The organism is Allokutzneria sp. NRRL B-24872 (genome assembly GCF_002155965.1).
GTDB lineage: Bacteria > Actinomycetota > Actinomycetes > Mycobacteriales > Pseudonocardiaceae > Allokutzneria.
Window position 1 is genome coordinate 1 of sequence record NZ_MUMH01000001.1, and the last position, 57,028, is coordinate 57,028.

Sequence of the window (57,028 nt, forward strand, 5' to 3'; positions counted from 1 at the left end):
GGGTCCTGGGTCAAGCCGAGGGCTGAGGTGATCGGCATCGTCAGGTACACCTTCGTCTGACCCTGCGGGGTGGGAGTGTCGTTGCCCAACAACAGGTCCCGGGCGACGTCGGAGCGCTTCTGGTCCATCGTCCGGTCGTCCTTGGGCAATGACCTGGCGATGCGGTCGATGTGGTCATAGGCGAGCGCCATATCGTGAGCGGACATCAACAGGCGGAGCAGGGCCATGCCGTCGTCCAGGTTGATCTTCTCCACCATCCGCGCCTTGCGCTTCTCCTTGAACCGGCGTTCGGCGGCGGTGGGGTCGAGGCGGTGGATGAACCGGACCGCGTACTGGCGGGTGGTCGAGTACGGGTTCTTCTCCGCGTGCGCCAGCAACGCCTCCTCCGCCACCGCCGCGTGCACCACCGAGAGAACCCGGAGCAGATCGACGATCATGAGCGCTTTGCCCTCGTCAACTCGGCCTTCGGCCAACGCCCGCAACACTCCCGGGCGAGAGGTCAAGTCCGTCGCCCGGTCAATCAACCGGGCTGCCTTCACTCGCGACACCCGCAGTTCACGCATCAGGATCTCTTCAGAGAATTCCCGGTCACGCGGATCAAGATCGGAAATATAGTCGAGCAGGGTCACGGAAAAGTCAGCTACGGCCTTGCCTATGTCCGTGAACGCTGTTTTGAGAACAACATCAGGGTCCATGCTTCTATTCTACGCCGATAAAATAGACGATCATGGCTCTAAGAGGTGAATTCCCAGGCGCCCGCAACGCCAAAAACGCAACCCCCGACTAACGAAACGCGCGGCTGGAATGGTCGGCTTTACCTGGGGTGCGCGTGCCATACGCTCGTCCGCGTGGGCCGGGATTCATCCCGTGCCCGCCCGGCCAATGACGGCACGCGCAAGGGGCCCCAGGTCAAGCCGACCCCACGCTGGAACCAGCGTGAGCTGGAAGCCCAGCCGTCCCCGCGCCCACATCCCAGCCGTCCCCACGCTGGAAGCCCAACCCAAGCCCGACCCGAACGCACGTTGACGCACCCCAACCATGTCTGCAACTCTTGCCCCGCAACCCGCAAAAACTCGACAACTTCCTGGCAATTTCTAGCAGTCCTTCGCCGCCACCTGTGACCGAACCAGAGTGGGAAGGAACGCGACATGCGTGCGTTACCCCTGCTGGCAGCACTGCTCGCCACGATCGCGGCAGTGCCCCCGCCAGCTCATGCGGCAAGCCAGACCGTCCAACGCGACCTCGGCCGGACGATCTCCATCGGCAAGCTCGTCCTCAAGCTGCCCAACGCCAGACCGACGAGCACGCTCTCCGTCGAGACCAGTCAGGACGGCACGGGCTTCGCCGTCGCGGCGAGGGAAACCGTTCATCCCGTCAAAGACGGCACCGTCACGATCGACCTGCCCGCGACACCCGCGCGCTTCGTGCGCGTGAACGCGAAGGACGCCAAGCTCGGCGACCTCGAAGTGCAGGAAGCTCAGACGAAGGCCCTGACAGCGACCTTCACCGCGAGCAGCACCACGCAGACCTACGCGGCGGGCAACGTCGGCGACGGGGATGCGGCGACGTACTGGGAGAGCGCCAACAACGCCTTCCCGCAATGGGTTCAGGCCGATCTCGGCGCTTCGGTGGCAGTGAACCGGCTGGCGCTGAAACTCCCCTCCGGGTGGGAGCAGCGAACGCAGACCCTGCGCGTTCGCGGCAGCGCCAACGGCACGGACTTCACCGATCTCATGGCCTCGAAGGACTACGTCTTCGGAGAAGCAGCCGTCGAGATCGGCTTCAACGCGGCGACGGTCCGCTACGTGCGGTTGGAGTTCACCGCGAACTCCGACTGGCCCGCCGCGCAGCTGAGCGAGTTCGAGCTGCACGGCCCCGCGACCGGTGACACACAGGCTCCGACGGCGCCGGGCAACCTGACGCACAGTCAGCCAGCACCGGGCCAGATTCGCTTGTCCTGGAACGCTTCCACGGACAACGTCGGCGTGACCGGATACGACGTGTACGCCAACAACACACTGCGCACGAGCGTCACCGCGCTGAGCTACACCGACACGCAGCCCGACAGCGCGACGGTCTCCTACTTCGTCCGCGCGCGTGACGCCGCCGGGAACCAGTCGCCGAACAGCAACACGGTGCAGCGCAACGGAAGTGGCAGCGCGAACCTCGCGCTGGGCAAGCCGATCACCGCCTCATCGGTGATCCACACGTTCGTCGCGACCAATGCCAACGACGACGACATCGCGACTTATTGGGAGGGCAACGCCAACAGTTACCCCACCACGCTGACGACCGCGCTCGGCGCGAACGCGGACCTGTCCTCGGTGGTGCTCAGACTCAACCCGAACTCCGCGTGGTCCCGCCGCACTCAGACCCTCCAGGTACTCGGCCGGGAACAATCTGGGACCGCGTTCACCAGTCTCTCCCCCGCGACCACGCACACCTTCGACCCGGCAACCGGCAACACCGTAACGATCCCGGTCACCGGCCGAGCCGCGGACGTGCAACTGCGCATCACCGCGAACTCCGGCTCAACCGGCGGCCAGGTCGCCGAGTTCCAGGTGTTCGGAACGCCCGCGCCCAACCCGGACCTGACCATCTCGGGTCTGTCGTGGACGCCGAACTCCCCCGTGGAGACCGACGCGGTGAAGCTGACCGCGACCGTGCGCAACACCGGCACAGCCGCGTCCGGCGCGAGCAGCGTGAACTTCTACCTCGGTGACACCAAGGCCGGGACTGCGTCCCTCAACGGACTCGATGCCGGGGCGAGTGCCACGGTGACCGCCGACATCGGCCAGCGCGACGCGGCGGAGTACCAGCTCAGCGCGAAGGTCGACGAGGACAACAAGGTCATCGAGCAGAACGAGGCGAACAACGGCTTCGTCAACCCCGCCAAGCTCGTGGTGACGCCGGTGGCCAGCTCCGACCTGGCCGGCTCGCTGAGCTGGACGCCGAACAACCCGGCGGCGGGCAACCAGGTCACCTTCTCCACGGTGATCCGCAACCAGGGCACGGTGGCCTCGGCGGCGGGCGCGCACGGTGTCACGCTGACGATCTCCGATGCGAGCACCGGCGCCGTGGTGCGCACGCTCACCGGTTCGCACACGGGCGCGATCGCGGCGGGCGCGAGCACTCCGCCGGTGAACCTCGGCACGTGGACGGCGGGCAACGGCAAGTACACGGTGAAGACCGTTGTCGCCGACGACGCGAACGAGCTGCCGGTCAAGCGCGGCAACAACACCAGCTCACAACCGTTCTTCGTCGGCCGCGGTGCGAACATGCCCTACGACATGTACGAGGCCGAGGACGGCGTGGTCGGCGGAGGTGCCGCGGTCGTCGGTCCCAACAGGACGATCGGCGATGTCGCCGGTGAGGCGTCGGGGCGCAGGGCGGTGACGCTGAAGTCCACGGGCAGCTACGTCGAGTGGACCACCAAGGCCAGCACCAACACGCTGGTGACCCGCTTCTCCATCCCGGACGCGGCGGGCGGTGGTGGGATCGACTCCACCCTCAACCTCTACGTGAACGGCGTCTTCCACAAGGCGATCACCCTGACGTCGAAGTACGCGTGGCTCTACGGCGCGGAGGCCAGTCCGGGCAACTCCCCCGGCGCTGGCGGGCCGAGGCACATCTACGACGAGGCGAACGTGATGCTCAACGGCACCGTCGCCGCGGGCAGCAAGATCCGCCTGCAGAAGGACGTCGCGAACACCACGGACTACGCGATCGACTTCGTCAACACCGAACAGGTCAGCCCGGTCGCCAACCCCGACCCCGCAAGGTACGTGGTACCAACTGGTTTCGGGCACCAGGACGTGCAGAACGCGCTCGACAAGTTCCGCATGGACACCACCGGGAACCTCGTCGGCGTGTACCTGCCCGCCGGTGACTACCAGACGGCGAGCAAGTTCCAGGTCTACGGCAAGCCCGTCAAGGTGATCGGCGCCGGTCCCTGGTTCACCCGGTTCCACGCACCGTCCACGCAGGACAACACCGATGTCGGTTTCCACGTGAGCGCGGCGGGGTCCTCGTTCGCGAACTTCGCCTACTTCGGCAACTACACCTCGCGGATCGACGGGCCCGGCAAGGTCTTCGACCTGGCCAACGTCAGCGACGTGGTGATCGACAACATCTGGAACGAGCACATGGTGTGCCTGTACTGGGGCGCCAACACCGATCGCGTCACCATCAAGAACTCCCGTATCCGCAACATGTTCGCCGACGGGGTGAACATGACCAACGGCAGCACGGACAACCTCGTCAGCAACAACGACGCGCGGGCGACCGGTGACGACAGCTTCGCGCTGTTCTCCGCGATCGACGCGGGCGGCTCGGACATGAAGAACAACGTGTACGAGAACCTGTCCTCGACGCTGACCTGGCGCGCCGCCAGCATCGCGGTCTACGGCGGCTACGACAACACCTTCCGCAACATCTACGTCGCGGACACGTTGGTGTACTCCGGGATCACGATCAGTTCGCTGGACTTCGGCTACCCGATGAACGGCTTCGGCCCCGGTCCGACGAAGTTCGAGAACATCTCACTGGTGCGCACCGGGGGGCACTTCTGGGGCGCGCAGACCTTCCCGGCGATCTGGGTGTTCTCGGCGTCGAAGGCCTTCCGCAACATCAGGGTCAGCGATGTGGACATCGTCGACCCGACCTACAGCGGGATCATGTTCCAGACCAAGTACACCGGTTCGCAGCCGGAGAACCCGGTGACGGACACGGTGTTCACCAACGTCTCCATCACGGGGGCGCGCAAGAGCGGTGACGCCTTCGACGCCAAGTCCGGTTTCGGCATCTGGGTCAACGAGATGCCCGAGCCCGGCCAGGGTCCCGCGGTGGGCTCGGCGAGCTTCACCAACCTCCGGATGAGCGGCAACCACCAGGACATCAAGAACACGACGTCGACGTTCACCCTCGACGTCCGCTGAACCAGGTGGAACCCCGTTCCGTTTGGAACGGGGTTCCCCTTTGTCCACCCCGCGAAGGTCAGAGGTCCAGGCGGGGGTGGTTCACAGTGGCGCGAACGCCCGCCGGAGGTGCTCGACGAACGCGCGCGCCGCCGGAGCGGTCGGCCCGTTCGCACGCCAGGCGAACTCCAGGGTGCTGCGCAGCTCCGGCTCGATCGGGATCGCGCGCAACCCGGGCCCGGCCGCGCCCGGCAGGATCGCCACGCCCATCCCGCGCACCGCCAGCTTCTCCAGCATCATCGGTCCGCTGGCCTCGAAGGCGATGCGCGGGACGAGGCCCGCCGCCGCGCACGCTTGGTCGAGGCAGGCGCGCACGCCCGTTCCTCGTGGCAGGCAGATCAGAGCGCGGTCGCGGAGTTCGCCCAGGGTGATCTCCGCGTGCTCCGCGAGCGGGTCTTCCGGCCCGACCGCGGCGACAAGGCGCTCGTCAACCACGACGTGCGTGTTGATGCCTTCCGGCGGCGCACCGGCGAGACCGACCAGCGCCAGGTCGAGCTCACCCGCGCGGACCGCGTCGAGCAGGTCCGCCGAGTTGCCCTCGGTGAGCGTGACCTCGACGCCGGGGTGCGCTTCGTGGAAGTCCGCCATCGCTGACGGCAGGTCCACCGCGCCGCAGGCCGTCACCACGCCGACGTCCACCCTGCCGCGCAGCAGACCTGCCAGTTCCGCCACCGCGAGCTTCGCCCCTGCCACGGCGGCGAGCGCTGCCCTGGCGTGGGGCAGCACCGCCTTTCCAACCTCGGTCAGCCGAACCGTTCGCCCCGACCGGTCCAGCAGCTGCTCACCCAGCTCCCGTTCCAGCCGCCGGATCTGCGCGCTCACCCCGGGCTGGGCGACGTGCTCCCTCGCGGCCGCTTTGGTGAAGTTCGCTTCCTCAGCGACCGCGACGAAGTACTCCAGCTGGCGCAGCTCCATCGCCGCAGGCTAGCGACCAGGGCGGACAATCATGGTTCAGCCGGAGGCAGGGGTACAGCCGGTACCGACGACCACGGCCTGCATGACTTCGTAGACGCCGTCGATCAACGGCAACTGCGTCGCTTGGTGCGGCTGGTGCGGTGGTGCGCAGGCCCTGCCGAACTTCAGGGCGTTGCGGATCTCCAAGATGACGTTCTTACCGTCGGTCGAACAGTTCTTGTAGTACGCGTTCGGGCCCCAGCCCTTGGATTCCGCGACGTAGGACCGCGTGAACCCGCACTCGAGGTTCTCCTTCGGCTGCAACAGCTCCCCGGACGCGGCACCGGCCTGGCCGGGCAGGAAAAAAGCGGCGGAAGCAGCCAAGGCCGCGACTGCGGCGGACATGGCGGTGATCCGTACCGACATCGTTTGCATCTCCCCAGTTGAAGCGATGTGACGCCAACGACAGTGACCCGAAAGCGAAGGAAATCGCAACTCAAGAAATCACGGAAGATGATTCACGATCGCAACGATCTCGGCAGGCAGGAGCATCCAGAGCCCTACTGCACGAGAGGCACATCAAATATCTCTTTCAGTCCTTATTGAAACGTGGAGACAATTCTTCGTCGCGGGTCAGCCGACCCCGCCGCACTGGCCGACGACCTCGACCCACATGACCTCGTAGACGTCGTTGATCATCGGCAGCAGCGATGCCTGGTCCGCCTGGTGCGCAGGGGCGCAGAAGTTGCCCTCGGCTCCGAGGTTGCCGTGCGTCAGCAGGAGGACGGGCTTGCCGTCGCCCGAGCAGTGCTTGTAATGGGGGTAAGGCCCCCAACCCTTGGATTCCGCGACGTAGGACCGCGTGAACCCGCACTCGAGGTTCTCCTTCGGCTGCAACTGCCCCCCGGACGCGGCACCGGCCTGGCCGGGCAGGGCGAGGGCGGAGGCAGCGGCGAGGGCCGCGACCGCGGCGGACATGGCGGTAATCCGTACCGACATCGTTTGCATCTCCCCAGTTGAAGCGATGTGACGCCAACGACAGTGGATGGATCGGGGAGTCGATCGCAACTCAACGGAAACTCAAGAAATCCCGAAAGGGTTTCCACGAACGTGCCGATCACGCAGGTGCGACCAGGCGAGACGCCGTTACACCTGATGCGTATCGAATATCTCATTCAGGCCTGCGTGAAACGTCGAGACAGCACTTCGCCGCGGCCACCTCGGAGGAGCTCACCCCTCGGCGACCGCGGCGAAGTGCCCAGTCGAAAGCTTTATCGCAGGAGGCTCATCGACCGGAAGCTGGAAGGCCTCACGAAGCGGGAGAGCACCCGAAACTGACAACCGAGGCGTGCATGGGCTCGTAGAAGCCACCGATCAGCGGCAGCTGCGATGCCTCGTGGGCCTGATGCGCCCGGGAGCAGAAGTAACCGTCCTTGATGGTGTTGTGCAGCTTCAAGTAGACGGAGTTGCCGTCGTGCGAGCAGTGCTTGTAGTGGGCAGCATTGGGCCAGCCCCTGTCCCTCGCGGTGTAGGACGGGGTGAACCCGCAGTCGAGGTTCTGGCGCATCTGGCCAACCTCTCCGGTCGCGGCAACGGCCTGACCAGGCAGGATGAGGGCAGCGGAGGCGGCAAGGGCACCAGCGGCGGCCAGAACGGCACTCAGACGTAACGACATCGTTTGCATCTCCTTGGAAGAAACAATGTGACGCCAATGACACTGGACTGGTCAGAGTCCTGACCGCAACTCAAAACTAAATCAAGAAAACGCGAGTTATTTTTCGGATTCAATGAGATCCTGCAGGCAGGGACCCCCGAAGCAGCATTGCCCTCGCGCCTCCCCCCATGCCTCATTCAAGCCTGCTTGAAACACGAAGACATCACTCACCCCTTATCCGCATTCTGCGCGGATGCGACTGATCTCGTGGGCGCCCGGCTCGACACCACCTCGGGTCGATGAGGCAAATGGACTCAGCGCACATTGCGGAAACAACGTGATCCTGCCGGGCACCGGCGATGATTCCGGTCGCCACCTCTGATCCACTGAAAGGCAAAAACAATGGTCAAGCACTCCGCCGCGATGCGATTACTCCCGGCCGCCCTGGCATGCGCGCTCCTCGGTGTCACACCGAGCGCCAACGCCGCAGCCACCGCTTACGTCGACTGTCCTGGCGATGTCTACGCCTGCCTCTACGACGGCCCCAACGGCACGGGTGCCAGGCTCGACATCAGGACGTGCGGGCAGCGCGTGGAACTGCGTCGCGACTGGTGGGACAAGATCGAATCCGCCCGGATCGTTCACGCTTCGAACGTCACGCTCTGGTCCTACTACCCCAACGGTGCCGGAGGAAGCGAACTGGTGCTTCGAGGCACTCGCGGAACGGATGTCAACGCGTACGCCGGGAACATGGCGGACATCATCGACTGCCGATAACCACCATTTCCCGGAATCGGCCGGGCACTCTCTCTAATGCCACGAAAGGCAACACACATGCTCAAGCTCTCCGCACGTTCCGCCGGACTGCGGCTGCTCCCGGCCGCTGTCGCGTGCGCGATCCTCGGTCTCGCGCCGAGCGCTGGCGCCGAAGGCTCTTACGAGTGCTCCGGCAGTGCTGTCGCCTGCCTTTACGAGGGAGCCGACGGTACCGGCGCCAGGCATGAGATCACCAGGTGCGACCAGTACGCGGACCTGCCGCGGGAGTGGTGGGACCGGGTCGACTCCGCCCGTGTCACCACTGCCGGGAGGATCATCCTCTTTTCCTACTACGCCAGCGGCGGGAAGGAAGTGGTGCTCGAGGCCGGACGCGGCCAGTACGTGAACGCGCTCGCCGCGAACAAGGCCGACAGCTTCCAGTGCCACTCCTGATAACCAACGCTTCTCACTGCCAGACCAACTAGATCTTGGACTTCTGGTCGTGCGGCTCGCAGGCTGGGTGCATGGAGATCACCCCGGACCACCCCGCCTACGACGCCGAGCGCGCGGGCTTCCAGACCGCCTTCGAGCACCGGCCCGCCGTGATCATCGCCGCGACCAGCGCGGAGGACGTGCGCGCGGCGGTGGAGCTGGCCGCCGAACGCCACTTGACGGTTGCCGTCAAGGCCACCGGACATGGGCGGGAAGGCAGCGCGGAGGGCCACCTGCTGATCTCCACGAGCCGGATGACCGGAGTGCGGGTCGACGCGGAACGGCGTACCGCACGGGTCGAAGCGGGCGCGCAGTGGCGGCACGTGATCGAGGCGGCGGCGCCGCACGGGCTGGCCCCGCTGAGCGGCAGCGCACCCGAGGTCGGCGTGGTCGGTTACACGCTCGGTGGCGGACTTGGTTTGCTGGCAAGGGAATTCGGCTTCGCGGCGGACCACGTGCGAACCGTGGACGTGGCAACGCCGGATGCGCGGCTGGTGCGGGTCACCGCTGACAGCGACCCGGACCTGTTCTGGGCGTTGCGCGGCGGGCGGGACGGATTCGGCGTGGTGACTGCCATTGAGGTCGACCTGGTGCCGGTGAGCACGATCTACGGCGGCGGGCTGTACTTCGACCTCGAACGCGTGCCGGACGCAGTGAACGGTTACCTCGCTTGGACGGCAACGGTTCCGGAGCGGCTGACGTCCTCGGTGGGCGTGTACTTCGCGCCGGACCTGCCGATGTTCCCGGAGCCGTTGCGCGGGCGCTCCATCGCGCACGTCCGGATCGCCTGCACCGGCGAGGACGGCGACGAGTTGGTGGCGCCGCTACGGGCACTCGGACCCCGCGTGATCGACAAGCTCGGTGAGATGCCGTTCGCGGACGCGGGGTCGATCTACGACGACCCGACCCACCCGCACAGCTACCTCGGCGACAACGCGCTGCTCACGGAGCTGACCGAGCACGCGCTGCGCGACGTGCTGGCGCTGGCCGATCAGTACATTGTGGACATTCGCCACCTCGGCGGGGCGCTCTCCCGCGAGCCGGAGGTGCCGAACGCGGTCGGGCACCGGGCTGCGCAGTACGTCCTGCGGGTGATCTCGCCGTTCGACGGCGGCGATCCCACGAGTGTCCACACAGGACAACGGAAGGTGCTCGACGCCGTGAACGAATGGACGATCGGTCGCTCGTTGAACTTCGTGTACGGCAGCACCGACGCCGAAGCGGGCTCGTTCGAGCCGGGCGACCTGCTCCGCCTGCGCGAGCTCCGCAATCGGGTTGCGTGATCGACAGCCCTCGGGGAGCCTGCGGGCATGGCGACGTTCGACGAGCTGGTGGCGGAGGGCGACGCGGTCCCGCTCGACGGCTGGGACTTCTCCTGGTTCGAGGGCAGGGCGACCGAGGAGCGGCCGTCCTGGGGCTACGCCAAGCTGATCGGCCAACGATCATCCACTGTGGACTCGATGCTGGACGTGCAGACCGGCGGCGGCGAGGTGCTGGCGAGCATTCCACGCGCCCCTGCCGCGCTGGCGGCGACCGAGTCGTGGCCGCCGAACCTCGCCGTCGCCCGCCGCAACCTGGAACCCTTGGGCGGCAAGGTCTTCGAAGCTCCGGATGAGGGGCCGCTGCCGTTCCCCGACGCCTCGTTCGAGCTGGTCGTGAGCAGGCTGCCCACGGTCACGATCTGGCCGGAGATCGCCCGCGTGCTGCGCCCCGGCGGCAGCTACCTCTCGCAGCAGGTCGGCGCGGGCACGAACCGCGAGCTGACCGACTTCATGATGGGGCCGCAGCCGGTCAGCCAGCTCAGGAGCACCGACCGGGCCAGGGCGGAGGCCGAGGCGGCCGGGCTCGTGGTGACCGACCTGCGGCACGAATCGCTGCGCGTGGAGTTCTTCGACGTCGGCGCGGTGGTGCACTTCCTGCGCAAGGTGCTCTGGACGGTTCCCGGGTTCACCGTCGAGGGCTACCGCGACCGGCTCTCGGCGATGCACGAGCACATCGCCGAGCACGGCTCGTTCCTGGCCCACTCGCAGCGATTCCTGATCGAGGCCCGCCGCGAGGCTTGACCTCAACCTGAGTTGAGTTCCTACCGTCGCCCTCGACCGAGGAGGACGACATGACAGCAGTTCTGGTGACCGGCGCGACGGGGACGGTGGGACGCCACCTCGTCCGCCAGCTCATCGACGCCGGGCACGAGGTCCGCGCGCTGACGAGGAACCCGGCCAACGCCACCGCGGCCCTGCCGCCGGAGGCGAAGGTGTTCACGGGCGATCTCGCCGCCCCGGCGGGCTTGGCAGAAGCACTGGACGGTGTGACCGCGGTGCACCTGACTCCCTTCGAGGGCAACGCCTCGGAGCTAGTGGACGCCATCGTCCGCGCTGGCGCACGACGGGTCACGGTGATGTGGGCGGGCTTCTCCGGTGCCATGGAGGAGGCAGTGCGCTCCAGCGGCATGGACTGGACCTTCATCCAACCGATGGAGTTCATGTCGAACATGGCGGAGTGGGCCGAATCCGTGCGCCTGGAAGGCGTCGCACGCGAGGTCTACCCGCAGGTGCGCAACGCTTCCGTGCACCCGGCGGACATCGCGGCCGTCACCGCGCGGGCGCTGACCGAGGACGGCCACGCGGGCAAGGCGTACGACCTGACCGGGCCAGAAGCGCTGACCGTGCCGGAGAAGGTGGCCGTGCTCAGCGCCGCGCTCGGCAAGCAGATCCGCTTCGTCGAGCTGCCCGAGGCCGAAGCCCGGGATCGCATGCGCGCCAAGGGGGTCGCGGAGGAGGACATCGACTTCGTGCTCGGCTGGCACGCCAACCCACCGAAGGAGGCCTACACCGTCACCCCGGTCATCGAGGAGGTCACCGGCCGACCGGCGCGCACGTTCGCGCAGTGGGCGGCGGAGAACGCCGACGCCTTCAGGTGATGCGCAGCTCCGACACGTAGCGGTGGCCCTGCGCGTCCCGCGCCCACGCGTGCTCGGGCCCCGGCAGCGCCTCGGTGATCGTCACCGCGGTGCCGTGGTCCGAGCACGCCCGCAGCGCCGTGCACAGGACGGCGGTGAAGATCGGGCTGGTGAAGTCCACGTACAGCGGCTTGGCGTCGGCGGCGAGCGTGACGAAGACCCGCTCCGGCAGCCCCAGTTCGGCCCGCCACCGCCGCGCGGCGAAGTACCGCCCCTTCGGACCGACGACCTCGGCGAGGCCGCACTCCGCGATCGTGGTGTGCCAGGCCGCGCGACGCGTCACCACGCGGCCCACGGTGGCGCGCGGCGTGTGCGAACCGCTGGCGGCCGGGGACACGGGCGCATTGAGTACCGCCAGGTACTCGCCCGCGTTCAGCTCGTCAAGGCTCGCGGCGCACAGGTGCACGCCGATCCCGTCGCGGCGACCGGCCGCCTCGAAAGCGGGCTCCAGTTCCTCCAGGAACGCGGTACCGAAGACGAGGGTGCTGTCCTCGGACGCGAGCACCCGGCCCGGGCCCCGCTGGAACTGGACGGCGTACCTGACGGCACCGAGTTCCGTTTTCGCGCAGTAGCGCTGCCAGTACTTCGCGGCCAACTCGGCGTCCCTGCGGAAGGCGCGGTTGCGCGGGCCGTCCGCGCCGGAGTCGACGAGGTTGCCGAGCGCGCGGTCGAGCATCGCGTCATCGCCACCGACCGCCTCGCGGAACCCGGGGTCCACCGCGACCTGGTGCACCGCCACCGACGAGGTCAGCGCGGCCTCCTCGTACGCGGCGTCGGCCAGCTCCTCGCTGACCTGCCCCGCGAGGTGGCCGTCGACCACTAACGCCTGCTCAGGGCTGGCGAAGGCGTGGAGCCCGTCGACCGGGAACGCCGCGGTCAGCAGTGACGCGGTCAGATCAGCGCGGGGCTCGACGGCGGTCATTCGGCCAGTAGATCCACACGGGCAACCGCTGTCCACCGTTTCGACGCTCGCCGAAACAGTCCTTCGATGCTCCACAATGGACGGTTTCACCGACCGCCCCTCACCTCGCCCTTCCCGCGGCGACGCGGCGCATCGGGTCGGGCAGGGTGGCGACCAGCTCGACCGAGCCGGAGGAGGCCGCGACGGGCCTGTTCGCCACCGGCTCGCACGCGGCCACCAGGGACATGCCCAGCGCGGTCGCGGTGTGCCGGACCTTGCGGCCGGCGCGCGCAGTCATGATCAGTCCGGCGTTGCGCAACGCGGTCGCGTGCTCGGAGGCTGAGGACAGGCTGACGCCCGCGTACTGGGCCAGCTCCGTGGTGCCGCGCGGCTGCACCGAGGCGCGCAGCACCTCCGCGCGGCTGGCGCCGAGCACCACCGACAGCACGTCCTGGCTGGTCTTGCTGGAGCGCACGGGCGCGGGCGCGGCCGGGTAGACCACGGTCGGCACGTCACCGGGAGCGGCGGGCAGCACCACGGGGTGGGTCATCAGCAGCGACGGCGCGAACCTCAGCCCGCCCTCGACGGTGAGCAGCCGCTCGACCGGCGAGTCCACCTCCAGGATCTGGTCGCGGTGGCGCACCGTGCCGGGCAGCGTGGAGAGCACCTCGGCGAGCCCCATCCGCAGCAGCACGTGCCCGCGCTGCGCGAGGTCGGACTGCACCGCGGACTCGATCTCCCGCCAGCGGGCGTCGACCAGCGTGCGGTAGGCGGCGTTGAGCGCGGCGAGCAGCGCGGCCCTGGCGCGCGGACAGCCGGCGGCCAGCTCGCGCACCCACGGCGCGGCGGGCTCACCGGCGAACACCGCGAGCAGGTCGGCTCGAATCCTGGACGGCGGGCAGGACCCGATCTCCGCGAGCGCGGCACTGATGTCCTGGCGCGCGGACAGCAGGAAGCCGGGAACTTCACCGCGCGCCGTGAAAAGGTCGAAAAGGGGCATGGCTACAGCGGGCAAACTCCACTCGTAGAGCGCCTTGTCAGAATTCCTGGCAATTCTACGAAGACGGTGAAGAGCGCCAATAACCTCGACCATGGGCAGCGGGCCAGCGGAAAAGCTGACCGACTGCAGCGTCCGCGCGCTCAGTCGAAGTCGAAGCATCAGGTCCACCTCAAGCTAGAAGAATGGTCGGCAACGGTAGTGAACCAGGGCGACATACATAACAAATACAATGAAAACAATGGTAATGTGAATGATTTTTCAGGCAGGCGGGGGCGCGTTTCCCGGTAAGCGCTTTCCCAAACCACGTAGCCCGTTGTGGCCGAAGCATCACCCGTTCGCCGCAACGGGTGGTGACGCCAGGTTTGGATGATCGCGGCCTCGGTCACCCCTCGGAACACGACAGAACCTCAAGGAGGACCAAGCGTGATTACTCTCGGAGTCATCCTCTTATTGGTCGGCTTCCTGGCCAGCATCCCGATCCTGTGGCAGATCGGGATCGCGCTGCTGGTCGTCGGCCTGGTGCTGGCGGTGCTCGGCGGGGCCGGGCGGCGCGTGGGCGGCCGGGCGCACTGGTTCTGACTCAGGGAAACGACCGACTGTCGGGGGCGCGTGGCACCATCCGCTGAATGGACGGGCTGCGCGAACTCACTCCCCTGGTCCTCGGGGCGCTCGTGCGCCGCTACGGGCACTTCGACCTGGCCGAGGACGCGGTACAGGAGGCGTTGCTCGCCGCGGCCACGCAGTGGCCCGGTGAGGGCGTCCCGGACAACCCCCGGGGTTGGCTGATCACGGTGGCCTCGCGGCGCCTGACCGACCTGCTGCGGCAGGAAGAGGCGCGCAGGCGACGCGAGGCCACCGTGGCCGCGCTCGAAGAACCCCTCGTGCCGGACGAGGTCCCGGACGAGGACGACACCCTGGAACTGCTGGCGCTGTGCTGCCACCCGTCGCTGACGGAGACCTCGCAGGTGGCGCTGACGCTGCGCGCCGTCGGCGGGCTGAGCACGGCGGAGATCGCGCACGCGTTCCTGGTTCCGGAAACCACGATGGCGCAACGGATCAGCCGCGCCAAGCAGCGGGTGCGGGGCGCGGCGTTCACGGCGCCGGAGGACATCGGGCCGGTGCTCGGCGTGCTCTACCTGATCTTCACCGAAGGGCACACCGCCTCCAGCGGCGACCGGGTCAGCCGCGCCGATCTCACCTCGGAGGCGATCCGACTGACCCGCGCGCTGCACGGCCGACTGCCGGAGGACGGCGAGGTGACCGGCCTGCTGGCGCTGATGCTGCTCGCCGAGGCGCGGCGGGTTGCGCGCACGCGCGTCGACGGCGCGCTGGTCCCACTGGCCGAGCAGAACCGCTTGCTGTGGGACCGCTCGCTCATCGCCGAGGGCACCGCGCTCATCACACAATCCTTGCAGGACAACGTGATCGGGCCGTACCAGGTACAGGCCGCGATCGCCGCCGTGCACGCGGAGGCCCCCGGCACCGAGGACACCGACTGGCCGCAGATCGCCGTGCTCTACGGGCTGTTGGCCGATCTCACGGACAACCCGATGATCACCCTCAACCGCGCGGTGGCCGTCGCGATGGTCGACGGAGCGCGAGCCGGGCTGGAGCTGCTGGCCCCGTTGGACGAGGACCCGAGGATCGCGCGGCACCACCGGCTCAGCGCGGTGCGCGGGCACCTGCTGGAGCAGGCGGGCGAGCACGAGGCCGCGCTCGCCCGCTACCGCAGGGCCGCAGAACTCACCGAGAGCGAGCCGGAACGCCGCTACCTCGACGAGCAGGTCGCTCGGCTCACTGGAGAACCGACAGCACGTTCCCGGCCGGATCGGTGAACCACGCGATCAGCGGGCCGTCGCCGCCGCGCACGATGCCCTTCTCGTCCATCGGAGCGCCCTCGTAGCGCAGGAAGCTCACGCCGCGCGCGGTCAGCTCGTCCACCGCCGCGTCGATGTCGGAGACCGGGAAGTTCAGCACCGTGAACTCGGCGGGCACGTGCTTGTCCTTGGGGTAGACCAGGACGCGGGCGCCGTCGACGTGCAGCAGGAGCATGCCGTTCTCCTCGCCGACCTTCAGGCCGAGCACCTCGGAGTAGAACGCCTTCGCGGCCGGGATGTCGTCCACCGAGAAGCCGCTGAACGGGGCGGCGCTGTGCAGGGCGCGCGGCTGCTTGAGGCCGCGGTGGATCAGGTACTCCTCGCCCATCTCGATGATCTGGACGTAGTTGCCGTCCGGGTCGATCAGCGTGCCGAACAGCCCGGGGCCGCGATCTTCCAAGCGCGCCAACCACTCCACGCCCAGCTCGTCGAGGTGGGCGGCGACCCCGCGCGCGTCCTCCACGTGGAAGTTGAGGACCACGCGACCCGGCTCGGCGGTCCCGGCCGCGACGTCGTCCCTGCCGTCGATGAGCAGCGAGACGCCGCCGTAGTCGATGAAGCCGTCGTCGCGGGGCTCGCAGCGAAACGCCGCGCGGTACCAGTCGCGCAGGCGCTTCGGGTCGGCACTGCCGAGCAGGATGCTGCCGAGAGCGGTCATGACGTCCTCCTTGGGTCGGTTCACCCGGGACGTCGAAGCCACCTCGACCCGCTCGACATGCCCATCACGTGACCTGGGTCACAGGATTCCCTCGAAGAGGAGGTCGAGCATCCGCGCCGCGTCTGCCGCCCCCGTCGTCTCGTTCACCCAGGCCACGGCCGTCGCGAGGCGAATCAGCTCGGTGGCGGTGAGGTCCGCGCGCGCTTTGCCCAGCCCCTGAGCTCGCGCGAGGAGTTCGGCGGCGGCGCGCTCGACGGCGTGACAGCGGGTGCCGAGCGGGCCCTCGCCGTGCTCAGCGGCCCGCATGAAGCTCGCGGCCAAGCCCCGGTTGCGCGTGATGTGCTCGACGAGCGCGTCGACCCACCGCCTGAGGAAGTCCTCCGGCTCGGCGCGCGGCAGGTCGGCGGCCAGCTCCGCCAAGCCGTCGAGGCTCTGCCCCACGACCTCGGCCAGCAGCGCCTCCTTGTTCGGGAAGTGCCGCCAGAGCGTGCCCGGCCCGACCCCGGCCCGCCGCGCCACGTCGTTCATCGCCGCCGCGTCGGCCCCGACCTCGTCGAACAGCTCGCGCGCCGCCTCGACCAGGCGTGCCCGGTTGCGGCGCGCGTCAGTGCGTCCGGTCACGTGCCCCCTTCCCCTCTTGCGCAAAACGGAGTCCCGCTCCGTATTATCCGGAGTACCACTCCGATTCTACGAGGGAGCCCGCCATGAGCACCATTCCGTCCCCGATCGGCACTCTCGGCCTGTGGGTGCCCGGCATCGACCTGCGCCCACCCGCCGAGTCCGCCGCGCTCGCCGCCGAGATCGAATCGCTCGGTTACGGCGCGCTGTGGCTGAGCGAAGGGCTCGTCCGCGACCCGTTCCTGGAGGCCGCGACCCTGCTCAACGCCACCAGCACGCTCGTGGTCGGCACCGGCATCGCGGTGATCTGGGGCCGCCACCCCCGCTCGGTCCGCGCCCAGACCCGCGCGCTCACCGACGCGCACCCGAACCGGTTCGTGCTCGGGCTGGGCACCTCGCACCGGCTCGTGGTCGAGGACGTGCTCGGCCTGCGCTACGAACGCCCGCTCGCCGAGATGCGCTCACACCTCGACCGGCTCGACGAACCCGATCCGCTCATCGACCTCATCGGACTGGAGCACTCGTCGGCGACCGCGCCGCGCGTGCTGGCGGCGTTGGGCCCCAAGGCGATCGCGCTCGCCCGCGACCGCTCCGACGGCGCCTTCTCCTACCTCGTCACACCCGAGCACACCGCCGAGGCGCGCGCGATCCTCGGCCCCGACAGCACGCTCATCGTCGAGCAGGCCGTGGTCGCCGGCGTCGCCGAGGACGAGGCGCGCTCCAGGGCTCGCGGGCACATCGCGTCCTACCTCGCCGCCAAGCCCTACCGCGAGAGCTGGCAGCGACTCGGCTTCACCGACGCCGACTTCGCCGACGGCGGCAGCGACCGCCTGGTCGACGCGCTCGTGGCACTGGGCGACTCCGCGATCACCGAGCGCGTGGCCGCGCACCTCGCCGCGGGCGCGGACCACGTGTGCCTGCAAGCCCTGCCCGCCGGGCTCACCACCGCACCCGTCGACCAGTGGCGCCACCTCGCCGGGCTCCTCCTGCCCGCCCGGGTGTGACCGCCTTCGACCAGCGGGGTTCGGTCAGCCCCGTTCGATGAGGTGGCCGACGACGTCCGGGCCGGGGTGCGGGGACCCGGAACCGTCGCGGCGCGGGTCCGGCTCGGGCAGGTCGACCGCCGAACCGTTCTCCGACGCCGCGGCCGGTCGCGGACCGACCCACGCCAGGAACAACGCCTTCTCCCCCTTGAGGAAGCGGTGCGAACGGACCCCGCCCGTCGCCCGCCCCTTCGCCGGGTACTCGGCGAAGGGCGTCACCTTCACGCTCTGCCCGGTGGCCGTGACCACCATCGGCTCACCGTGCTCGTCGTCGGTGGTGCTCACCGCGCCGAAGAACACCACGTGCGCGTCCTCGGCCAGGTTGATCCCGGCCATGCCACCGCCCTTGACACCCTGCGGGCGGACCAGCGACGCCGAGTACCGCAACAGCGAGGAGTCCGAGGACACGAAGGTCAACGTCTCCTCCCCGTCGACCAGCCAGCTCGCGCCGACCACCTCGTCGCCGTCCTTCAACGCGATGATCTCGAACTCGTCCGAGCGCACGGGCCACTCCGGCGCGCACACCTTCACCACGCCCTGCCGCGTGCCGACCGCCAGACCCGGTGAGCCCTCGCTGCGCTCGCCGAGCGGGGCGATCCCGATGACCTTCTCGCCCTTCTCCAACGGCACCAGTTCCCGCGAGGCCATGCCGCCGCTGAGCGAGACCGTGCCGACCTGCTCCGGCAGCACCGGCAACGGCAGCACCTCGATCTTGTAGGCCCGGCCCCGGTTGGTCACCAGCAGCACCTGCCCGCGCGCCGTGGTGTGCACGACCGAGGACACCGCGTCGTGCTTCACCCGGCCCTTGCGCCTGCGCGCCTCCGACGCTTCCTCGGACTCCGCCGCCGTCCTGGCCACCAGACCGGTCGCGGACAGGATCACCTGGCACGGGTCGTCGGCCACCTCCAGCGGCCCGGACTCCCGCGAGGCCGCCAGCACCTCCTTGAGGTCGCCGTCGATCAGCGAGGTGTGCCGCTCGGTCGCCAGCTCGCGCGCGACCTTGGCCAGCTCCGCCGACACCAGCTTCTTGAGCACCGCGTCGTTGTCCAGGATGCGCGAGAGGTCGGCGATGTCGGCGCGCAGCCGGTTCTGCTCGGTCTCCAGCTCGACCTTGTCGTACTTGGTCAACCGGCGCAGCGGCGTGTCCAGGATGTAGCTCGCCTGGATCTCGGAGAGCTTGAAGCGCCGCATCAGGCCGTCCTTGGCCTCCTGCGCGTTCTCGCTGCCGCGGATCAGCTTGATCACCTTGTCGATGTCCAGCAGCGCCGCCAGCAGGCCCTCGACCAGGTGCAGCCGCTCCTCGCGCTTGCGCTTGCGGAAGGAGGTCCGCCGCCGCACCACGTCGTAGCGGTGGTCGAGGAAGACCTCCAGCAAACCCTTGAGCCCCAACGTCTGCGGCTGCCCGTCCACCAGCACCAGGTTGTTGATGCCGAAGGACTGCTCCAGCGGCGTCAACCGGTACAGGTCGGTCAGCAGCGCCTGCGGGTTCACCCCGACCTTGCACTCGATCACCAGCCGGGTGCCGTTCTCCCGGTCGGTCAGGTCCTTGACGTCGGCGATCCCGGTGAGCCGCTTGGACTTGTTCACCTCGTCGGTGATCTTCTCGATGATCTTCTCCGGCCCGACGCCGTAGGGCAGCTCGGTCACCGTGATCGCCTGCCGCCCCCGGCTGCCCTCCAGCGGCCCGGTCTCCGCCTTGGCGCGCATCCGCACCACGCCGCGCCCGGTCTCGTACGCCCTGCGCACCTCGTCCAGCCCGAGCAGCATCCCGCCCGTCGGCAGGTCCGGCCCCGGGATGAACTCCATCAGCTTGTCCAGCGAGGCGTCCGGGTTCGAGATCAGCCAGCGCGCCGCCGCGATCACCTCGCCGAGGTTGTGCGGGATCATGTTGGTGGCCATGCCCACCGCGATCCCCGACGTGCCGTTGACCAGCAGGTTCGGGAAGGCCGCAGGCAGCACGGTCGGCTCGCTCAGCGACCCGTCGTAGTTCGGCCGGAAGTCGACGGTGTCCTCGCCGAGTTCCCCGACGAGCAGCATCGCCTCCTGCGACATCCGTGCTTCGGTGTACCTGCTCGCGGCCGGTCCATCGTCTGGGCTACCAAAGTTTCCATGCCCGTCGATGAGCGGCGTATTCAGGGAAAAGTCCTGAGCAAGGCGCACCATCGCGTCATAAATAGCGGTGTCGCCGTGAGGATGATACTTGCCCATGCAGTTGTGAACCACCTGGCCCTCAACGACGAACGCGTGTTCGTCGGTGCCGACCTGGATGTCGTAGGTGACGTCCGGAGCGACCGCCTCCACCGATTCCACGGCGTGCCAGGACGCCACCACCTCACCATCCACAGAGGACACATCGTCGCTCTTCGCCCAGCGCGTCAGCGCGGGTGCGAGCGAACGTCCGCTGACCGCGAGGTCAAAACCCTTGCGGCGCACGGGCACGCCGAGGTCGGCCAGTATGGAGTACACCTGACGCAGCAGACGTTCACTGACCCCGGCGAACACGACCTCGCCGTCCGCCCAATACCCGAAACCGTCGAAAAGCCCTGCCAGGAAAGGAATCCAGGCCGATCGGTCACCGAGCACCGACGCCGGGACGGCCCGCTCCGCGCTCGCCGCCGACAGGAGGCCGTCGTGCCGATCGAAGGTGAGGACGTGCTGATCGCGCTGATCGGAGGTCTCAGCCTCGCGCTTGTCCCGCGACACGGTCAGTTCGTTGGCGATCGCCCAACCGTGCAGCACGTCGATCGGCGCCGTGTCGCACATCTCGACCCGAACCGCGCCATCTGCGACAAAGCCCTTGGCGACGATCAGACCGAGCACGTAGCCGTACGGGTCACCGTTGTCACCGCGCAGTTCCACGGTCCTGGCCGCCTCGAAACCCACTGTGCGGCGGCCAACGAGGTCACGTGCCTCGGTCCACTCCACTGTCACATCGTCGACAACCGTGCGGAAGCGTTGCCCCGGCGTCACCAGCATGGTGTGCCCGTTGGACCAGGTGACGCGGACCAGCTCCGAGACCGGGTTCTCGTAGACCTCGGTGACCGGGACCGGCACACCGCGACCGTCCAGCACGTGCTCGCCGATCTCGATGTCCTCGATGGGCCGCAGCCCCTCGGGCGTGGACACCAGCGCGCCCTTGACGAAGCAGTCGCCGACAACGCGCGAGGACTTCACGTAGGCGTGCGTCGGCCGATATCCCTGCTCGTTCATCGAGAAGAGGATGCGGCGGTGCACCGGCTTGAGGCCGTCCCGCGCGTCGGGCAGGGCGCGGGCGTGGATGACCGAGTAGGCGTACTCCAGGTACGAGTCCTCGATCTCGGTCTTCACCGGGTTGTCGAAGACCTGCGCGCCCGCCCTGTCGAAGGCGGTGGGGTCGACCTTGGTGGTGGGGCCCTTGCGGCGTGCCATGACTCAGCGCTCTCCGTGGTCTGTGGTTCTGGGGTCAGGCGTCGTGTCTGCTCAGGCGTCGATGGCCGCGCGGTCCACGCGGGCGGCGGACTCGACCAGCCACGCGCGCCGCGGTTCGACCTTCTCGCCCATCAGCAGCTCCAGCGCCTGTTCGGCGGCGTCCACGTCGTCCAGCGTGATCCGCCGGACGGAGCGGGTCGCCGGGTTCATCGTGGTGTCCCACAGCTCGTCGGCGTCCATCTCACCGAGGCCCTTGAACCGGGGCACCGGCGTGACGACCTGCTTGCCCGACTTCTCCAGCTTGGCGACGGTGGTCTCCATCTCGCGCTGGGTGAAGGTGAAGATCGTCTGCGAGTTGCGGCCCTTCGTGGTGATCTTGTGAAGGGGTGGCATGGCCGCGAACAGCCTGCCGTCGGAGATCACCGGCCGCATGTACTTGGCGAACAACGTGATCAGCAGGGTCCGGATGTGCGAGCCGTCGACGTCGGCGTCGGCCATCAGGATCACCCTGCCGTAGCGCATCTGCGCCAGGTCGAAGGTGCGCCCGCTGCCCGCGCCGAGCACCTGCACGATGGAGGAGATCTCCGCGTTGCGCAGCGTGTCGCCGAGATTGGCCTTCTGCACGTTGAGGATCTTGCCGCGCAGGGGCAGAAGTGCTTGGTACTCCGAGACTCTGGCCATGCGCGCGCTGTTGTGGACGAAGACACCGGCTTCGAGCGCGAAGTTGTGGTAGTCGTCGACGGTCAGGTCGTAGACGTCGGCCGTCTCGGCGAGGGGTTCGACGGAGACCACGCGGTGGTTGGCCAGGGACACGGCCTCCCGGAGCCGCGCGTAGTCACCCTCGTAGTGAGCGAGCAACCGGTCGAACCGAAGACCGGTCTTCGCGGTGCGCGCCCGCTCGGCGTCGTAGGCGGCGGCGAGGTCCGCGTCCGGCAGGCCGACGAAGGCGGAAAGACGACGGAGAGCGGCGAGGCGACGGCCGTCGACCTGCTGCGCGACGCGCTCTTCGCGCGGCACCGACGCCACGTACTGCGCCCGGCCCGCCTGGATCTTCGAGAGGTGGCCGGTGCCGCGGTCGGCCATGCGCTGCTTCATCAGCGCGGAGTGCCGCACACCGAACTCGGGGTGCTTCTTGTGCCAGTCGGTGACTGCGTTGCGCTGACGCTCGCGCTCTGCCGGGTCCTGGAACTGGGCCGTGGTGGTCGCGGAGCGCCATGCCAGCAGCTCCGGGTCGTTCCACTGCTCGCGGGACCGAGCGCTCCACTCAGCCCGCCGCTCTGGGTCCGCGAAGAACGCGCGAACGCGCTCGGCAGCGGCGGCACGGTGTTCCGGCTGCGCCCAGTAGTTCGCCTGCCGCTCGCGCATGCGCTCGGCGTAGGCGGCGCGCTCGGAATCGCTCAGCGCGGAGTACCAGTCCTGGAAACCCTGCTCGATGCGCTGCCGGAAGGCCGGATCGCTGTTGAGCGCTGCGAGACGCGCGAGGCAGGCCTGGCGGAAGTCGGGGTCCTGCCACTGCCTGGACAGCATGGCGGACTTGAACTCCAGCCCGCCGTTGGCCAGCCACTCCCGGTAGCCCGCGTGGACGTGCTCGCCCATCATCGCGGCATGCAGGGCGGCGTGGTCCGCCCACGTCATCCGTCGCAGGTTGCGCGGGTCGTTGTTGCGCTTGTTGACGTCGACGTGGTGCCGGACAGTGCCGTTGTCGGCGCTGTCCAGCCCGTGGCGCAGGTTGTAGGCGTCCGCGAGGTAGTGCGTGTAGACCCACTCCTGGCGGTCGTTCATCCAGACCCGCTCGTACCCGTCGAGCTTGTCGCCGGCCGCCTTCGAGGAAAGCGCGCGGTACAAGGGCATCAGCGAGTCGTCGGGGGCGAGAGCGTCGGCGCGGCGGTAGGAACCGTCGCGCAGGCGGAAGAGGTGGTCGGGGGTGCACCGCACCGACTCGCCGTTGTCGAGCGCGACGCGGACGAGCGGGGCCGCCTTCTTGGTGAGCCGTGGTTCCACCAGCGGGGCGACGACCACACGACCGGCCTTGTTGGTGGTGTAGCCGAAGTGCGTGACACCTCGCGCCCAGTCGTCGGCCAGGTCAGCGAAGGACCGGCTCTGCCCGGAGGCCAGCGCGACCATCGTGTCGCCGGTAAAACAACCCAGGGCGCTGTCGCCCTCCACGAGGAACAGCTCGCTCCGCGACACACCCGTGGTGCGGCAGTCGACGAGTTTCGGGGGCATCGCGGCGCCTTCGAGGGCGGTCTTGCGGCGCGCGGCGTCCTTCTGCTGCTTCTGGGTGAGGCGGACGCGGGCGGCGTCGACGATCTTCTGCAGGACCGTCTTGGCCTCGGTCTTGGTCTTCTTGTCCTCGGTCCAGGACTTGATGTAGCGCTCGATGACGCCCTGGATGACCTTGGTGATGCCCGCGGTGGACAGCTCGTCCTTGGTCTGCGAGGTGAACTGCGGTTCGGGCAGGCGGACGTGGATCACGGCGGTCATGCCCTCGAGCACGTCGTCCAGGGTCGGCGGGTCCTCCTTGGCCTTGAGCAGCCCGCGCGTCTTGGAAATGGCCTCCTGCAAGGACTTCACGGCCGCGCGCTCGAAGCCCTTGCGGTGGGTTCCGCCGTGCACGTTGCGGATGGTGTTGGTGAAGCACTCGACGGTGCGCTCGTAGCCGGTGCCCCAGCGGAAGGCGACCTCGACCTCGGCGTGACGCTCCACTTTGGACCGCATGACGCCGTTCTCGTCGGCGGCGTTCTCGAAGTAGGTGCCGGTGCCGTTGACGATGAGGGTGCCGGAGACGGAGCGGTCGCCGCCGGGGGCGAGGAAGTCGACCATGTCCGAGAGGCCGTTGGGGAAGTGGAACTTCTCCTCCTCGATGCCCCCCTCGGTGGCGTTGCGCAGCACGTAGGTGACGCCGGGGACGAGGAAGGCGGTGTTGCGCAGCTTGGCGCGCACGGCTTCGACGTCCAGCGCGGCGCCGTTCTCGAAGTAGCGGGCGTCGTACCAGTAGCGGCTGGAGGTGCCGGTGCGCTCGCCGCGCTTCATCTTGCCGGTGACGACGAGGCCGGACTGCTTGGTGAACTTGGCCTTGGGGCCGGGGCCGTCGAAGACGCCGGGGACGCCGCGCGCGAAGGAGATCTGGTGGACCTTGCCGTCGCGCTTGACGGTGATGTCGAAGCGGTGGGACAGCGCGTTGACGGCGGAGGCGCCGACGCCGTGCAGGCCGCCGGAGGTCTTGTAGCCGGAGCCGCCGAACTTGCCGCCCGCGTGCAGCCTGGTCATGACCAGTTCGACGCCGGAGAGGCCGGAGCGTGCGTGGGTTCCGGTGGGGATGCCCCGGCCGTCGTCGTCGACCTGGACGCTGCCGTCGGCGTGCAGGGTGACCACGACCTTGCTGGCGTGCCCCGCGATGCCCTCGTCGGTGGAGTTGTCGACGATCTCGTTGAAGAGGTGGTTGATGCCGCGGCTGTCGGTGGAGCCGATGTACATGCCGGGTCGCTTGCGGACCGCCTCGAGACCTTCGAGGTGCGTCAGGTCGTCGGCCCCGTACAGGGTCTCGGCAGTCACAGGGTCGCTCTCCCGGGTCATGGCGTGGACTTGCGGCGCGGTGGGCAGGCTTACCAGCGGCTTAACATACTTCAGCTGTCGCCTGCCCCTGCATGATGCCCAACACCCCTGACAATCACGCGCGAAGAGCTGGGAAGTCCTCCTCGCGGAACTCTCCGTCGCGGCGGTCGCCGGTCTCCTGGCCGCGCAGGTGAACGCGGCGGATCTTGCCGGAGATGGTTTTGGGCAGGTCGGTGAACTCCACGCGCCGGACGCGCTTGTAGGGCGCGAGGTTCTGCCTGGCGTGGCGCAGGACGGCTTCGGCGGTGGTGGCGTCGGGGTCCCAGCCGTCCGCGAGCACCACGTACGCCTTGGGGACGGCCAGCCGCAGCGGGTCGGGCGAGGGGACGACGGCGGCTTCGGCGACGGCTTCGTGCTCCAGGAGCACGCTCTCCAGTTCGAAGGGTGAGATGCGGTAGTCCGATGCCTTGAACACGTCATCGGTGCGGCCGACGTAGGTGATGTAGCCGTCCGCGTCGCGGGAACCGATGTCGCCGGTGTGGTAGTAGCCGTCGCGCATGACCTCGGCGTCGCGGTCGGGGTCGCCGTGGTAGCCGGCCATCAGCCCGAGCGGGCGCCGCGCCAGGTCGACGCAGATCTCGCCCTCGTCGGCGGGTTCTCCGGTGACCGGGTCGAGCAGCTCGATCGCGTAGCCGGGGACGGCGCGGCCCATGGAGCCCGGTTTGACCGGTTGGCCCGGGGTGTTGGCGATCTGGACGGTGGTCTCGGTCTGGCCGAAGCCGTCGCGGACGGTGACTCCCCACGCGGCGCGGACGCGGTCGATGACCTCGGGGTTGAGGGGTTCGCCCGCGCCGACGACCTTGCTGGGCGGGGTGCGCAGCGAGCCGAGGTCGGACTGGATGAGCATCCGCCAGACGGTGGGCGGGGCGCAGAAGCTGGTGACGCCGCAGCGCCGCATCTCGGTCAGCAGCCGGGCGGCGTCGAAGCGGGAGTAGTTGTGGACGAACACGGTGGCTTCGGCGTTCCAGGGCGCGAAGACGTTGCTCCACGCGTGTTTCGCCCACCCGGGTGAGGAGATGTTGAGGTGCACGTCGCCGGGGACGAGGCCGATCCAGTACATGGTGGAGAGGTGGCCGACCGGGTAGGAGGCGTGGCTGTGCTCGACGAGCTTCGGCTGCGCGGTGGTGCCGGAGGTGAAGTAGAGCAGCAGCGTGTCGGTGGCCCTGGTCGCCCGGTCGGGGTAGAAGACCGCGTCCGACTGGTGGGAGTCGCGGTGGTGGAGCCACCCCTCGCGCCGCTCGCCGACGGCGATGCGGGTGTAGTCCCCCGGCACGTCGGCGAACTTGTCGGTGTCCTCGGCGCGCGCGATCACGTGCCGGGCGCCGCCGCGCTCGACGCGGTCGCGCAGGTCAGCCGCGGCGAGCAGGGTGGTGGCGGGGATGACGACGGCGCCGAGCTTCATCGCGGCGAGCAGGCTCTCCCACAGCTCGACCTGGTTGCCGAGCATCAGCACGATCCGGTCGCCGCGCTCGATCCCGTTGTCGCGCAACCAGTTCGCGAGCTGGTTGGAGCGGCGGGAGAGCTCGGCGAAGGACCAGCGGCCCTCGCGGCCGTCCTCCTCGACGATCCACAGCGCGGTCCGCTCGTTGGCCTCGGCGATCGCGTCGAACCAGTCCAGCGCCCAGTTGAACTCGTCGAGCTGCGGCCAGCGGAAGCCGGCGCGCGCGGTGTCGAGGTCGCGCGCGTGCGCGAGCAGGAAGTCCCGCGCCTCGCGGAACGCCCTACCGGCGGCAGTGCGGACCATGTGAGCTCCCTTCGGGTGAATGCGTAGGATCTTTGAATCGCCCGCACCCACCCACCACCCCCGTTCGGGGGTGAAGCGGGCAGGAGGTGGTCGCGTGACCGGGGAGAATCGGGCCGCCGTCCGGGGCGCGCTGGTGCAGCTGCGCCGGGACACCGGTCTGCCCATCGCGCTCGGCGGGATTCTGGGAGCGCGGGGCCGGTTGCGGCTGTCGGAGCAGGTCGGGACGACCACGAGCGCGTTGCGCGGACTGACGTTGGAGCCAGGGGTCGGGCTCGGCGGCAAGGTGGCGGCGTTGGGCAGGCCGATCGCGCTCAACGACTACAGCACCGCGTCGGTGATCACGCACGAGTACGACGCCGCTGTGAGCCTGGAGGGCATCCGGTCGGTGGTCGCGGCGCCGGTGGTGGTGCGGCGCAAGGTTCGCGCGGTGCTCTACGCGGCGGCCAGGACCAGCACGGTGATGGGCGATCGCCTGATGGGCTCGGTGGTCGATGCCGCGCGCACGCTCGAACAGGACCTCGTGGTGCAGGACGAGGTGGAGGAGCGCGTGCGCCGGTTGACCGAGGCTGATCGGAGTCGGCGGTTGGGCGCGGAGTGGGAGTCGGTGCGCCTGGCGTACGCGGAGCTGCGGTTGATCGCGCAGCGCACGCCGGACCACGATCTGCGCGAGGAGCTGCACGGGGTGTGCGAGCAGCTGACCGCTCCCCCGCCCGCGTCGGCGGTGCGCCTGACCTCGCGTGAGCTGGACGTGCTGACGTGGGTGGCGGCGGGGTGCGGGAACGTGGAGATCGCGCGGCGGCTGGGGTTGGGGCCGGAGACGGTGAAGAGCTACCTGCGCGAGGCGATGCGCAAGCTCGACGCGCACGGTCGTGGTGAAGCGGTGGTGGCCGCGCGCCGTGCGGGCCTGCTGCCCTGAGCTGCTGGCAGGGTTGGGGTCGTGGAGACGAAGGCGGTCGAGGAGTTCGAGCGGGAGCGGTCCAGGTTGTTCGGCCTGGCCTACCGGATGCTCGGCTCGGCGCACGAGGCCGAGGACGTGGTGCACGACGCGTTCCTGCGGTGGGACGGGGCGCTGCGCGCGGAGGTGGCCTCGCCGCCCGCGTGGTTGACCAAGGTCGTCACGAACCTGTGCCTGAACCGGCTCAGCTCCGCGCGCGTGCTGCGGGAGTCCTACGTCGGCCCGTGGCTGCCCGAGCCGATCATGACGGCGGACGGGGCGCTCGGGCCGTTGGACACCGCTGAGCAGCGGGATTCGGTGTCGTTGGCGTTGCTGGTGCTGCTCGAACGGTTGACTCCGACGGAGCGCGCGGTGTTCGTGCTGCGCGAGGCGTTCGCCTACGGCCACCGCGAGATCGCGGAGATCCTGGACCTCTCGGAGGCGAACTGCCGCCAGCTGCACCGCCGGGCGCACCAGCGCGTTGGCGCGCGCGAGTCGCGGTTCGAGCCCGATCCGGCGCGGGGTTTCGAGCTGGTGCAACGGTTTCTGGCCGCCGCGCAGGAGGGCGACCTCAAGGGGTTGGAGAGCCTGCTCGCCGAGGACGTCACGTCGTGGGCCGACGGCGGTGGTCACGCGAGCATGGCGCGGCGCCCGGTCCTGGGCCGCGACCGCGTGGCCCGCTACCTCACCGGCGGCTTCACCAAGCTCCCGCCCGGCGTGCTCAGCCTGGAATTGGCCGAGGTCAACGGCGCGGCCGCGGCGGTGTTCCGGCTCGACGGGGTGGTCGCGGGCGTGGTCGTCCCGGAGGTCGTCGAGAACCGCATCCGCACGCTGTGCATCCCGGCGAACCCGGCGAAGCTGACCTTCCTGGCGGAGCAGCTGTCACAAAGCTGAGAGCTCGCCGGTTCAAACTGTGTGACTACTTCGATCCTCGTCACGGGCGGCACGGGAACCCTCGGCCGCGCCGTGGTGGCGCACCTGCGCGAAACCGGCCATCAGCCCCGCGTCATGAGCCGGCGCCCAAGTCCTGAGCACGTCGTCGCCGACCTGGTGACCGGCGATGGCGTGGACGCCGCGCTCGACGGTGTGGATGTCGTGATCAACTGCGCGACGACGTTGAGCGGCAAGAAGGACGTGATCGCGACGCGGACGCTCGTCGAGGCGGTGCGGCGCGCGGGTTGCCGCCACCTGGTGCACGTGTCGATCGTCGGCATCGACCGCATCCGGTTCGGTTACTACAACGGGAAGCTCGCGAGCGAGGAGGTCGTGCGCGCCGTCCCGCACACGATCCTGCGCGCGACGCAGTTCCACGACCTGCTCCGGAAGATCTTCTCCGTGCTCGCGAAGCTCCCCGTGGTGTTGGTTCCGGACGTGCGTTTCCAGCCGGTCGACGTGCGCGACGTGGCGGTGCGGCTGGTCGAGCTGGCGGTTGGTCCACCGCTGGGCAGGGCTCCGGACTTCGGCGGCCCGGAGGTGCGCGACGCGGTGGACCTCGCCCGATCGCACTTCGGCGGCAGGCGCCGGATCGTGCCGATTCGCTTGCCCGGCAAGGCTTTCCGCGCTCTCCGCGAGGGCTTCAACCTCACCCCCGAGCACGCTGACGGGACGATCACCTTCGAGGAGCACTCGTGATCCGCGCCGGTGTGATCTTCTTGGCCGTCACGCAGGGGCTGACCGGGCTGACGCAGCTGTTCCTGCCTGAGGTGTTCTACGAGCAGGGCCCCGGCGTGTCGTTGCTACCCCCGTACAACGAGCACCTGATGCGCGATGTCGGAGCGCTGACGCTTGCCTACGTGTTCGTGCTCGTGGTCGCGGCCGTGACGATGGAGCGCCGGATCGTGTGCACGGCGCTCGTCGCGAATCTGGTGTTCACGTTGCCGCACTTCGTGTTCCACGCGTTCCACCTGGAGGGCTACCCGATCGCCACCGCGCTGTGGCAGACCGTGCTCCTCGGGCTGGGCGTGCTGATCCCCGTGGCCCTCCTGGTCGCTGTGGTGTTCAGGCGTTCGTCCCGCCGTCCAGGGTGATCACGGAGCCGGTGATGTTGCGAGCGCCGGGGCTCGCGAGGTGTGCGACGGTCTCGGCGATCTCGCGCGCATCGGCGAAGCGGCCGAACGCGGTCATCGAGCGCTGGTATTCGGCGCCCTCGGCGTCGGCGGGGTTCATGTCGGTGTCAGTCGGCCCGGGCTGCACGAGGTTCACGGTGATGCCGCGCGGGCCGAGATCCCTTGCGGCGCCACGGGTGAAGCCGAGCAGCGCGGCCTTGCTCATCGCGTAGAGGGCGACGCCGGGGAACGGCACGCGCTCAGCGAGGTTGCTGCCGATGCTGATGATTCGCCCACCCTCGCCCATGTGCTTGAGCGCGGCCTGGCTGGCCAGGTAGACCGCGCGAACGTGCACGGCGAGGGTGCGGTCGACCTCTTCCTCGCTCACCTCGCCGAGCACTCCGCTCGGGAAGATCCCGGCGTTGTTGACCAGGACGTCCAGCCCGCCCAGCTCGGCCGCGGTCCGGTCGACGGCGTCGAGCACGGCGGCGGAGTCGGTGTTGTCGGCCGCGATCGCCAGGCCCCTCCGCCCGGTCGCGGTGATCTTCCCGACGACCTCCTCCGCCCGGTCCTTGGCGCTGGCGTAGGTGATCGCGACGTCCGCGCCGAGCTCGGCCAGACGCAGCGCGATGGCGGCGCCGATCCCCCTGCTACCCCCGGTGACCAGTGCTTTCTTCCCTGCGAGCATGCCAACTCCCTTTTTGTAGCGTTCGATACACAAATAGCGTAGTACATTCGTGCCGATCGCTACAAAAATGGGAGGTGGGTCATGCCGGGACGGGGCCGCCCCCGCGCGTTCGACCGCGAGACCGCGCTGACCCGCGCGATGGTGGTGTTCTGGGAGCACGGCTACGAGGGCGCGTCGCTGACCGAGCTCACCACGGCGATGGGGATCAACTCGCCCAGCCTCTACTCCGCCTTCGGCTCCAAGGAACAGCTCTTCCGCGAGGCCGTCGCCCACTACGGCGAGACCGAGGGCGGGCACACCGAGAAAGCCTTGCGGGAGCTGCCAACCGCGCGCGCCGCACTCGCGGAGGTGTTGCGCGCCAACGTGCGCGCCTACGCCGACCCGGCGACGCCGAGGGGCTGCATGATCGTGCTCGCCGCGACGACCTACACCGATCGCAGTGAGGGCGTTCGCGACCACCTGGCGGAGATGCGGCGGGCGACCGAGCAGTCCTTCCGCGAGCGCGTCGAGCGCGGGATCGCCGAGGGCGACGTGCCCGCGAACGCCGACGCGGCCAAGGTCGGGGCGTTCTACAACGCGGTGCTCCAGGGCTTGTCGATCCAGTCGCGCGACGGAGCGGACGAGGCGGCGCTGAGCGCGGTCGCCGAAGCGGCCGTCGCCGCGTGGGACACGGTGACGGCCGCTTCGTGAGCAGGGATGTGGCTCAGCAGTACAGGTTCGCGCCCGGGTCGACGCCCAGAATCCTGGTGAAGTTCCGGTAGGCGTTGACGCGGCTCTCGACCTGGGCGGGGTTCTTCCCGCCGCACTCAAGACTGCCGTTGATGCTGCGGATGGTCTCGCCGAAGCCGCGCCCGTTGACCATCGCGTTGTGCGGGGTCATCGTGCCCGGGCCGGTCTGGGTGTTCCAGTACCAGAGCGCGGTCTTCCACGCGATGGAAGCGTTGTTCTGCACCAGCCACGGGTCGCCCAGCAGGTTCAGGCCAAGCGCGTCACCGGCCGCCTTGTAGTTGAAGTTCCAGCTCAGCTGGATCGGCCCGCGCCCGTAGTACGCGGCCTGCCCGGCGGGGCAGCCGTAGGGCTGGTTGCGGTCGCAGTAGTGCGGGTAGTTCGCCGTGTTCTGCTCGACGATGTGCACGAGCCCGCCGGTCTCGTGGTTGGCGTTGGCCAGGAACGCCGCCGCCTCCTGCTTCTTCGTGGCGTCGCTGCCGGAGGTGGCGAAAGCGGGGTAGGCGCTCAGCGCGGCGGTCAGCCCCTGGTAGGTGTAGAAGGGATTGCGGCCGGGGAACATCTGGTTGAACTGGGCCTCGCTGACCACGAAGCCGCTCGGCGTCCCACCGCCGCCGTCACAGCTGTGCGGCTTCCAGTACCAGTGGCTGATCACCGGGTCGTAGCCCGGGTTGGCGTGCTCGGCGCGGTAGAAGCTCCCGTTGGTGTACCTGACGATGGCGCCGGCGTTGTACCACTGCCCGGCCACCCAGTTCGGCGCGCTGCACGCCGCGCTGGGGCCGGACTGCGCCGGGGTGGCCTGGGCCGTCGCGCCGGAGGCTGACGGCAGGCCGACGGCGAGGGCGACCGCCGCCGCCAGAGCGGATAACGACGCGATGATGCGCTGCCTCAACTCGATCACTCCTTCATGCGGTGCGAGAAACCGTGCGGCACAGGGAAAGCACGGCTTTCGGCGGCAGAGGTGTCAGGAGTGCTCGTCGGCGGCTGACGAACGTCTGTGACCCAGCCCACTGAAGACGAGTGGTCTAAACCAGTCAAGGCAGAACGTGAACATTGTCCAGATGTTCAGCCGGTTGGACGCGCCCCAAGGCGTGCTTCGAAGCCGTCGAGCACAGCGCGCAACCCGAACTCGAAGCTGCCCTCGGGCGCCGCGGAGTAGTCGGCGGCGGCCGGGACGCGCAGCCGCGCGCGCACGAGCGGGAAGCCCTCCGCGATCTCGTGCGCCCTGGACACGGCCTCCCGCAGGGCCTCCTCGGAGAGCCGCCGGGTCAGCGAGACCTCGGCGGCCACGTCGAGCGTGCTGCCGACCACGAACACGAACACTGTCGCGGCCGCGCGGTCGGCGTCGGCGGGGGCGAACCCGGCCTTCTCGTAGACGGCGAGGCTGTGCTCGTCGAAGCGCATCTTGCCCGCGCCGTAGAGCAGGTGACCGCTGAACGCCTGCCCGAGCCACGGGTGCCTGTTCAGCATCCCGCGCATGCCCGTGGCCAGCGCGAAGGCGCTCGACCGCCAGTCGGAGGCGGCGATGTCGGGCAGCTCGACCTCGTTCCACACCGCGTCGGCGGCGAGCCTGACCAGGTCGTCCTTGGTCTTGATGTGCCAGTAGATCGCGGTCGCGGCCGAGCCGAGCCGCTGGCCGAGGCTGCGCATGTTGAGCCCGTCCAGTCCGTCGGAGTCCAGCAGCGCGATCGCGGCCGTGACGATCTGCTCGGCGGTGAGCGTGTTCCGTGCCATGCCGACAGCCTACTTGCACTTTGTTCAAGTCGTGGTCTACGGTTCGACTTGAACTTAGTTCAATTAGCCAGGAGGACACGTCATGCAGGAGAAGCTGGCCGAGTTCGTCGCCGCGAAGGCAGCGGAACTGGGTATCCCGGGGGTCGCGGTCGGGCTGCTGGTCGACGGCGAGGCGATCACCGTCGCGCACGGTGTGACCAGCACCGCCAACCCCGCGCCGGTCGATGATGGGACGCTGTTCCATTTGGCATCGGTGACCAAGTCCTTCACCGGGACGGCGCTGATGCGCCTGGTCGGGCAGGGCAAGGTCGAGCTGGCCGCGCCCGTGCGCCGCTACGTCCCGGACCTCGTGCTCTCCGACGAGGAGGCCGCCGAGCGGATCACCGTGCTGCACCTGCTCAACCACACGTCCGGACTGGACTGGGGCGTGATCGACGGCGACGAGGACGACCTCGGGCTCGCCCGGCACGTCGCCCGGATGGCCGAGCTGCCGATGATCGCGCCGCCCGGCACCCGCGCCTCCTACAGCCAGTCCGGGTACAACCTGCTCGGGCGCGTGATCGAGAACGTCACGGGGCTGCCGTTCGAGCGCGCGGTCAGCGAGCTGGTGCTGGAGCCGGCGGGGCTGTCGAACACGTTCTTCGACCTGGACGAGGTGATCGTGCGGAAGTTCGCCGTCGGCCACAACGCCGACGAGGACGGGACGATGCGCGCCGCCCAGCCGTGGAAGGCGTGGCGGGCCGGTGCGCGCGGCAACAACCCGGGCGGCGGCATCGTGTCGTCGGTGAGCGATGTGCTGAGGTGGGCTCGGTTCCACATTGAGACCGAGGACCAACTAGTACTCGGTATGCGGGAGAAGACCGTCGAACTGCGCGCGAGCACGCTCGGCGACGGCTTCGGGATCAGCTGGTTCCTGCGCGAGATCGACGGCGTGCGCACCATCGGGCACGGCGGCTCCGGCAACGGGCAGTTCGCCGAGCTGCTGATCGCGCCGGAGCGGAACTTCGCCGTGGTCGCCCTGGCCAACGCGGGCCCGGACGGCTACAACTTCAACCAGGCCGTCGTGCGCTGGGCCTTGGAGAACCACCTCGGCGTCGTCGAGCGCGAGCCGGAGCCGTTGCCCTACGACGAAGAGCGGGCTCAGGAGATCGTCGGCCGCTACGAGAACGACGCCATGCGGATCGACGTCGCCACCGACGGCTCCACGGTGACCTTGGGCGTGGGGATCAGGCCCGAGATCCGCGCGGGCTCCGAGACCGAGATGCCGCCGGACTACGCGCCCGCCCCCATCGGCCTGCTCCCCGACGACGAGTACGTGATGCTCGGCGGCGGCATGCAGAGCCAGCGCGGGTACTTCAGCCGCGACGCGGACGGCGCCGTGACCGGCGTCGACCTCGCCGGACGGCTGTTCAGCCGGAGTTGCTGACCAGGAAGTCCGCGATGAGCGGCGCGATCTCGTCGACCTTGTCCTCCAACGCGAAGTGCCCGGTCTCGAACAGGTGCAGCTGCGCGTCGGGCACATCGCGCAGGTACGCGCGCGCTCCCGCCTCGCTGAAGAACATGTCGCCCGTCCCCCACACGATCAGGGTCGGCGGCTGGTGCTCGCGCAGCCACTGCTGCCACACCGGGTACAGCTCGACGTTGCTGCGGTAGTCCCGCGCGATCTGGTCCTGGATCTCCTTGCGGCCAGGCAGATCCATGAAGTGCTGGTCCAGCGTCCAGCCGTCCGGCTCGATCGCGTCCACATCGGACACTCCGACCTCGTACTGGGCGCGGGTGAACGGCAGCGTGAACGCCTCCGGCTGCGGGCCGTTCTCGATGAACTCCTTGGCGACCTCGGCCAGCCCGTCCTCGTAGGCGTTGCCGTTCTGCACCACCAGCCCGGCGATCCACTCCGGGTGCCGCGTCGCGATGCGGAAGCCGACCGGCGCGCCGTAGTCGAAGACGTAGACGAAGAACCGCTCCAGGCCGACCGCCTCCACGAAGCCCTCCACCACCCGCGACAGGTACTCGAAGGAGTACTCGACGTCCGGGGTGTCGGTGTGGCCGAAGCCCGGGTAGTCCGGCGCGATCACGTGGAAGCGGTCGGCCAGGCGGTCCATCAGCACCCTGAACTGGTGCGATCCCGACGGGAAACCGTGCAGCAGCAACAGGGTCGGCGCTTCGCGGGGCCCTGACTCCCGGTAGTGCACGCGTACGCCGTCCACCTCGACGAACCTCATGACTAATGCCTCCTAGCAACTTGGATGCATTAGGTATAGCCGCCGCACACCTAATGGGTCAAGTCCAACCTGTAGCATTAGTGGAGTAGCATTGGTCGCATGGTCCCCCTGATCGGCGAGCCGCTGCCCATCGACCTGGTGAACACCAGGACGTCCGAGGGCGACCTGCTCGACAGCCCCCAGGCGCTCTCCGCGTGGCTCGACGCCCAAGCCGACCGGCTCCCTCCGTTGGCGCGCGTCGAACTGGCCCCCGTGCTCGCACTCCGGGAGCACGTCTCGCAGACCCTGCGCGCCGCGCGCGTCGGCCTCGAACCGCCGCCGGAGTCCTTGGCCGCCTTGACGTCCGCGCACCGCGCGGCGCCGGTCTACCGAGAGCTGACGTGGACCGGCTCCGCCGTGAGCGCCACCGCTCGACGCGGCGCCACGGCGACCGAAGTGCTGCTCGCCGAACTGGCCGAAGCCACCGCTGACCTGCTGACCAGCCCGGACATCACCAAGGTCCGCAACTGCGAAGGCCCCGAATGCCTCCTGCTTTTCCTGCCAGCGCACCCGCGCCGCCGGTGGTGCTCCCCCAAGATCTGCGGGAACCGCGTCCGTGTGGCCCGCCACTACCAACGCCACCGTCCGGAGTAGCTGCGCCGTTCTGGTGAATTCCCCACCATCATGGCACGCTCACTTGAAAGTTCTTGACCTCTCCGCGTGGCGGCTCGATGCTGTGACCGGCATCCGCCGCCCCACCCGCGAGGAGGGCAAGAGTGTTACGTGCCAAGGGAATCGGCCTGCTGCTGGCGCTCATCGCCGCCCTGCTGACCGCTCCGGCCGCCGAGGCCGCGCCGACGTCCGGCTTCCGCAACCCCGTGCTGGAGAACGGCGCCGACCCGCAGATGGTCACCCACGACGGCTTCTACTACCTGACCTACACGCGCAACGACCACATCGCCGTCAGCAAGGCGCGGTCCGTCACCGAGCTCGCCTCCGCTCCCGAGACGATCGTCTGGCGGGATGACACCCCGTCTCGCTGCTGCTTCATCTGGGCGCCGGAAATGCACTTCCTCCAAGGGAAGTGGTACATCTACTACACCGCGACCAACAGCGCGCACGTCCTCGCCGAGCACCGCATGTACGTCCTGGAGAGCGCTGGCACCGACCCGCTCGGCCCGTACTCCTTCAAGGCCCCCCTCGCCGCCGCATCCGACCAGTACTCCTTGGACGGCACCGTCCTGACGATGCCCGACGGGCGGTTGTACGCGATCTGGTCCGGTTGGGACCCCGGCACCGAGAAGCCGCAGAACCTCTACATCGCGCCGATGAGCAATCCTTGGACCACAAGCGGTCCCCGCGTTCTGCTGTCCAGCCCCGTGCACCCGTGGGAGATGGAGAGCTTGTCCGTCAACGAGGGCGCCGCCGTGTTGTGGCGCAACGGCAAGCTCTTCCTGGCTTTCTCCGCCAGCGGGTGCATGAGCCCCAACTACGCGATCGGCCTGCTCACCTTCAACGGCGGCGACGTCCTCGATCCGGCCGCGTGGACGAAGTCACCCCAGCCGCAGTTCAAGTCCTCCCCTGCCAACAACGCCTACGGCACCGCGCACAACAGCTTCTTCGCCTCGCCCGACGGCTCCGAGACGTGGATCGCCTACCACGCCGTCACCAATCCCAACGGCAGCTGCGGCGGCGATCGCTCCACCCGAATCCAACGCGTCGAGTGGCGCGCTGACGGCACCCCCGACTTCGGCGTTCCCGCCGCCACGTCAACGACTCTGCGCCTTCCCGCAGGCGATCCCGGTCCCGCGCGCCTGCCCAACGGCGACTACGTGCTCAAGGCCTCCCACAGCGGCAAGGCCCTCGACGTCGCTTCCGCCAGCACCCAGGACAACGCCCCCGTGATCCAATGGGAACCCCACGGCGGCTCCAACCAGGTGTGGCGGCTGCGGTCCCTGCCCGACGGCACCTACGAACTCCGCGCCAAGCACAGCGGCAAACTGCTCACCGTTGACACCCGTGTCGTACAACGACGTTCCGGCGGCTCCGCGCGCCAGCGCTGGCACATCGACTCCGTCAGCGGCGGCTACCGCATCTCCGTGAAGGCGGGCGGACACGCGCTCTCCGTCGACCGCGGTTTGCACACCGACGGCGCCGATGTCCTTGCGTCGCACTACCTCTACGGCGCTGAGCAGAAGTGGCGCCTCAGCTACCTCGCCGCCTCGTAGTTCTGCGATGTGTCGCGCTGCCACTCCGGCAGCGCGACACAGTCCGCCACGCGGTCCGGCTAAGGCGTCCACAGAATCGGCCCGGCTACCTTCACGAGCCGAGGCGCGAACCGATCGCCAGGCGCTGGAACGCTCAGCAGCTCTTGAACCACGTGCGTGAGCGAACCTGTGCGCTCCCACACGATGCCGGGCAGACGGCGTCGATCCAGCGCTCGACCTCGGGAGTGAGCTGAGCGAGGTCGCCGCACACGGCCTGGCCGTCGACGAGCACGCACTCGCCGCCGACTGGTGCGGCTCGCGTGCAGCTCATCATCATCAGCAGTGCAGGCGGACGCGGAACATCTGAACGATCGGTGTGCGGGTTGAGCGCACAAGCGCTGAAGCCAGCGAACCCGCTGCGCACGATCGACTCGTGTCATGAGGCTCGTCGAGACCATCGACGACAGCGAGTCCCCGCTCAGCGATCGGCTCGACCCCAGGCCGGTGGAGTCCTCACCGCGTCACCTCGCCGTGGTGGATTCCGGTGCTACTTTGCCGTTGATCAGCCTGCCCTCGCCCCCGAAGGACACCTCGATGAACCACCTCGCCTACCCCGTGTCGATCAAGGGAGTGGTGGTCCGCGACGGCAAGGTGCTGCTGCTGAAGAACGAGCGCGAGGAGTGGGAGCTGCCAGGCGGTCGGATCGAGCCCGGTGAGACCCCGGAAGACTGCGTTGCCCGCGAGATCACCGAAGAGACGCGGTGGAAGGTGACGACCGGGCCGATCCTCGACACGTGGATGTACTACATCGACGTCGCCGAGAAGAACGTGTTCATCGTGACCTACGGCTGTCATCCGGACAGCGGCAGTGAGCCCGTGCTTTCCCATGAGCACAAGGAAATCGGCCTGTTCACCGAGGACGAGGTACACGGCCTGAACATGCCGGAGGGCTACAAGCGCTCCATCGCGGCGTGGTTCGAGCGACTGCGCGCGAACGCGGTCAGGTGAGCCATGGGGGCTCAGCTACCTGCCCGCCTCGTAGTACTCGCAGACGCGCTCGAAGATCGCGATGTCTGTGTCGCGCTGCCACTCCGGCAGCGCGGCCCAGTCCGCCACATACCCCGGCTTCGGGTCCGGAATGTGCTTGTAGATCTGCGCGATCCAGCAAGTGGCGACGAACCGCCCCTTCTGCTCATCGGTCAACCGCGCCGCGCTACCACCGCTGACGCTCAGAAAATCGAGCACTTGCTGGCACACCGCCGCCGATTCCCTTTCCCAGTCCGGCGTCTGCTCCCACGGCGTCACGTACCCCGGCTTGGGCTCGCCCGGGAGGTACTGACGTACCCCCTCGATCCACGCTTCCCGGAACAGGCGTCCCAGCTCGACGTTCACGCGGTTGTCCTTTCGTTGCTCTAACCCGAGACTGCGGCGTCTTCCTGCCAACTGACACAGCTCGGCCGCCCGCCCGTCACGACAAGCTCGTGCACCGCCTTGCGGATGTCTGCCAGGGGAAGCTCGGCGTTCGCGGGTAGCTGGCGCTGATGTCCCATGTAGTCGTACTCCACAGCCTTGGTGTCAGCGCCACCGTTGAAGCTGGTGACTGATCCGGAAGGGTCCGAGTACGTCATGAACCCTGTGCCACGCCGAGGGTCCAGGCCGACGTAGGAGACGAGCCAGCCGCCTTGCCCCTGGTGGGACAGCTCGGCGAGTGGGGGCACGTCGAAACCCTGACCGTCGACGATCATGCGATCCAACAGGGCGTCGAGATCCGCGCCGTCCTCGATCACGGTCGGCTCGTCGTCCTCGATGCCGTACCAAGCTTCTAGCGCCACCACGGCTTCGCCCCTCCTGCAATGCGCTTGTGGTAGTTCGGACCGTGAATCGTCAGTGAGTACCCCTCGGGAAGCAAGATCCCCACGAGGGTCGCGCACCCCAGGATTCCGCGGCAAGGCCGATTGTTGATCACCAGCGCAAGGTGTCGCCACCCGGGATCTTCAGCGCCCTTCTCTCTCATGAGCGCCACAAGATTCATCTCCACATCGGCTGCCGTGGTGACCGGCACCCCGGGACATCCCAAGGCTTGGAGAGAGTCGTTCACCTGCGGTGTTCGCTCGTCCTCCCCGCTGATGATCGTATGCGTCCTACCGTCCGGCCCAATCCACCGTCCGTGCGTCTTCTGCCCCCTGCCCTGGGCAACTCTGTCTCAGGCAACTCGGCACGGAGCTGCTCGATGAGTTTCCCTGCCGGGGCAGAGCGCGACACGTGCTCAGGAGACTCCACCGGGCGCCCGCCAAAGCGATGCCGTAGCCCTCAACTCGTTGCTCCAGGGCCACCACCGCACCGCGCGCGTCGTTCAGACCAGTGATACTGCCAGCCAACAGCCCCAGCGTTTCTTCGGCACCGGCGTCATGGGCACCGGCCATGGCATGGGCGTACTGAGCACCGGCCTCCGCCACCAGGTCCGTGGCCCGGCCGAGATCGCCGCGGGCACGACCGCACTGATCCAGAACTCCACGGAGACGGGCGATGACACCTCTGATCGTGCTCACGGTCTCCCCTATCGCCCCGACGTATCGAGCGTAGGAACAAGCGAGGACAGCCGGACAGATCGAGTGAGGTGAATGCCAGGGTGATCAGTGGCGCGGCGCCACACGAGGGTGGAGGGCCGCTCCTCGCGTCGCACGGGTCAGGAGAGGCGGGCGTCGATCTGGGCGGGTGAGAGGACGTGCTGGAGCACCATGGTGGCGGCACCGAGGACTCCGGCCTGGGCACCGGTGCGGGCGGAGACGATCTGGAGCGAGCCGGTGGCCAGCGGGAGCGAGCGGGCGTAGACGACCTCGCGCACTCCGGCCAGCAGGCCCTCCGCGGCGTTCACGAGCTGGCCGCCGAGGACGACGACGGAGGGGTTGAGCAGGCTGACGCACGCGGCGAGGACCTCGCCGATGCTGCGGCCGGCGGCGCGGATCTCGTTGGCGGCCAACACGTCCCCGGCGCGGACGAGTGCGATCAACTCGGCGACGGAGCCGTCCGCGGCGGGCACGCGGGAGGCGATGGCGGGCCCGGCGGCGACGGCTTCGAGGCAGCCGAGGTTGCCGCAGCGGCACGCGACGGCGTGGGAGCCCATGGCCTGGACGTGGCCGAGGTCGCCTGCGACGCCCTGCGCGCCGCGGTGCAGGGAGCCGCCGGTGATGATGCCGGAGCCGATGCCGGTGGCGACCTTGACGAAGAGCAGGTGGTCGACGTCGGGGTAGACGGCGGCGTGCTCGCCGAGCGCCATCAGGTTCACGTCGTTGTCGACGAGGACGGGGCCCGCCACCGCAGCGCCGACGTGCGCCGGGACGTCGTAGCCGTCCCAGCCGGGCATGATCGGCGGGTTGGTGGGCTTGCCGGTGGAGTGCTCGACGGGGCCGGGCAGGCCGATCCCGGTGCCGACGACGGTGCTGCTGCCGGTCTCGGCGAGCAGTTCGGCGCCGATCTGGAGCATCCGGTCGAGCACCGCGCGCGGGCCGAGGGTGATCGACATCGACTCCTCGCGCTGGGCCAGGACGGTCGCGGCGAGGTCGGTGACGGCGACGGTGGCGTGGGTGGCGCCGATGTCGGCGGCGAGCACGACGCCCGCGGACGGGTTGAACGCGAAGGTCGCGGGAGGCCGCCCGCCGGTGGAGACGGCCTCTCCGGCAGGGGCGAGCAAACCGTTGTGCAGCAACAGGTCCACTCGCGCGCCAACGGTGGACCGGGCCAGGCCGGTGAGCTGGGTCAGCTCGGCGCGCGTGCGCGGCCTGCCGTCCCGCATCAGCTGGAGCAGCACCCCGGCGCCCCCGGTGATCATCGACTCGCCCATGGCCGTAGTGAAACACAGGGGCTTCGGTTTCTCCGAGTGAGACTTCTGAACGAGCGATGCAGAACTTTTGCTTGACGCTCGTCATAAGTCTGCCTACGGTCTCCTCTTATGACTCAGGACACAGCAGCCCTTGGCGGGGAGCTGTTGGGGATGCGGGGGATCGTCAAGCTGTTCCCCGGTGTACGCGCACTGGACGGGGTCGATCTGGGGGTTCGTCCGGGCGAGGTGCACTGCCTGCTGGGCCAGAACGGGGCGGGCAAGTCCACGCTGATCAAGGTCATCGCCGGGGCGCACCGGCCGGACGCGGGCGAGATCCGCTGGCGGGGCGAGCCCGTCGCGCTGGCGGACCCGCAGGCCGCGACCGCGCTGGGCGTCGCGACGCTCCCCCAGGAACTCGACCTGGTGGACGGCCTCTCGGTGGCGGACAACATCCACCTGGGTCACGAGCACGCGCGGTTCGGCTTCACCCGACGGGGCCGAACCGCGCGCGCTACAACGGAGTTGCTCGACCGGCTCGGACACGCCGAGATCCCACCCCAAACCGAGGTCGGCGCGCTCTCGGCGGCGCAGCGGCAGATCGTCAGCATGGCCCGCGCGCTCTCCCACGACGCGAGCCTGCTGGTGCTGGACGAGCCCTCGGCGGTGCTCGACCAGCGCGAGGTCGAGCGGCTGTTCACGGTCATCCGCGAGCTCACCGCGCAGGGCGTGGCGATCGTCTACATCTCCCACCGCCTCGAAGAGATCCGCGAGATCGGCGACCGCGTCACGGTCCTCAAGGACGGCCGCACGGTCGCGGGCGGCTTGGACGTGGCGAGCACGCCGACGCCGCAGATCATCCGAATGATGACCGGACGCGCGATCGAATACGTCTTTCCTCCGCGCAGCACCGAGATTGGCGACGAAGAGCCGCTGCTGGATGTCCGCGACCTGGCGCTGCGGGGTGCCTTCGACGGCGTCAGCTTCGCCGTGCGGCCGGGCGAGATCGTCGGGCTTGCCGGGCTGGTGGGCTCCGGCCGCTCGGAGATCGTCGAAACCGTGTACGGCGCGCGAAGAGCCACCAGCGGCACAGTGTCCGTGGACGGCAAGCCGTTGCGGCCGGGCTCGGTTCCCGCAGCCGTCGCGGCGGGGATCGGCCTGTGCCCGGAGGAGCGCAAGAGCCAGGCGCTCGTGCTCGGCGACCCGGTGAGCCACAACATCACCATGGCGCTGCTGGACCGGGGCGGCTTCCTCGACTTCACGGCCGAGCGCGCGGCGGCCGAGGAACTGGTCGGCGCGCTCGACGTTCGTCCGTCCGATGTGGACCGTGAAGTCCGCACGCTCTCGGGCGGCAACCAGCAGAAGGTGGTGCTGGCGCGGTGGTTGCTGCGCGAGTGCCGGGTGCTGCTGCTGGACGAACCGACGCGCGGCGTGGACGTGGGCGCCCGCTCGGAGATCTACGCGCTGGTGCGCGACCTCGCCCGACGAGGGGTGGCGGTGGTCGTGGTGTCCAGCGAGATCGAGGAAGTGCTCGGTCTCGCCGACCGGGTGCTGGTCGTCGCGGAGGGCCGCGTGCTGCACGCGGCCCCGGCGGCGGAGCTGACCGAACACGACGTGCTGGACATCGTGCTGCGAGGAGACGCCGCGTGAGCGCCATGGCGAAGTCGAACCGGACGCTCGGGCTAGTGATCGCGCTCGGGCTGCTGTGCGTGGTCGGCGCGGCGACGGCGGGCGAGCGCTTCGCGAGCCTGGACAACCTGCTCACCGTGCTGCGCCTGGCCTCGGTGATCGGCGTGGTCAGCGTCGGCATGACGTTCGTGATCACCGGCGGCGGCATCGACCTGTCGGTGGGCGCGATCGTGGCGCTGTCCTCGGTGTGGGCCACGACCCTCGCGACGCAGTCCATGGCCGAGGACTTCCACTGGATCGTCATGGTGGGCTGCGCGTTGCTCGTCGGAGCCGGGTGCGGCCTGGTCAACGGGCTCTTGGTGGCCTACGGCAAGATCGCGCCGTTCATCGTGACGCTGGCGATGCTGGCCGGGGCGCGCGGGCTCGCCGAGATCATCGCCAACCGCCGCACCCAGATCGTGCGCGACCAGGGCTTCATCGAGTTCTTCGGCGGCTCGGTGCTCGGGATTCCCGTGCTGGTGCTGGTGTTCGCGCTCGTCGCGGCGGGCGGCTGGGTGCTGTTGAACCGCACCACCTTCGGCAGGCGGACGCTGGCGATCGGCGGCAACCCGGAGGCCGCGCGGCTGGCCGGGCTCAAGGTCGCCAGGCACACCACGCTGTTGTACGTGCTGCTCGGCCTCGCGTGCGGGATCGCCGCCGTGATGCTGATGGCGCGCACCACCACCGGCACCTCCACCCACGGCGGGCTCTACGAGCTGGACGCGATCGCCGCCGTGGTCATCGGCGGCACGCTGCTCAGAGGTGGTCGCGGCACCGTCGTCGGCACGGTGCTCGGCGTGCTGATCTTCACGACGCTGACCAACGTCTTCACCCTCAACAACCTCGACACCTCGACGCAGGCCGTGGCGAAGGGCGTGATCATCGTCATCGCGGTCCTGCTCCAGCAGCGGCTGGCCAACAGAGCTGGAGAATCCCATGCCAGGTAAGGCTTTCCGGTTAGCGACGGCCGTAGCGGTGGCCGGTGTCGCCCTCACCGCGTGCACGTCCAACACCCCCGACGCACCAGCCCCGGGCGCGGGAGCGGGTGGCGGCAACGCCGCGAGCCCCAACGACGCGCCCGGCAAGAAGGTCACCATCGGCTTCTCCGGGCCAGCGGCCGACCACGGCTGGCTCGCGGCGATCAACAACTTCGCCACGGCGGAGGCGAAGAAGCACTCCGACGTGACGCTGCGCGTGGCCGAGGGCACCAACGACGCCAGCATGCAGATCAGCCACATCGAGACCTTCATCAACGACAAGGTCGACGCGATCGTGCTGCTCCCGACCGACGGCGCGGCCTTGACCAGCGTCGCGGCCAAGGCGACGCAGGCGGGGATCACCGTGGTCAACGTCGACCGCGAGTTCTCCAGCCCGTCCGCCGCGCGCACCACGATCCTCGGCGACAACTACGGCATGGGCGTCTCGGCGGGCACCTACGCCTGCCAGCTGGTCAAGGACAAGAAGCTCGCCGACCCGGTCATCGCCGAGATCGCGGGCATCGACGCGCTGCCGTTGACCCAGGACCGCTCGCGCGGGTTCGCCGACGCGCTCAAGGGCTGCCAGCAGACCGTGGACCGCAGGGTCGCCGCCCAGTTCACCGTGGAGTCCGGCGAAGCCGCCGCGGCGAACCTGTTGCAGGCCGCGCCGAAGCTGGACATCGTCTGGAACCACGACGACGACCAGGGCGTCGGCGTGAAGGCCGCCTTCGACAACGCGAAGCGCTCGGAGTTCTCCTTCATCGGCGGCGCGGGCTCGGCGAACGCGATGCGCTGGATCAAGGCCGGGCAGATGACCGCGACCGTGATCTACCCGCCGACGCAGGCTGCGGACGGCATCCGGCTCGCGCGCCTGCTGGTCCAGCAGAAGGGGATGTCGGACCTGCTCCAGGTCGAGGTCCCGCGCCGCATCGTGCTCAACGCGCCGGTGGTCACCTCGTCCAACGTGGACAAGTACCTCCCGCTCGGATTCGAGTCCTGATGCCGGGCAGGACACTGCGCGTCGGCATGGTGGGCTACGCCTTCATGGGCGTGGCGCACTCGCAGGGCTGGCGCAACGCGCGCAGCTTCCACAACCCGCTGATCGAGCCCGAACTGGCCGTGGTGTGCGGCCGGGACACGGCGAAGGCGGCCGAGCTGGCCAGGCGCTTCGGCTGGGGCGATGTCGTCGGTGACTGGCGGGAACTGGTGGCGCGCGAGGACATCGACCTGATCGACATCTGCACGCCGGGCGACACGCACGCGGAGATCGCGATCGCCGCGTTGGAGGCGGGCAAGCACGTCCTGTGCGAGAAGCCGCTCGCCAACACCGTCGCCGAGGCGGAGGCGATGGCCGAGGCCGCCGAGCGCGCGCGGCGCAGGGGCGTGCACGCGTCGGTCGGCTTCACCTATCGCCGCGTGCCCGCGATCGCGCTGGCGGCGAAGTGGCTGTGGGAGGGGCGCGTCGGCTGCGTCCGGCACGTGCGCGCGCAGTACCTCCAGGACTGGCTGACCGACGCGAACGCACCGCTGTCGTGGCGGCTGCGCAAGGAGAAGGCGGGCTCCGGCGCGCTCGGCGACATCGGCGCGCACATCATCGACCTGGTCCAGCACCTGACCGGCGAGTCGGTCACCGGCGTGAGCGCGCTGACCGAGACCTTCGTGCGGCAGCGCCCGCTCGCCTCGGGCAACGGCTTCGGCGAGGTGACCGTGGACGACGCCGCGGTCTTCCTCGGCAGGCTCAGCGGCGGCGCGCTCGCGACCTTCGAGGCGACGCGGTTCGCGACGGGCCGCAAGAACGCGATCCGGCTGGAGATCAACGGGACCGAGGGCGGGCTGGCGTTCGACTTCGAGGACATGAACGTCCTGTGGTGGCACGACAACACCGCCGACCCCGCCGAGGCCGGGTACCGCAGGGTCGTGGTGACCGAGCCCGAGCACCCGTACCTGGCCGGGTGGTGGCCGCCGGGGCACGGGTTGGGCTACGAGCACGCCTTCACCCACCAGGCGCTGGACCTGCTGGACGCCATCGCGCAGGGGCGCCAGCCCACCCCGAGCTTCACCGAGGGTCTCGGGGTACAACGGGTTCTGGAGGCCGTGCAGGTGAGCGCGGCCGACGAGAGCCGCTGGACCCCCATCCCCGGCAGCCGAGTAGGAGCGAGCTGATGCCCCGCGCGATCACCCTGTTCACCGGGCAGTGGGCGGACCTGCCCTTCGAGGAGGTCTGCGCGCTCGCGTCCTCCTGGGGCTACGACGGCCTGGAGATCGCGTGCTCCGGCGATCACTTCGACGTGGAGCGCGCGGTCGCCGACAAGTCCTATGTGGACGATCGCAGGCGGATCTTGGACAGGCACGGGCTCCAGGTCTTCGCGATCTCCAACCACCTCACCGGTCAGGCGGTCTGCGACAGCCCGATCGACTTCCGGCACAAGGCGATCCTGCCCGCGCGGGTGTGGGGCGACGGCGAGGCCGAGGCGGTCCGGCAGCGTGCCGCGGCCGAACTGGAGGACACCGCGCGGGCGGCGCGAGCGCTCGGCGTGGACACGGTCGTCGGCTTCACCGGCTCCTCGATCTGGCCGTACTTGGCGATGTTCCCGCCGGTGCCCGCTTCGGTGATCGAGGAGGGCTACGCCGACTTCGCGCGGCGGTGGAACCCGATCCTCGACGTCTTCGACGAGGTCGGCGTGCGCTTCGCCCACGAGGTGCACCCCGGCGAGATCGCCTACGACCACTGGTCGACCGTCGCCGCGCTGGAGGCGATCGAGCACCGCGAGGCATTCGGTCTCAACTGGGACCCCAGCCACATGGTGTGGCAGGACATCGACCCCGTCGGCTTCCTGTGGGACTTCCGCGACCGCATCTACCACGTGGACTGCAAGGACACGCGGATGCGCGTCGGCAACGGCCGCAACGGACGGCTGTCCTCGCACCTGCCGTGGGGCGATCCCAGGCGCGGGTGGGACTTCGTCTCCACCGGTCACGGCGACGTGCCGTGGGAGGACTGCTTCCGCACGCTGACCGCGATCGGCTACGCGGGACCGATCTCCGTCGAGTGGGAGGACGCGGGCATGGACCGCCTGGTCGGCGCCGCCGAGGCCGTCCGCTTCGTCCGCTCGCTGACCTTCGACCCGCCCACCGCCTCCTTCGACGCCGCCTTCGCCACCGACCACTAGCACCGCGCAGGTCGGGTTCCCAGTCCGCAAGCTCCCCCCGTCACCCCGCCCCGCGAACGCCGAGTTTGGTGCGTTGAGCGCCCCGAACGACCCGTTCAGGGCTTCCAACGCACTGAACGGGTCGTTCAGGGCTTAAGGGGGGTGAGGGGGCGGCGGGTCACCCGGAGGCGTGACGGGGACTGCTGCCGAGCGTCTGTCCACTGTGTCGTCCGGACGGGGAGCGCTACCCGATCGACGGCTCATCCGGGCAGGTCACGTGCGCCGTCCACCGTCCACTGCGGTCACTCGCAGCGACCGCGTGAACACTCTCCCGTACCGCAATCCACCTGCCCGTGCACAGATCCCGTGTGTGCACGGTGGTGTCCCGTGCCGCCCGTTTGTGAAGCTGAGCCGCCTCTGCAGGACAACCTCGGCCGGTCTGGCCTGCCCGGAGCCGGAAAGCGGCGCGCCGGGGGCCGCGACCACGGGGGAAAGGCTCGGAAGGAACGGCCATGACACGCGCGACGACGCTCACCGCCCCCCGCCCGATCGCCGGCTTCGACCGCGCGGGTCGGCAGTGGACGGTCGACTCGCACGCCCCCGGCCTCGTCCCCCTCCCGGAGCTGACCGGGCGGCTGCTGGCCGACGCCGCGACGCTGGCCCGCTACGGCCGCGACACCGGCAACATCGTCACCGCGCAGCCCTCCGCCGTGCTCGTCCCCGGCTCCGTCGAGGACGTCCAGGCGATGGTGCGCTACTGCCACCAGATGGACATCGCGGTCACCGCGCGCGGGGAGGCGCACAGCACCAACGGCCAGTCGCTGGTCGCGGGCGGGCTCGTGATCGACATGACCGCGCTGACCGAGGTGCACCAGATCACCACCGGCTGGGTGGAGGCCGACGCGGGCGCGTCCTGGCGCTCGGTCGCCTACCTCGCCGCGCAGCGCGGACGCCGCGCCGAGGCCCTGCCCGGCTACCTCCGGCTCACCCTCGGCGGCACGCTCTCGGTCGGCGGGTTCGGGGCGGGCTTCCGCTCCGGCGGCCTCGTCGACCAGGTGCTCGCCGTCGAGGTGGTCACCGGGACCGGCGAGCGGCTGTGGTGCTCGGCGACGCTGCGCCCCGACCTCTTCGACGCGGTGCTCGGCGGGCTCGGCCAGTGCGGGATCATCACGAAGGTCCGGCTGCGCCTGCTGCCCGCGCCCGAGCGCGCGCGGAGCTACCTGCTGCACTACGTCGAGCCGGGCCCGGCGCTGAACGCGATGCGGACGCTGATCGAGCGCGACGAGGTCGACGGCGTGTTCGCCGTGGTCGTGCCGCCCGCCCCCGCCTCTCCCCCGCTCTACCAGGTGCGCGTGCAGGTCTTCCACGACGGCATCGCGCCCGAGCGCGAGCACACGCTGCGCGGGCTGCCGGACGGGGTCACCGACCCGAGGGAGGTGGACGAGACCTACCTCGACCACATCTCCGAGTTCGACACGCTGATCGACGACTTCCGCGAGCGCGGCTGGGACGACCGGATCAAGCCGAGGCACGACGTGCTGCTGCCGGACGAGACGGTGCGCGAGCACGTCGGCGCGGTGGTGCCCGCGCTGACCCGCGAGGAGTGGGGTCCGCAGGGCTTCGTCGTGCTCATGCCGTACCTGGCGCGCTCCTTCGGCTGCCCCCGGCTGCGCGTGCCGGCGGACACCGAACTGGTGTGGCTCTTCGACCTGCTCACCGTGGCGCCCGCACAGGCGGGGCGGGGCTTCACCGAGCGGATGCTGGCCCGCAACCGCCGCCTGTGGGAGCACGCCCGCGCGCTGGGCGGGGTGCGCTACCCGCTCGGCACCACCGAGTTCGGCCAGCAGGAGTGGCGCGAGCACTACGGGGTGAGCTGGCTGGACGTGCTCACCGCGAAGAAGCGCTACGACCCCGAGGGCATCCTCGGCACCGGCGTCGGCATCTTCGGCCAGCAGCACCCGTAGCCCCCAGAGCTGTCGTCGACCGCCTCCGACCTGGCACGGGGATGGAGGTCGGGGGTGGTTGACGATGTCCCCCGCGTTGCCTGTGTCCACTGTCAGCGCTGTTAGCGCTGGCTGTCGTGCTCGCGGACCCAGTTGCCGATCTTGACGCGGTTGTTCACCCGGAGCCGGGCGTTGGCGATGTTCACGTGGTCCTCGATGGTGCGCACCGAGAGGTTGCGGCGGGCGGCGATCTCGCTGTTGGTCAGCCCCTGCGCGATCAGCCGCGCGGTGGCCAGCACGCTCTTGCTCAGCACCGACTCCGCCGAACCCGTGACGGTGTCCTCCTCGACCTCGTCCTCGCTCAGCGCCATCGCCACGATCTGGTCGAAGTCCTTGTCCCGCCCCGTGTTGTAGGCCGCCGCGTAGTCCTCGGGGGACAGCGCCAGGCGCGCCGCGCGCTCGGTCACCGCCCTGCGGTCCTCGAACGGGGTGAGCCCGGCGATGGTCACACCGGTCTGGGTCTGCAACCGGGCCGCCGCGCCGAGCAGGCAGGCCGCCCTGCGGTGGTCGCCGAGCGCGCCCGCGGTCCAGCCCAGCGTCTCCACCCCCCACACCGGGCCCCACCGGTCGCCGATGGCGTGCTGCCGCTTCAGCGAGGCGCGGAAGATCGGCACCGCCTTGCTCGGCTCCCCGTGCATCAGCTCGGTCAGCGCCTGCGCCCACATCGCCCAGGAGATCGCCCACTCCGCACCGGCGGCCTCGGCCTCGGCGAGCACCACGGCACTGGCCTCGTGCGCCTGCTCGGGCTCGCCGAGGAAGGCCGTGCCCATCGCCAGGAACAGCGCGGCCATGTGCGCGTCGCCCGGGTCGCCCTCCACGCGGAAGCGGTCGCGCGCGGCGATCAGCACCTCCAGCGACCGGGGGTCCGCTCTGCGGAGGAAGCCGTAGCTGCCCTTGGCCCACAGCACCGATGGCGGTGCCTGCGCGGCCAGGGTCCTCGGGGTGACGTCGTCGCCGAGCAGCACCGCGATCTCGGCGTCGCAGCGCTGCATCAGCATGTCGGCGCGCGTGCGGTCGCCCTGGATGACGCTCATCCACGCGCCGAGGGACAGCATGGTCACGCTCAGCGTGCTGGCCTCGCCGTCGGTCTGCCGGATCAGCGCGTTGTCCAGCCACTTGCGGGCATCGCCCAGGCTGCCGGTGAAGTACCAGGAGCGCAGCCGGGCCAGGTTCATCGCGATCTCGGCGGAGACGTAGACCTGGTCGGGGGTCTCCAGGCAGAAGTCGATGGCGGCGCGCAGGTTCGGCAGCTCGCGCCAGGACCGGATGAGCAGCTCGACCTCGCGCTCGCAGAACCACTCGCGGGCGTGCTCGGCGGCCAGGCCCCGGTAGTGGTCGAGGTGGCGCTGGCGCAGCGTGCCCTCCTCGTTGGACTCGGCCAGCCGCCGCGCGCCGAACTGCCGCACGGAGTCCAGCACCCGGTAGCGGGTCCTGCCGTCCTGCATCTCCGTCGTGATGATCGACTTGCGGATGAGGTCGGCCAGCAGCGGCAGGATGTCGTCGCGCTGGATGCCCTCGCCGATGCACACCTCCTCGGCGGCCAGCCAGTCGAAACCGCCGGCGAAGACCGAGATCCGCGCCCACAGCCGCTTCTCGTCCGGCTGGCACAGGCTGTAGCTCAGGCTGAGCGCGTCCTCCAGGGTGCGCCGCCGGTTGCGGGCCAGCCGGGTGCCGCCCGCCGCGCGCGGGGTCAGCTCCTCCAGCCGGTTGAGCACCTCGGGCAGCGACTGGGCGATGAGCAGGCGCGCCGCCAGTTCGATGGCCAGCGGGATGCCGTCCAGCCGCTGGCAGAGCTTGGCGGCGTCGACGATGGTGTCGCGGTCGATGGCGACGCCGTCCGCGTCGGCGCGGTCGATGAGCAGCCGGACCGCGTCGTAGTCGGCGAGGGTGTCGACCGGGTGCTCCAGCTGCATGTCCGGGAAGGGCAGCGGTTTGAGCGCGATCACGTGCTCGGCGGCCAGGTCGAGCCACTGCCTGCTGGTGGCCAGCACGCGCAGCTTCGGCGAGGACAGCAGCAGGGTGCCGACCAGTTCGGCCGCGGAGTCGGCCAGGTGCTCGCAGTTGTCCAGCACCAGCAGCATGTCCCGGGTCTGCAGGTGCTCGATCAGCAGGTCCAGCGAGGAGCGCGTGGACTGGTCGCGCAGGCCCAGCTCGCTGGCCACGGTCTGGGCGAGAAGGTCCGGGTCGGCGAGATCGCCCAGCCGCAGCAGGTGCACGCCGTCGGGGTAGGCCCCGGCGTCGACCTCGGTGCGGGCGACCTCCTCGGCCAGCCGCGTCTTGCCGACCCCGGCCGTCCCGGCGATGGTGACCAGGCGGGCGCTGCCCGCGAGCTTCTCCCGAACCTCCGACAGGATTTCCACGCGGCCGACGAAGCTGTTGACCGCGGCCGGTACCCCGCGCTGGCGCAGGCGGCTCACGTGCCGACCGCGTCCGGGGCGTCCATGGCCCTGCAGGTCATCGCTTCCTCGCTGTCGTGACGGCTGTTGATACCGACGGGCCGCTGCGCGCCCGCGAGCAAACTAGAGCATGTCCGGCGGTTGCCGGTCCCTCCGGGCCATCCGGCGGGGTGTGGCGCGGCGGATCACGCAGACGGGTGACCCGCAGGGCGGTCACGGGAGGAATTCTAGACGCTCGCGCCAGTCCTCGGCGGGCGCGGGAGCGCGGTCCCGGCGGGCTGGGGGATGCCCGCCGGGACCGTCACCGGGGGAGGGACGCGGAGGGGTCAGGCGTTGATCTGCCGGGGCGCGCGGGCGCCGGAGGCGACCTCGATGCGGCGCGGCTTCGCCTTCTCCGCGACGGGGATGCGCAGCGTCAGCACACCCGCGTCGTAGCTGGCGTCGATGCGGTCGGCGTCGAGGGCGTCGCCGAGGAAGAGCTGGCGGGAGAAGACGCCGAGCGGGCGCTCCGCCACCTGCATCTCGACCTTGTCCCCGCTCGTCGCGGGACGCCGCTCCGCCTTGACCGTGAGCACGTTGCGCTCCACGCTCAGCTCGATCGCCTCCGGGCAGACCCCGGGCAGGTCGAAGGCGACCACGAACTCCTCGCCCTCGCGGTAGGCGTCCATCGGCATGGCGGCCGGGCGCGACCAGGTGCCGGTGAAGACCTGCTGGGCGAGCCGGTCGAACTCCCGGAACGCGTCGGTGCGCATCAACATCGTTCCACCTCCTGTTGTTCTCGTCTGGTGTCAACGCGCGACACTGTTCTAACATGTCATCGAAACGATGACAAGTCCATGCGTCAACGAAGGGACGACATCACGATGGACGAGGCCACTGCGGCGCGGGAAACCCTCTCCGCCCGCGCGACCAGTTCGCCCGATCCCGTCGCCCAGGCCCTGGAGCTGGTCCGCTCCGTCACCGGGGACGGCTCGGCGACGCCCGAGGAAGTGCTCGCCGCGCTGACCCTGCTGCGCGGGCTGCGCGAGGAACTGGCGACGTGGGAACCCCGGCTCATCGGCGCCGCGCGCGAGGGCGGCGCCAGCTGGGTGCGCTTGGCCCCGGCGCTCGGCGTCGCCAGCCGCCAAGCCGCTGAGCGCCGTTACCTGCGACTGCGCACCGAGGGCGTCGAGAACCTGGAGGACACCGGTGAGGCGCGCGTGCGAGCCGAGCGCGACCGGCGTGCGGGCGAGCGCGCCGTGACCGCGTGGGCCAACGAGAACGCGGGCCGGTTGCGCGGTTTGAGCGGCCGGGTCGCCGGACTGAGCGGGCTCTCCGAGGCGGCGAGGGCCAGCGTCGACGATGTGCGCGACGCGCTGGGATCGGACGACAGCTCAGCGCTGCTGGGGCCGCTCGCCGCCGCGTCGGCGCACCTGCACGGCGCGCACCCGGGACTGGCCGGGGAGATCGACGAGATCACCGAGCGCACGAGCGAACTCCGCGACGCTCAGCGCGCGCGGTAGCGCTCTTGGCGCGGCGCTGCGGCGAACCCGGCCCGCCCATCTGGGCAACTCCGAGGCGCGCACGCCGCTCAGCCCTGGTCAGCGGCTCGTGCCGGAGCGCGGAGGCGATCGCCTCGGTCTCGCACTGATCGCCGACTCCCCGGCTGGGGCGTCGGCGGTGCCCGGTGGCGGCGCGTCCCCGGACCGGGTGGCAGCCGACAGCGGGCTGGCGATGTCCTCCAGCGACCGGCCCGCCGCCTCCACGCCGAGCACGATCTCCACCACGCCACCGAAGATCATCACGGCCGCGCCGATGTAGTAGCCGACCGCGACGGCGGAGGGCTGGCCGGTCTCGACGAGCACGCCGAACAGGGCCGGGCCGATGATGCCGCCGAGTCCGGTGCCGACCGAGTAGAACAGCGCGATCGACATCGCCCGGATCTCCAGCGGGAAGATCTCCGAGACGGTCAGGTAGGCCGCGCTCGCGCCCGCCGAGGCGAGGAAGAAGACCGCCGTCCACGCGATCGTCAGCGTCGTCTCGGTGAGCAGGCCCTGCTGGAAGAGCAGGCCCGTCCCGACGAGCAGCACGCCGGAACCCAAGTAGCAGATGGAGATCATCGTGCGGCGGCCGACGGTGTCGAAGAGCTTGCCGAGCGCCAGCGGGCCGATCAGGCTGCCCAGCGCGAGCGGGATCAGGTAGCCGCCGACCGTCGCGCCGGAGATGCCGAAGAACCGTCCGAGCACCAGGGCCTGGGTGAAGTAGACGGCGTTGTAGAGGAACGCCTGCCCGATGAAGAGGCCCAGTCCGAGCAGCGTGCGTTTGGGATAGGTCTTCACCAGGACCTTGGCCACCGTGCCGAAGCCGACCGTGCCGCGCTGCTTCACCTCGATGCGCTCGGACACCGGCTCCAGCTCCGCGCCGGTCTGCTCCTCGACCTTGTGCTCGATCTCGTCGACGAGCTTGTCGGCCTCGTCGGCGCGGCCGTGGGTGAACAGCCAGCGCGGGCTCTCCGGGACGTTGCGGCGCACCAGCAGGATGCCGACGCCGAGCACCGCGCCGAGCGCGAAGGCCACCCGCCAGCCGACGTCCACCGCGAACAGGCTCGGGTCGAGCAGCACCAGGGTCAGCGCAGCGCCCACCGCCGCGCCGAGCCAGTACGAACCGTTCACGATCAGGTCCACGCGGCCCCTGACGCGCGCCGGGACCAGCTCGTCGATCGCGGAGTTGATCGCCGCGTACTCGCCGCCGACCCCGGCTCCCGTGAGGAAGCGCATGAGGAAGAACCACCACGCGCTGAAGGAGAACGCGGTCAGCACCGTCGCGACCAGGTACAGCGCCAGCGTCAGCAGGAACAGCTTCTTCCGGCCGAGCCGATCGGTGAGGTAGCCGAAGAACAGCGAGCCCAGCACGGCCCCGAGCACGTAGAAGGACGCGGCGAGCCCGACTTCGGTCTCCGTCAGGCGCAGGCCGCTCTCCGGGTCGGTCAGCCGCTCGCCCAACGCGCCGACGATGGTGACCTCGAGGCCGTCGAGAACCCACACCGTGCCCAGGCCCAGCACCACGGTCCAGTGCCACTTCGCCCACGGCAGCCGGTCCATCCGCGCCGGGACGTCGGTCTGCACGCTCTCCTGGGTCACGGTCCGCTCCCGTCCTCCGGTACGCGCCGTGGACTACCCCGCGTCGATCGTGGGCACACTCGTCTGCATGACCGATCGGGAGAAAGTGCCCGTCATCCGGCAGGTGGTGCTGGACGGCACTGACATCAGGACGCTCGCGGAGTTCTACCGGCAGCTGCTCGGGCTTGCCTACCGACCGGGCGACGAGGACGGCGACGCGGGCTGGCTGGTGCTCAGGAACCCAGGTGGTGTGCAGCTCGCGTTCCAACGGGTCGATGTGCTGCCGTCGCCGAGCTGGCCGGACAACACGCCTGTGCCGCAACAGTTCCACCTCGACATGACCGTGGACTCCGTCGCAGACCTGGACGCCCAGCACACACGCGTCCTCAGCCTGGGCGGCCAGCTCCTCCTGGACCGCAGCGAGGACCCGGACGAGCCCCTGCGCGTCTACGCCGACCCCGCCGGGCACCCCTTCTGCGTCTTCGTAGCCCCGCCACCACACCAGGAAGTTGTCTAGGGAACCCGTTGCGCACGTTCACGGTGGGGTTAGGGTTGGGGGGTGTTGGACGCGGAGTTGGCGATCGGTTTCGCCTTGCCTGACAACGAGTTCTCGTGGGCCGAGGACGACGTGGCGCGTTACCACCTCGCACTCGGGGCGGGCGCCAGGCACACCGATCCGGCCGAGCTGCGCTACCTGCTCGACGCGCCGCACGTGCTGCCGACCTTCGGCATGACCGTGCCCGCGGCGCTCGGTATCGCGGCGGCGCAGCACTACCACGCGCAACCGCCGGAGATCCGGTTTCCGGGCGTGGAGCTGGACTTGGCCAAGCTCGTGCACGCGCGGCAGGAGATCGTCGTGCACCGACCACTGCCACCGTCGGGCACGGGGACGGCGAGCAGCAGGATCACGGCGCTGCACGACAAGGGCTCGGCGGCGATCATCGTGCAAGAGGCGTCGCTGACCAGTGCCGGGCAGTCGCTGCTGAGCTTCCGCACGAGCATCCACGCGCGTGGCGAAGGCGGATTCGGCGGGGACCGCGGGGCCTCGGCGGCGGAGCTGGCGGTGCCCATGCCGGAGCGCGCGCCGGATGCCGTGGTGGTGACGAAGACCTTGCCGCAGCAGGCTTTGCTCTACCGGCTGTGCGGTGAGCGGAACGCGGTGCACGCTGATCCTGAGCGCGCTCGCGAGGCGGGATTCCCCGGGCCGACGCTCCAGGGCGTGTGCGTCTACGGGATGGTGTGCAAGGCGGTCACGGACGCGGTGCTCGACGCCGACCCGACGCGAATTCGACGCTACGAAGCCAGATTCGCGGGTGTCGTGTTCCCGGGCGAGGTGTTGGAGACGCGCGTGTGGCGCTCCGGCGACGAGATCTTGTTCACCACCGTGGTACCGGGCGAGCCGGAGCGACCCGTGCTCGCGGACTGCCGGATCACGTGCGTACCGGCAGGTACTGGGGACCGCGAATGACCCGCGACGGGCAGTAGCGGACCCGGCCCGCGATGCGGAGATCGGGGTAGCGCGCGAACAGGGCCGCCAACGCGATCCGTCCTTCCAGCCGCGCCAGGCTCGCGCCGATGCAGTAGTGGATGCCCGCCGCGAAGGACAGGTGGTCGTGCGGGTTGTGGCGGCCGAGGTCGAGCCGGTGCGGGTCGGCGAAGACCTCGGGGTCGCGGTTGGCACCGGCCAGCAACGTCACGATCGGCGAGCCCGCCGCGAGGTCCTGGCCAGCGAGCGTGGTGGGCGTGCGCACGATGCGGACGCTGTACTGCGCGGGCGCGTCCAGCCGCAGCGTCTCCTCGACAAGGGTCGCCGCCAGGCCAGCGGGATCGGCGAGAAAGCGTTGGTGCTGCTCGGGTTCGTCGAACAGGCCGACGACCGCGTTGCCGATGATGTTGGCGGTGGTGACGAAGCCGCCGATCAGCAGCGCCTCGCACGTGGCGACCAGGCCCTCGCGGGTCATCTCCCCCGCCTCGGTCGCGCGCACCATCCGCGACACCAGGTCCTCGCCGGGATCGGCGGCGCGGCGGTCGCACAGATCGCTGAAGTACGAGGCCATCTCGGTCAGCAACTTCCGCGTCCGGCGCACCTCACCCGGAGTCCGCGCGCCGTCGACGATCGCGCCGAACTCGATGCCCCACCGCACGAAGAGCTCGTGGTCGGCGACGGGCATGCCCAGCATCTCGCAGATCACCCGGCTGGGCACGCGCACGGCGAACTCGCCGATGAGGTCCGCAGTGGACGCTCCGGCGAGCCGGTCCAGCTCCTCCTCGACCACGCCGGTGACGAACTCCTCCTGCGCGCGCATGGCCTGCGGCGTGAACGCGGGCGCGACGATCTTGCGCAACCTGCCGTGCTCCGGCGGGTCGACCGACGCGAACGAATCGTCGAGCGGGTGCACCAGTCGCCCCGAACCACCGACCGGCCGCAGCGTCCGCTTGGACACCGTCGTCGGCACCGCGCCGAACTCGGGCGAGCGCAAGACCTTGCCGCACAGCGCGTGCGAGGCGGTCATGTACAAGCCACTCGGCCCGCGCACGAGGTCTCCGGCCGCGCGGACGTCCTCGTAGCGGTCGTAGCCCGCCTGGCCGCGCGGCAGGTTGAGCACGCGCGACACGGGATCGCCCCGCACCGCCGAGCGGACGAGCCTGGCCTTGCCCTTGTAGAGCCGCACCGCCTCCCGGATCACCGCGACGACACCAACTTCGGCGCGCGCGTGATGCCGCGATCGCGCAACTCCTCGGCGACGCGCTCGCGCAGCACGTACTTCTTGATCTTCGTGCCGGACATCG

The 57,028-nt window shown here is 69.6% G+C and carries 52 protein-coding genes and 1 pseudogene (1 of these 53 cut by a window edge); 27 read left to right on the plus strand and 26 right to left on the minus strand.

The genetic code is table 11. From position 1 onward, the window contains the following. The coding region (locus tag CCN37_RS38780; protein WP_143261320.1) for a DUF222 domain-containing protein at window positions 1-695 on the minus strand (695 nt) is incomplete at its 3' end. A gap of 453 nt (window positions 696-1,148) precedes the next feature. Here CCN37_RS38780 and CCN37_RS00010 point away from each other — a divergent pair. Further along, complete coding sequence (locus CCN37_RS00010; RefSeq protein WP_086818501.1) at window positions 1,149-4,937, plus strand: discoidin domain-containing protein; 3,789 nt, start codon at window positions 1,149-1,151, stop codon at window positions 4,935-4,937. An 81-nt stretch (window positions 4,938-5,018) separates the two neighbouring features. On the opposite strand, the gene CCN37_RS00015 is transcribed toward CCN37_RS00010, so the two are convergent. The 4 genes from CCN37_RS00015 to CCN37_RS00030 form a co-directional block, all read right to left on the minus strand. Continuing rightward, window positions 5,019-5,891 (minus strand): LysR family transcriptional regulator, encoded by an 873-nt coding sequence (locus CCN37_RS00015; RefSeq protein ID WP_086818502.1) that lies wholly within the window; start codon window positions 5,889-5,891, stop codon window positions 5,019-5,021. Between the two features lie 36 nt (window positions 5,892-5,927). After that, window positions 5,928-6,275 carry a hypothetical protein gene (locus CCN37_RS00020; protein WP_143261322.1) on the minus strand — a complete coding sequence of 116 codons (348 nt, stop codon included), beginning with the start codon at window positions 6,273-6,275 and terminating at the stop codon, window positions 5,928-5,930. 228 nt (window positions 6,276-6,503) lie between these two features. Further along, entirely contained in the window at window positions 6,504-6,869 is a 366-nt protein-coding gene (locus CCN37_RS00025) for a hypothetical protein (protein ID WP_143261323.1), read from the minus strand. A gap of 310 nt (window positions 6,870-7,179) precedes the next feature. Next, entirely contained in the window at window positions 7,180-7,545 is a 366-nt protein-coding gene (locus CCN37_RS00030) for a hypothetical protein (protein WP_143261325.1), read from the minus strand. Between the two features lie 381 nt (window positions 7,546-7,926). Here CCN37_RS00030 and CCN37_RS00035 point away from each other — a divergent pair, with 381 nt between their 5' ends. The 5 genes from CCN37_RS00035 to CCN37_RS00055 all read left to right on the plus strand — a co-directional run bounded on the left by CCN37_RS00035 (window position 7,927) and on the right by CCN37_RS00055 (window position 11,692). After that, window positions 7,927-8,301 (plus strand): peptidase inhibitor family I36 protein, encoded by a 375-nt coding sequence (locus tag CCN37_RS00035; RefSeq protein WP_086818506.1) that lies wholly within the window; start codon window positions 7,927-7,929, stop codon window positions 8,299-8,301. A gap of 57 nt (window positions 8,302-8,358) precedes the next feature. Beyond that, window positions 8,359-8,733: a hypothetical protein gene (locus tag CCN37_RS00040; protein WP_086818507.1), complete on the plus strand. Its 375-nt coding sequence runs from the start codon at window positions 8,359-8,361 to the stop codon at window positions 8,731-8,733. A 71-nt stretch (window positions 8,734-8,804) separates the two neighbouring features. After that, entirely contained in the window at window positions 8,805-10,055 is a 1,251-nt protein-coding gene (locus CCN37_RS00045; protein WP_086818508.1) for an FAD-binding oxidoreductase, read from the plus strand. 27 nt (window positions 10,056-10,082) lie between these two features. Further along, window positions 10,083-10,835 carry a class I SAM-dependent methyltransferase gene (locus CCN37_RS00050; RefSeq protein WP_086818509.1) on the plus strand — a complete coding sequence of 251 codons (753 nt, stop codon included), beginning with the start codon at window positions 10,083-10,085 and terminating at the stop codon, window positions 10,833-10,835. A gap of 50 nt (window positions 10,836-10,885) precedes the next feature. After that, a complete protein-coding gene (locus CCN37_RS00055; RefSeq protein ID WP_086818510.1) occupies window positions 10,886-11,692 on the plus strand; it encodes an NAD(P)H-binding protein in 807 nt (268 codons plus the stop codon). Here the strand turns inward: CCN37_RS00055 and CCN37_RS00060 are convergent. Together CCN37_RS00060 and CCN37_RS00065 are read right to left on the minus strand one after the other, a co-directional pair. Beyond that, complete coding sequence (locus tag CCN37_RS00060; protein ID WP_086818511.1) at window positions 11,685-12,653, minus strand: hypothetical protein; 969 nt, start codon at window positions 12,651-12,653, stop codon at window positions 11,685-11,687. The two genes, CCN37_RS00055 and CCN37_RS00060, sit on opposite strands and share 8 nt — an antisense overlap. Window positions 12,654-12,753: 100 nt before the next feature. After that, window positions 12,754-13,632, minus strand: coding sequence for a winged helix-turn-helix domain-containing protein (locus CCN37_RS00065; RefSeq protein WP_086818512.1), 879 nt, complete (start codon window positions 13,630-13,632; stop codon window positions 12,754-12,756). A gap of 423 nt (window positions 13,633-14,055) precedes the next feature. Between CCN37_RS00065 and CCN37_RS39550 the strand changes: the two genes are divergently transcribed. Next, on the plus strand, window positions 14,056-14,211 hold the full coding sequence (locus CCN37_RS39550) for a DUF6131 family protein (protein WP_086818513.1): 156 nt from the start codon (window positions 14,056-14,058) through the stop codon (window positions 14,209-14,211). A gap of 47 nt (window positions 14,212-14,258) precedes the next feature. Then, window positions 14,259-15,467: an RNA polymerase sigma factor gene (locus tag CCN37_RS00075; RefSeq protein ID WP_086818514.1), complete on the plus strand. Its 1,209-nt coding sequence runs from the start codon at window positions 14,259-14,261 to the stop codon at window positions 15,465-15,467. Here the strand turns inward: CCN37_RS00075 and CCN37_RS41280 are convergent. After that, a complete protein-coding gene (locus CCN37_RS41280) occupies window positions 15,427-16,167 on the minus strand; it encodes a VOC family protein (RefSeq protein WP_086818551.1) in 741 nt (246 codons plus the stop codon). The two genes, CCN37_RS00075 and CCN37_RS41280, sit on opposite strands and share 41 nt — an antisense overlap. A 78-nt stretch (window positions 16,168-16,245) precedes the next feature. Next, a complete protein-coding gene (locus CCN37_RS00085; RefSeq protein WP_210407804.1) occupies window positions 16,246-16,788 on the minus strand; it encodes a TetR/AcrR family transcriptional regulator in 543 nt (180 codons plus the stop codon). Window positions 16,789-16,871: 83 nt separating this feature from the next. Between CCN37_RS00085 and CCN37_RS00090 the strand changes: the two genes are divergently transcribed. Continuing rightward, complete coding sequence (locus tag CCN37_RS00090) at window positions 16,872-17,789, plus strand: TIGR03620 family F420-dependent LLM class oxidoreductase (RefSeq protein ID WP_086818516.1); 918 nt, start codon at window positions 16,872-16,874, stop codon at window positions 17,787-17,789. A gap of 24 nt (window positions 17,790-17,813) precedes the next feature. Here the strand turns inward: CCN37_RS00090 and CCN37_RS00095 are convergent, their stop codons facing one another. From CCN37_RS00095 to CCN37_RS00105, 3 genes are all read right to left on the minus strand, one after another. Continuing rightward, entirely contained in the window at window positions 17,814-21,236 is a 3,423-nt protein-coding gene (locus tag CCN37_RS00095; protein WP_086818517.1) for a DNA topoisomerase (ATP-hydrolyzing), read from the minus strand. A 51-nt stretch (window positions 21,237-21,287) separates the two neighbouring features. Next, on the minus strand, window positions 21,288-24,791 hold the full coding sequence (locus tag CCN37_RS00100; RefSeq protein ID WP_086818518.1) for an ATP-binding protein: 3,504 nt from the start codon (window positions 24,789-24,791) through the stop codon (window positions 21,288-21,290). A 115-nt stretch (window positions 24,792-24,906) separates the two neighbouring features. Further along, on the minus strand, window positions 24,907-26,595 hold the full coding sequence (locus CCN37_RS00105) for an AMP-binding protein (RefSeq protein WP_086818519.1): 1,689 nt from the start codon (window positions 26,593-26,595) through the stop codon (window positions 24,907-24,909). A gap of 94 nt (window positions 26,596-26,689) precedes the next feature. On the opposite strand from CCN37_RS00105, the gene CCN37_RS00110 reads away from it, so the two are divergent. Genes CCN37_RS00110 through CCN37_RS00125 form a run of 4 tightly spaced genes read left to right on the plus strand, consistent with a single transcriptional unit; the run spans window position 26,690 to window position 29,556 of the window. Further along, a complete protein-coding gene (locus CCN37_RS00110; protein WP_246842726.1) occupies window positions 26,690-27,511 on the plus strand; it encodes a LuxR C-terminal-related transcriptional regulator in 822 nt (273 codons plus the stop codon). A 21-nt stretch (window positions 27,512-27,532) separates the two neighbouring features. Next, window positions 27,533-28,423, plus strand: coding sequence for an RNA polymerase sigma-70 factor (locus tag CCN37_RS00115; RefSeq protein WP_086818521.1), 891 nt, complete (start codon window positions 27,533-27,535; stop codon window positions 28,421-28,423). 21 nt (window positions 28,424-28,444) lie between these two features. After that, on the plus strand, window positions 28,445-29,161 hold the full coding sequence (locus tag CCN37_RS00120; protein WP_086818522.1) for an SDR family oxidoreductase: 717 nt from the start codon (window positions 28,445-28,447) through the stop codon (window positions 29,159-29,161). After that, entirely contained in the window at window positions 29,158-29,556 is a 399-nt protein-coding gene (locus CCN37_RS00125; protein WP_086818523.1) for a hypothetical protein, read from the plus strand. The genes CCN37_RS00120 and CCN37_RS00125 overlap by 4 nt, the downstream gene beginning before the upstream one ends. Here CCN37_RS00125 and CCN37_RS00130 read toward each other — a convergent pair. After that, window positions 29,528-30,262, minus strand: a complete 735-nt coding sequence (locus tag CCN37_RS00130; protein ID WP_086818524.1) for an SDR family NAD(P)-dependent oxidoreductase — start codon at window positions 30,260-30,262, stop codon at window positions 29,528-29,530. The genes CCN37_RS00125 and CCN37_RS00130 overlap by 29 nt on opposite strands. Before the next feature lie 81 nt (window positions 30,263-30,343). Between CCN37_RS00130 and CCN37_RS00135 the strand changes: the two genes are divergently transcribed. After that, the gene (locus CCN37_RS00135) at window positions 30,344-30,952 is read left to right on the plus strand and encodes a TetR/AcrR family transcriptional regulator (protein WP_086818525.1); all 609 of its coding nucleotides are present in this window, start codon (window positions 30,344-30,346) and stop codon (window positions 30,950-30,952) included. Window positions 30,953-30,965: 13 nt separating this feature from the next. Here the strand turns inward: CCN37_RS00135 and CCN37_RS00140 are convergent, their stop codons facing one another. Together CCN37_RS00140 and CCN37_RS00145 are read right to left on the minus strand one after the other, a co-directional pair. After that, entirely contained in the window at window positions 30,966-31,880 is a 915-nt protein-coding gene (locus CCN37_RS00140; RefSeq protein WP_086818552.1) for a glycoside hydrolase family 19 protein, read from the minus strand. Window positions 31,881-32,053: 173 nt separating this feature from the next. Next, a complete protein-coding gene (locus CCN37_RS00145) occupies window positions 32,054-32,722 on the minus strand; it encodes a TetR/AcrR family transcriptional regulator (RefSeq protein WP_086818526.1) in 669 nt (222 codons plus the stop codon). 82 nt (window positions 32,723-32,804) lie between these two features. Here CCN37_RS00145 and CCN37_RS00150 point away from each other — a divergent pair, with 82 nt between their 5' ends. Continuing rightward, window positions 32,805-34,148: a serine hydrolase gene (locus CCN37_RS00150; RefSeq protein ID WP_086818527.1), complete on the plus strand. Its 1,344-nt coding sequence runs from the start codon at window positions 32,805-32,807 to the stop codon at window positions 34,146-34,148. Here CCN37_RS00150 and CCN37_RS00155 read toward each other — a convergent pair. Then, window positions 34,132-34,944, minus strand: coding sequence for an alpha/beta fold hydrolase (locus CCN37_RS00155; RefSeq protein ID WP_086818528.1), 813 nt, complete (start codon window positions 34,942-34,944; stop codon window positions 34,132-34,134). The two genes, CCN37_RS00150 and CCN37_RS00155, sit on opposite strands and share 17 nt — an antisense overlap. Before the next feature lie 99 nt (window positions 34,945-35,043). Between CCN37_RS00155 and CCN37_RS00160 the strand changes: the two genes are divergently transcribed. Next, a complete protein-coding gene (locus CCN37_RS00160; RefSeq protein WP_246842727.1) occupies window positions 35,044-35,577 on the plus strand; it encodes an ABATE domain-containing protein in 534 nt (177 codons plus the stop codon). A gap of 122 nt (window positions 35,578-35,699) precedes the next feature. Further along, the gene (locus tag CCN37_RS00165) at window positions 35,700-37,151 is read left to right on the plus strand and encodes a family 43 glycosylhydrolase (RefSeq protein ID WP_086818530.1); all 1,452 of its coding nucleotides are present in this window, start codon (window positions 35,700-35,702) and stop codon (window positions 37,149-37,151) included. Window positions 37,152-37,284: 133 nt separating this feature from the next. Here CCN37_RS00165 and CCN37_RS42225 read toward each other — a convergent pair whose 3' ends face one another. Then, window positions 37,285-37,554 carry a TauD/TfdA family dioxygenase gene (locus tag CCN37_RS42225; RefSeq protein ID WP_168200464.1) on the minus strand — a complete coding sequence of 90 codons (270 nt, stop codon included), beginning with the start codon at window positions 37,552-37,554 and terminating at the stop codon, window positions 37,285-37,287. Between the two features lie 14 nt (window positions 37,555-37,568). Between CCN37_RS42225 and CCN37_RS00170 the strand changes: the two genes are divergently transcribed. Further along, complete coding sequence (locus CCN37_RS00170) at window positions 37,569-38,138, plus strand: NUDIX domain-containing protein (protein WP_246842728.1); 570 nt, start codon at window positions 37,569-37,571, stop codon at window positions 38,136-38,138. 15 nt (window positions 38,139-38,153) lie between these two features. On the opposite strand, the gene CCN37_RS00175 is transcribed toward CCN37_RS00170, so the two are convergent. The 4 genes and pseudogenes from CCN37_RS00175 to CCN37_RS00190 form a co-directional block, all read right to left on the minus strand. After that, window positions 38,154-38,522: a hypothetical protein gene (locus tag CCN37_RS00175; RefSeq protein WP_086818531.1), complete on the minus strand. Its 369-nt coding sequence runs from the start codon at window positions 38,520-38,522 to the stop codon at window positions 38,154-38,156. A 20-nt stretch (window positions 38,523-38,542) separates the two neighbouring features. Next, window positions 38,543-38,962 (minus strand): Imm1 family immunity protein, encoded by a 420-nt coding sequence (locus CCN37_RS00180; RefSeq protein ID WP_168200465.1) that lies wholly within the window; start codon window positions 38,960-38,962, stop codon window positions 38,543-38,545. Further along, window positions 38,953-39,306, minus strand: a pseudogene (locus CCN37_RS42230) (DddA-like double-stranded DNA deaminase toxin); the annotation flags it as partial. The gene CCN37_RS00180 and the pseudogene CCN37_RS42230, both read right to left, overlap by 10 nt. Before the next feature lie 510 nt (window positions 39,307-39,816). Continuing rightward, window positions 39,817-40,971 (minus strand): ROK family protein, encoded by a 1,155-nt coding sequence (locus CCN37_RS00190; RefSeq protein ID WP_086818534.1) that lies wholly within the window; start codon window positions 40,969-40,971, stop codon window positions 39,817-39,819. Window positions 40,972-41,079: 108 nt separating this feature from the next. Between CCN37_RS00190 and CCN37_RS00195 the strand changes: the two genes are divergently transcribed. The 6 genes from CCN37_RS00195 (at window position 41,080) to CCN37_RS00220 (ending at window position 48,705) form a co-directional block, all read left to right on the plus strand. Continuing rightward, the gene (locus CCN37_RS00195) at window positions 41,080-42,597 is read left to right on the plus strand and encodes a sugar ABC transporter ATP-binding protein (protein ID WP_246842729.1); all 1,518 of its coding nucleotides are present in this window, start codon (window positions 41,080-41,082) and stop codon (window positions 42,595-42,597) included. A 5-nt stretch (window positions 42,598-42,602) separates the two neighbouring features. Next, a complete protein-coding gene (locus CCN37_RS00200) occupies window positions 42,603-43,562 on the plus strand; it encodes an ABC transporter permease (protein ID WP_086818555.1) in 960 nt (319 codons plus the stop codon). Further along, window positions 43,552-44,592 (plus strand): substrate-binding domain-containing protein, encoded by a 1,041-nt coding sequence (locus tag CCN37_RS00205; RefSeq protein WP_086818535.1) that lies wholly within the window; start codon window positions 43,552-43,554, stop codon window positions 44,590-44,592. The genes CCN37_RS00200 and CCN37_RS00205 overlap by 11 nt, the downstream gene beginning before the upstream one ends. Then, window positions 44,592-45,755 carry a Gfo/Idh/MocA family protein gene (locus tag CCN37_RS00210; RefSeq protein WP_210407805.1) on the plus strand — a complete coding sequence of 388 codons (1,164 nt, stop codon included), beginning with the start codon at window positions 44,592-44,594 and terminating at the stop codon, window positions 45,753-45,755. The genes CCN37_RS00205 and CCN37_RS00210 overlap by 1 nt, the downstream gene beginning before the upstream one ends. Further along, entirely contained in the window at window positions 45,755-46,762 is a 1,008-nt protein-coding gene (locus tag CCN37_RS00215) for a sugar phosphate isomerase/epimerase (RefSeq protein WP_086818536.1), read from the plus strand. Before CCN37_RS00210 ends, CCN37_RS00215 begins: the two co-directional genes overlap by 1 nt. Window positions 46,763-47,253: 491 nt before the next feature. Further along, complete coding sequence (locus CCN37_RS00220; RefSeq protein WP_086818537.1) at window positions 47,254-48,705, plus strand: FAD-binding protein; 1,452 nt, start codon at window positions 47,254-47,256, stop codon at window positions 48,703-48,705. Between the two features lie 101 nt (window positions 48,706-48,806). Here CCN37_RS00220 and CCN37_RS00225 read toward each other — a convergent pair whose 3' ends face one another. Both CCN37_RS00225 and CCN37_RS00230 read right to left on the minus strand, forming a co-directional pair. Continuing rightward, complete coding sequence (locus CCN37_RS00225; protein WP_086818538.1) at window positions 48,807-51,161, minus strand: NB-ARC domain-containing protein; 2,355 nt, start codon at window positions 51,159-51,161, stop codon at window positions 48,807-48,809. Window positions 51,162-51,466: 305 nt separating this feature from the next. Then, on the minus strand, window positions 51,467-51,898 hold the full coding sequence (locus tag CCN37_RS00230; RefSeq protein WP_086818539.1) for an Hsp20/alpha crystallin family protein: 432 nt from the start codon (window positions 51,896-51,898) through the stop codon (window positions 51,467-51,469). A 78-nt stretch (window positions 51,899-51,976) separates the two neighbouring features. On the opposite strand from CCN37_RS00230, the gene CCN37_RS00235 reads away from it, so the two are divergent. Then, entirely contained in the window at window positions 51,977-52,642 is a 666-nt protein-coding gene (locus tag CCN37_RS00235) for an HSP18 transcriptional regulator (protein WP_246842730.1), read from the plus strand. A 78-nt stretch (window positions 52,643-52,720) separates the two neighbouring features. On the opposite strand, the gene CCN37_RS00240 is transcribed toward CCN37_RS00235, so the two are convergent. Next, window positions 52,721-54,259, minus strand: coding sequence for an MFS transporter (locus tag CCN37_RS00240; RefSeq protein ID WP_246842731.1), 1,539 nt, complete (start codon window positions 54,257-54,259; stop codon window positions 52,721-52,723). 67 nt (window positions 54,260-54,326) lie between these two features. On the opposite strand from CCN37_RS00240, the gene CCN37_RS00245 reads away from it, so the two are divergent. Together CCN37_RS00245 and CCN37_RS00250 are read left to right on the plus strand one after the other, a co-directional pair. After that, window positions 54,327-54,755, plus strand: coding sequence for a VOC family protein (locus CCN37_RS00245; protein ID WP_086818559.1), 429 nt, complete (start codon window positions 54,327-54,329; stop codon window positions 54,753-54,755). A 42-nt stretch (window positions 54,756-54,797) separates the two neighbouring features. Beyond that, window positions 54,798-55,706, plus strand: a complete 909-nt coding sequence (locus CCN37_RS00250; protein ID WP_086818540.1) for a MaoC/PaaZ C-terminal domain-containing protein — start codon at window positions 54,798-54,800, stop codon at window positions 55,704-55,706. Here CCN37_RS00250 and CCN37_RS00255 read toward each other — a convergent pair. Both CCN37_RS00255 and CCN37_RS00260 read right to left on the minus strand, forming a co-directional pair. Then, window positions 55,669-56,925 (minus strand): cytochrome P450, encoded by a 1,257-nt coding sequence (locus CCN37_RS00255; protein ID WP_086818541.1) that lies wholly within the window; start codon window positions 56,923-56,925, stop codon window positions 55,669-55,671. The genes CCN37_RS00250 and CCN37_RS00255 overlap by 38 nt on opposite strands. Further along, window positions 56,922-57,028: the 3' end of a class I adenylate-forming enzyme family protein gene (locus tag CCN37_RS00260; RefSeq protein WP_168200466.1), read on the minus strand. It continues 1,483 nt past the right edge of the window; the window shows 107 of its 1,590 coding nt (coding positions 1,484-1,590); its start codon lies beyond the right edge, outside the window; its stop codon occupies window positions 56,922-56,924. The genes CCN37_RS00255 and CCN37_RS00260 overlap by 4 nt, the downstream gene beginning before the upstream one ends.

Coding starts and splice junctions, on each gene's coding strand:
- CCN37_RS00105 (WP_086818519.1), bottom strand. CDS start 26,595: ATGGTCCGCACTGCCGCCGGTAGGGCGTTCCGCGAGGCGCGGGACTTC.
- CCN37_RS00155 (WP_086818528.1), bottom strand. CDS start 34,944: ATGAGGTTCGTCGAGGTGGACGGCGTACGCGTGCACTACCGGGAGTCA.
- CCN37_RS00135 (WP_086818525.1), top strand. CDS start 30,344: ATGCCGGGACGGGGCCGCCCCCGCGCGTTCGACCGCGAGACCGCGCTG.
- CCN37_RS00150 (WP_086818527.1), top strand. CDS start 32,805: ATGCAGGAGAAGCTGGCCGAGTTCGTCGCCGCGAAGGCAGCGGAACTG.
- CCN37_RS00190 (WP_086818534.1), bottom strand. CDS start 40,971: ATGGGCGAGTCGATGATCACCGGGGGCGCCGGGGTGCTGCTCCAGCTG.
- CCN37_RS00210 (WP_210407805.1), top strand. CDS start 44,592: ATGCCGGGCAGGACACTGCGCGTCGGCATGGTGGGCTACGCCTTCATG.
- CCN37_RS00015 (WP_086818502.1), bottom strand. CDS start 5,891: ATGGAGCTGCGCCAGCTGGAGTACTTCGTCGCGGTCGCTGAGGAAGCG.
- CCN37_RS00040 (WP_086818507.1), top strand. CDS start 8,359: ATGCTCAAGCTCTCCGCACGTTCCGCCGGACTGCGGCTGCTCCCGGCC.
- CCN37_RS00035 (WP_086818506.1), top strand. CDS start 7,927: ATGGTCAAGCACTCCGCCGCGATGCGATTACTCCCGGCCGCCCTGGCA.
- CCN37_RS00235 (WP_246842730.1), top strand. CDS start 51,977: ATGCGTCAACGAAGGGACGACATCACGATGGACGAGGCCACTGCGGCG.
- CCN37_RS00020 (WP_143261322.1), bottom strand. CDS start 6,275: ATGTCCGCCGCAGTCGCGGCCTTGGCTGCTTCCGCCGCTTTTTTCCTG.
- CCN37_RS00075 (WP_086818514.1), top strand. CDS start 14,259: ATGGACGGGCTGCGCGAACTCACTCCCCTGGTCCTCGGGGCGCTCGTG.
- CCN37_RS00205 (WP_086818535.1), top strand. CDS start 43,552: ATGCCAGGTAAGGCTTTCCGGTTAGCGACGGCCGTAGCGGTGGCCGGT.
- CCN37_RS00010 (WP_086818501.1), top strand. CDS start 1,149: ATGCGTGCGTTACCCCTGCTGGCAGCACTGCTCGCCACGATCGCGGCA.
- CCN37_RS00215 (WP_086818536.1), top strand. CDS start 45,755: ATGCCCCGCGCGATCACCCTGTTCACCGGGCAGTGGGCGGACCTGCCC.
- CCN37_RS00245 (WP_086818559.1), top strand. CDS start 54,327: ATGACCGATCGGGAGAAAGTGCCCGTCATCCGGCAGGTGGTGCTGGAC.
- CCN37_RS00045 (WP_086818508.1), top strand. CDS start 8,805: ATGGAGATCACCCCGGACCACCCCGCCTACGACGCCGAGCGCGCGGGC.
- CCN37_RS00065 (WP_086818512.1), bottom strand. CDS start 13,632: ATGCCCCTTTTCGACCTTTTCACGGCGCGCGGTGAAGTTCCCGGCTTC.
- CCN37_RS00220 (WP_086818537.1), top strand. CDS start 47,254: ATGACACGCGCGACGACGCTCACCGCCCCCCGCCCGATCGCCGGCTTC.
- CCN37_RS00160 (WP_246842727.1), top strand. CDS start 35,044: ATGGTCCCCCTGATCGGCGAGCCGCTGCCCATCGACCTGGTGAACACC.
- CCN37_RS00090 (WP_086818516.1), top strand. CDS start 16,872: ATGAGCACCATTCCGTCCCCGATCGGCACTCTCGGCCTGTGGGTGCCC.
- CCN37_RS00170 (WP_246842728.1), top strand. CDS start 37,569: ATGAGGCTCGTCGAGACCATCGACGACAGCGAGTCCCCGCTCAGCGAT.
- CCN37_RS00145 (WP_086818526.1), bottom strand. CDS start 32,722: ATGGCACGGAACACGCTCACCGCCGAGCAGATCGTCACGGCCGCGATC.
- CCN37_RS00030 (WP_143261325.1), bottom strand. CDS start 7,545: ATGTCGTTACGTCTGAGTGCCGTTCTGGCCGCCGCTGGTGCCCTTGCC.
- CCN37_RS00025 (WP_143261323.1), bottom strand. CDS start 6,869: ATGTCGGTACGGATTACCGCCATGTCCGCCGCGGTCGCGGCCCTCGCC.
- CCN37_RS00095 (WP_086818517.1), bottom strand. CDS start 21,236: ATGGCACGCCGCAAGGGCCCCACCACCAAGGTCGACCCCACCGCCTTC.
- CCN37_RS00195 (WP_246842729.1), top strand. CDS start 41,080: ATGACTCAGGACACAGCAGCCCTTGGCGGGGAGCTGTTGGGGATGCGG.
- CCN37_RS41280 (WP_086818551.1), bottom strand. CDS start 16,167: ATGACCGCTCTCGGCAGCATCCTGCTCGGCAGTGCCGACCCGAAGCGC.
- CCN37_RS00130 (WP_086818524.1), bottom strand. CDS start 30,262: ATGCTCGCAGGGAAGAAAGCACTGGTCACCGGGGGTAGCAGGGGGATC.
- CCN37_RS00050 (WP_086818509.1), top strand. CDS start 10,083: ATGGCGACGTTCGACGAGCTGGTGGCGGAGGGCGACGCGGTCCCGCTC.
- CCN37_RS00200 (WP_086818555.1), top strand. CDS start 42,603: ATGGCGAAGTCGAACCGGACGCTCGGGCTAGTGATCGCGCTCGGGCTG.
- CCN37_RS00055 (WP_086818510.1), top strand. CDS start 10,886: ATGACAGCAGTTCTGGTGACCGGCGCGACGGGGACGGTGGGACGCCAC.
- CCN37_RS00230 (WP_086818539.1), bottom strand. CDS start 51,898: ATGTTGATGCGCACCGACGCGTTCCGGGAGTTCGACCGGCTCGCCCAG.
- CCN37_RS00060 (WP_086818511.1), bottom strand. CDS start 12,653: ATGACCGCCGTCGAGCCCCGCGCTGATCTGACCGCGTCACTGCTGACC.